Below are 54,614 nucleotides of genomic sequence, written 5' to 3'. Positions count from 1 at the left end.
GGGTGCCGAACGGGTGGTCTCCTCCACCAGCCGCTGCCACACCAGGGAGCCGCCCAGCCGGAACGCGTGCAGCAGGGCGTCCAGCGGCAGTCCCTGCTCGGCCCGGGTGACGCCGATGCGCCAGGTGCAGCGGTGGGCGGCCTCCCGCGAGCCGCGCGGGTCGAGCAGCGAGGTCACGCTGTGCCGCAGCGAGCGGTACACCTCCTGCCAGGTGGCGGTGTGGTCGTTCTCCAGACACGTCCGGTACGCCGGTTCCTGTTCGCGCAGGACCGCGAGCAGCCGGTCGGTCAGGTCCGGCAGGTCGTCGAGCAGGACGCGGGCCGCCCGGTGCAGGACGCGCAGCGCGTCGGCGTCGATCAGTGACCGGATCCGTCGTGCGCGCGGCTGCGGGACCGGCGTCGGCCCGGTGCGGAACGTCGTATGTGTGCGTGCGGCAGGGTGCATGGCGGTCCTCCCCCGACTGCGGCCTTCCGGCCGCGCCCGGCGCCGTCCGGGCGCAGCGGCGTCCGGCGGGTGCGCTGCCCGTCCGGCCGTCGCCACCCGCGTGGTGCTGCTCAGAATGACATACCGTCCGGTCGGTCCCCAGAGTCGTGCGGCGTCTTCTTCTCCGAGCGGCCCCGCCGGTGCCGGGTTCAGCGGAGCTCTCTGTCGACCATGCGGGCGAGCTCGATGCGGGAGCGCACGCCGAGCACGGCGAACACATTGCGCAGGTGACAGTCGGCCGTGCGGGTACTGACGGTCAGCCGCTGGGCCACCTCCCTGTGGGGGCGCCCTCGGCCACGTGCCGTGCGACGCGCAGTTGCTGCGGGGCCGGCCGGGCCAGCGCAGGGCGCGGCAGCGCGCGAGCCGGGCGGACGCGTGCGGACCGGCACCGAAGGTCCCCCACCGGGCGACGTCGGCGATCAAGGCCCGTGCGCCCTCCGCCTCCCCGGCGAGGACCGTTGCCTCAGCGGCGAAACCTTCTGCACGGACGGTCGGACCGCGTGGGTGCGGCGTACCGGGGCGGACGCACCCCGGTACGCCGCACCCACGCCCGCCGCCGGCTGTGTCGTCACGGGGATCGACGGTGCCCCGGTCGGTGCGGCCGGTCGTGGGCTCGTGGCCGCCGCCGACGAGGAGACACACGGACTGCTGATGTCGATGACGGTCAGCATGAGCCGGTGAGGTGACCGGCGGCGGTGGGCCCGCACTCCGGAACCCGCCCGGCTCCCCCGCCGTACCACGGCGTGGCGGAGGAGCCGTCGCGGCTGTCGCCACCACCGGTCGACGGCGAGGGGGCGGGCGAGGCGCAGGGCTTCCTCACGCGCGGTGTCGCACGCGTCAGTCCACGATCACCCCGGCACGCGCCGCCGGTACCGGTCCGGCGAGTGCGCCGCCGAAGTTCCCCTCGACCTCTGACTTCTCCGCGGCGTTCGGGTACGGGTTCGTGCACGAGGTGCCCGCGGTGGAGCCTGACATGAGGCTCGAGCAGGGCCCGGGCTTGCGGTCCGGCAGGCCCAGGATGTGCCCGAGTTCGTGCGCGGAGATACGGATCGTGTCGTACCCCTGGTCGACGGCCTGGCGCCCGATGTACACGGTGCCGTTGCCCAGGGTGCCGGGCAGCGCGCGGGGCCAGCCGTTGTCCGCGAGGACCCGGATGTTGGCTCGTTGTCCTGCCGTGACGGGCCGTAGTTCGACGGCGTCGACGCTCTCGTTCCAGATCGCCGCGCCACGGTTGACGGCGCTCTGGAACTCCGCCGAGCCACTGGCGTCATAGGTCAGGACACGCGCGGCGACAGGGGCTTCGGCCGCGGCCGAAGCCTGGCCACCCGTCAGGGACAGGGACACCAGGCAGGCGGCGGCGAGGCCGCCGGTCAGCATACGGACGTGCATGATCGACCTCCTTGTGGGGGAAGGGCAGTCGTGCTCATGACATTCCTGGACCTTGCCCAGCCGTGTTCCCGCTGAATCCTCAGGCGACGGCCGCGACCGAGACGCCAATGGCGATGAACAGCCAGCCGGTGGTCAGCTCCCAGCGGTGGCGGACCTTCGGTCTGGCCAGCAGGGCTCGCAGACGCGCGGCGACCACGACGAGGGCGAACCAATAGGCGACGCCGATGACGACGTCCAGCATGCCGAGGAAGAAGATCTGCTGGGCCATCGATCCGTCGCCGTCGACGAACTGCGGCAGGACGCTGAGGAAGAACAGGGCGGCCTTGGGGTTGAGCACGTTGGTGAGCAGCCCCTCAGTGAAACCACTCCGCAACCGCCCCCGGGCGGGCCCCTCCGCCTCCGGCGCCCCGGACGGGGCCCCGTTCGTGTCACGCCGCTCGCGGGCGGCCCGCCGGGCGGCGAGCACGGCCCGGACACCGAGATACACCAGGTAGGCCGCCCCCATGAGTTTGATCCCGTCGTACACCAGGGGTGAGCGGGTGGCGATCACCGAGAGGCCGGCCGCGGCGGCCAGCATGTGGGCGCACAGCCCGGTCTGGGCACCCAGTGCGGCCGCTCTCCCCTTCGCGGGATCCTCGGCCGCCGATCTGAGCACCACGAGAAAGTCCGGGCCCGGCACGACGTACGCCACCAGTACGACGCCGAGGAAACCGAGCAAGTCGACCGTCATCCGCCCTCCACTCCATCGACCCCCAAGGCTCCTTCGGCCGGGCCCCGTTGGCGCCTGCGCGCACCGGCGCCGGGTACCCCCGTGCGGGACATCCGGACACCGTGACCGCCGGATTCCCATGCTGACGGGAAGACAGGTGACCGCGTGATCAAGGGCGTTGACCCGGTACGCACGTCCCGAGCACAATCTGCGGGCCCGCGTCGACCGCGGGCGAACAGGGGGAGACATGTGCGACGAGTGTCCTGACCGCGAGACGATCGGTGCCATCGCCCGGAACCCGGCGGCGCCGGTCGACGTACTGACCAGACTGCTGGCGCGGGAGGCCGTCGCGGCCTGGGACGTGCTGGCCTGGCGGGCTGTGCCGGACGAGGTGGTCGACGCGGTCGTCGTGCACCCCGATCGCAGGTTGAGATCGGCGTTCGCCGAGAACCCCTCGGCGACACCGGAACAACGGGCCCGGCTCGTCGACGACCCCGACCCTCGGGTGCGGGCGGTCCTCGCCCACGGCCCCGACGGGTTCCGCATCCCCGTGGAGCCGCTTCCTGTCGCCACGCAGAAGCGGCTGCTCGCCGACGAGGACGCGCGGGTCCGCCGCTGCGCGGCCGACTCCCGGCACACGGCGCCGGAACTGGTGGCCCTTCTCACCGACCACGACGACGCGGACCTCCGGCGGGCGGCGTCCCGGGTGTGGGACCTGCTCCCCCGGGACGCCCGGGACCGCCTGCTCCACGACCCCGTGGACGACGTGCGCCGGGCAGCCATGCGGCAGGCCTGCCGGGACGACGCGCGCTGCACCGACCTCCTGCTCGACGCGGACCTCGGCCCCTTCCAACGGCACGAGGTGATCCGCCACGGGGTCATGAGCAGGGCGACCGCCGAACGGCTCGCGGCGAGCAGCTCGGAATCGGACCGGCGCGAACTCGCGGCCAACCCTCACCTGCCCGCCGACCTCGTCCGCAGGCTGGCCGACGACGACGCGCACAGCGTCCGGCTGGCCGTGTCGGTCAGGCCCGAGCTGACCGAGGCCGAGCGGGGCGCCGTCGACATCACCATCGACCCGTCCGACCGGTTGTACCCCGTCGAGTGGGTGCGCCTGTGCACGGATCCCGACGTGCTGCGCGAGTGCGCCCGGTCGGCCAACATCCTGCTGCGCCGCAGTGCCGCCTGCGGTGCGCACCTGCCCGCCGACGCCGTCGAACTGCTCTCCCGGGACGACGACTACGCCGTGCGGCTCCTCCTGTGCGAGAACCAGACCGGTGTGGACGGTGAGGTCGTGCTGCAGACCTACCTGGACTGCCAGGTCATCACCAGGGGCGCGCTGCTCGGCCACGCCGACTTCCCGCGCGCGGGTGCCGGCCGGCGGTTCGCCGACGACCCGGACCCGGAGAAGAGGCGGCTGGTGGGACTCGACCCGCACACTCCCGCCGACGTGGTGGTCCGGCTGCTCGCGGATCCGGACGAACGGGTGCGGGGCATGGCCGCCGCCCACCCCGCCCTGCCGGTCGACCTCATCGTGGAGAGCTGCGGGAACCCGGCGCTCTCCTCCCGGGCACTGGGCAACCCCGGCCTGCCGGCGGAGGTCATGCACCGGTGCCTGGACACCCTCGGCGTCCCCCGCTGACGCCGACGACGGGGCCTACCGCGGGTGGGTGACGGCCGAGGGGTGGGAGTGGGCGGCTTGCAGGAACCTGGCGGCGCCCCGGACGGCCGCGGTGTGCGGGGCCGGGACGATGTGCAGCGGTGCCTTCAGACGGTCGGTGAGGGGGTAGGTGATCTCCGGCCGCAGGGCACCGCCGCCGGCCAGGAGGATGCCGCGCCGCAGCGCTCCCGTGGTGAGCGAGGTGCGGTCGTGGCGGCGGATCGCCGTCAGCATGGCCACCACCGCTTCGACGATCTGCTCCGGCGTGGCCGTCTCACCGAGGTCGCCGGTCCCCAGTGCCGTCCGGTGCGCGTCGGTGACGGCACCGTCGCACAGCAGCACCACCTCGGTGAGGTGGGCACCGACGTCCACCACCAGCAGCGGCCGGGACATGTCCGCGTCGGCTGCCAGGGCGATGCTCCGGGCACCGGGGACGGGCAGGACGCTGCGGGGCCTCAGCACCTCGACCGCGGCGCGGGCCCGGGTGCGGTAGGCGACACCGCCCAGCACGGGCGTGGTGACGATGACCACGGGACGGGTGAACCGGGGCAGCCGGTTGCCGAGGAGGCGTTGCAGCATCCGGGCACACCCCGGGGTGTCGACGATGGTGCCGCGCTGGACGGGGTGGAGCCCACCGGTGCCGGGGAAGGTGACGGTGGGTACGTCGACGACCGTGCCCTTGCCGGCGAGCCAGACGCGGGTGCGGGCGCTTCCGATGTCGAGGGCGATGCCGCAGCAGCGCCGGCACCCGGGCCACAGCCGGTGACGGCCGTCGCCGGGCAGGTCGTGGACGCCGGTCATGGCCGTGCCTGCTTGACCTGCTGGCAGCGCGCGCAGTAGCGGGCCTGCGGCACGATCCTGAGCCGTTCGTGTTCGACCGGGCGCCGGCACAGGTGGCAGCTGCCGTAGGACCCCTCGTCCATGCGGGTGAGGGCCGATTCGACGTCGTTGAGGACCATGCGGGCGGAGGCGGCGAGCTTGACGCGGACCTCGATCTGCGCGGCGGCCCGCTGCCGGAGCAGGTCCTCGGCCCGGGAGGTGACCGGTCCGGCGAGCAGGCGCAGTTGCTCGCGGCGGAACAGCCGCTGCTCGTGGAGGTTCTCGCGCAGCGCGGCGAGGTCCTCGGCGGACAGGTGCGTCGTACTCGGGTCGATGGTCTGGTGATTCACCACGTCACCCCTTTGCGGCAGGGCGGAGGAGGTCGGTACGGGCGGGTCAGGCCGTGCGGCGCTGGCAGGCGACGCAGTGGCGGGTGTAGGGGAGGATCTCGAGCCGTTCCGCGGGAACGGGCTTGGCGCAGGCCACGCAGATCCCGTAGCTGCCGTCGTCGACCCGGGCGAAGGCTTCCTCGATCTCCTTGAGGGCCCGTTCCATGGCGGCTCTCTGCGCGGCCAGCAGGTGATCGTCAGGGCTGTGCCCGGTCTCGTCGAGGGCGCGCAGCTGTGCCAGCCGGGAGGCGCGGGCGTGTTCCAGGCGCCGACGGGCCTCGTGGAGGTGGGGCTCGGCCCGGGTGACGTCGAGCGACATGGTCGGTTCCTCTCTCGGCGACGGATGCTGGGTGTCCGCAGGTCCGGTCATGCGCGGCGGGCGGCCCGGCGGCGTCGCCGGGCCGTCGGCTGTCGGGTGGTCGTGTGCTCTCCACCCTGGCCCGGGCCGCGGCGGATTCCCATCGGGCGCGCGACCCATTTGCCCCGGGGTGAAGGACCCATGGGGCCGCGCTCTGGGTGGTGCGTGCCCGGGGAAATGGGGGTCAGGTCCCATGGACGGCGGCCGCGTTCGGGCGGCAGCCTGGTCACAGGCTTGCTCGAGCGCCCGGGCCGCGAACGCGGAGGGCTCCGCGATGCCCGACAGTGGAGGTGAGACCGAAGTCGTAGAAGGGGAGGCGCAGGGACGGTGTCCTTGTTCTGGCGGATTTTCGCCCTCAACGCCGTGGTGCTGGGCACGGCCACGGCTCTTCTGCTGTGGGCTCCGGTGACCGTCTCCGTGCCGGTGCTGCTGACCGAGGCGGTCATCCTGGTCGGCGGTCTGGCCGTCATGCTCGTCGCGAACGCCGCCCTGCTGCGGCTCGGCCTGGCCCCGCTGGACCGGCTCACGAAGCTGATGACCACCGTGGACCTGCTGCGGCCCGGCCAGCGTCTGCCCGCTTCCGGCGGCGGCGGTGTCGCGGAGCTGATCCGGACGTTCAACGCCATGCTGGAGCGGCTGGAGCAGGAGAGGGTCGCCAGCAGCGCCCGCGCCCTGCTGGCACAGGAGGGGGAACGCCGCCGCATCGCGCAGGAGTTGCACGACGAGGTCGGCCAGAGCATGACCGCGATCCTGCTGGGGCTCAAGCGCTCGGCGGACGACGCCCCGGAGCCGCTGCGCAAGGAGTTGCAGGAGCTGCAGGAGATCACCCGGGAGAGCCTGGACGAGGTGCGGCGGCTGGTGCGCCGGCTGCGGCCGGGCGTGCTGGACGACCTGGGTCTGGTGAGCGCGCTGACCTCGCTCAGCGAGGACTTCGCCACCCATACCCGGCTGCTGGTGACCCGTCGCTTCGACACCGACCTGCCCCCGCTGGAGCCGGAGACGGAACTGGTCCTCTACCGCGTCGCCCAGGAGTCGCTGACCAACGTCGCCCGCCACGCGGACGCGGGCCGGGTCACCGTCGCCCTCCGCGGGACGGGAGACCGTGTGGTGCTGACCGTGACCGACGACGGCAGCGGCATCGAGGCCCCGAGCGAAGGCGCCGGCATCCGCGGGATGCGCGAGCGTGCCCTGCTCGTCGGGGGCAGCCTCGAGATCACCCCCGCGCCCCGGGCCGGCACCCGGGTGGAGCTCACCGCGCCCGTTGTGAGGAAGCAGCCCTGACCATGCCCGACACGACCACGCCCGCGTCGGCCCGACCGGGCACGATCCGCATCCTGCTCGCCGACGACCACGCACTCGTCCGGCGCGGTGTGCGGCTCATCCTCGACCAGCAGCCCGACCTGGAGGTGGTCGCCGAGGCCGGTGACGGGGCGGAGGCCATCGAGCTGGCCCGCACCCGCGAGGTCGACCTGGCGGTCCTCGACATCGCCATGCCGCGCCTGACCGGTCTGCAGGCGGCGCGCGAACTGGCCGGCCTCAAGCCCGGCCTGCGGATCCTGATGCTCACCATGCACGACAACGAGCAGTACTTCTTCCAGGCGCTGAAGGCCGGCGCGAGCGGCTATGTGCTGAAGTCCGTCGCCGACCGGGACCTGGTCGCCGCCTGCCGGGCCGCGATGCGCGACGAGCCGTTCCTGTACCCCGGCGCGGTCACCGCCCTGATCCGCAACTACCTCGACCGGGCCCGCCACGGCGACGAGACACCGGATCAGATCCTCACCCCCCGCGAGGAGGAGGTCCTCAAGCTGGTCGCCGAGGGCCACTCGTCGAAGGAGATCGCCGACCTGCTGTTCATCAGCATCAAGACCGTCCAGCGCCACCGCGCCAACCTGCTGCAGAAACTCGGCCTGCGCGACCGTCTCGACCTCACCCGCTACGCCATCCGCGCCGGGCTGATCGAGCCCTGACCCGCCGGCCGCCCGGCTCGCACATCACGAGGAGAGGGGGACGGTGCACCCGATCACGCGCACGGCGCCCGTCCCCGGCGCCGCCCGGCACCGCTCCCCCGTCACCGCGCTGCCGGCGGTCGTCGTCGTGGCGGTGCTGGCCGCCCTCGGCTTCGTCATCACGCCGGCCGGCCCTTCGGGCGCGGGCGTCTCCGGTCCACCTGTGGCGGCGGACCGGCTCCACCCAGACGCCACGCGCGCCGACGACGGATGCATCGTCGCCTGTGCCGTCCGGGCGGCCACCCGCGCCGAGCAGCCGCACGGCGGGCCCCCGGCCCCCTGCGGCCACTCCGGCATGTGCGGGCGGACCAGGGACACCGCCCTTCTCCGGCTCACCGGCCCGTCCGCGCGACCGGCCGGGCCCGCGCCCGCGGCACAGCCCCCCGTGGACCAGGACCGCGGCCGGGCGCCCCCGGTGTCCTCCGGCACCTGACGCACGTTCCCCTTTCACCCCGCCCCGCCTCGCGGCCCGCCCACGCCGGCCGCCGTCGAGGTGTGCCTGCCGGAGGCCCCCGTTGAACCGTTCCCTGCGGATGAGAGCGCTGCTCGCCCTCGCCGTGCTCGCCCTGTCCCTGTACGTCGCCGTCACCGTGCCCGTCCGGCTCGGTCTGGACCTGCGCGGCGGCACGCAGATCGTCCTCGAGACCCGTTCCACCCCCACGGCCGACGCGGACCGCGCCGCCACCGACCGCACCCTGGAGGTGCTGCGCGGCCGCATCGACGCGCTCGGCGTCGCCGAACCCACGCTGGTGCGTTCCGGCGACGACCGGATCATCGTCGAACTGCCCGGTGTGCAGGACCCGAAGAAAGCCGCCGACGTCCTGGGCCGTACCGCCCAGCTCACCTTCCACCCCGTGCTCGGCACCGCGGACCGAGCCGACCGCACCTCCCGGCCCGGGCCCGAGCCGGCCCGGGAGCGCATCCTGCCCGACGAGTCCGGCACCCCGCTGCGCCTCGGCCCCGCCTCCCTGACCGGCGAGGACGTCAAGGAGGCCGACGCCCTGTTCGATCAGCAGGGCGGCGCCGGATGGCACGTCACCGTCGGCTTCGAAGGCTCCGGCCGGACCGGCTGGGCCGGTCTGACCGGCGAGGCCGCCTGCCGGGCGCCGGGCGATCCGGCACGGCGGGTCGCCATCGTCCTCGACGACAAGGTCATCTCCTCCCCGCAGGTCGACCCGTCCCTCGCCTGCGGCACCGGCATCCGCGACGGCGCGACGAGGATCACGGGCTCCTTCGGCCCCGAGGAGGCACGCGAACTCTCCCTGCTCATCAACGGCGGGGCCCTGCCGGTGCCCGTCGAGACCGTCGAGCAGCGCACGGTCGGCCCGACACTCGGCGCGCAGGCCATCACAGCAAGTGCCTGGGCGGCGGCCATCGGCACCGTGCTGACCTCGCTGTTCATCATCGCCGTCTACCGGCTGATGGGGGGTCTGGCCGCCCTCGCACTGGCCTGCTACGGCCTGATCTCCTACGCCGCCCTGGCCGCCCTCGGCGCCACGCTGACGCTGCCGGGCCTCGCCGGATTCGTCCTGGCCATCGGCATGGCCGTGGACGCCAACGTGCTGGTCTTCGAGCGGGCGCGGGAGGAGTACGGCGCCCGCCGCCGGCCCAGCATCCGCTCGGCGCTCGCGGCCGGATTCCGCAACGCCTTCAGCGCGATCGCCGACTCCAACGTCACCACGCTGATCGCGGCCGCACTGCTGTTCTTCCTCGCCTCCGGGCCGGTGCGCGGCTTCGGCGTCACCCTCGGTATCGGTGTGCTCGCCTCCATGTTCAGCGCCCTGGTGGTCAGCCGGGTGCTGGCCGAGTTCGCCGCGGGCCGACCGGGCGTACGCCGCCGCCCCGGGCTCACCGGCATCGCCGGCATCGGCGCGGTCCGTGAACGTCTCACCCGCCGCAACCCCTTCCTGATGCGCCGCCCGCGCCGCTGGCTCGTCGTGTCCGCGGCCGTGCTCGTGCTGGCCGGTTCGGGCATCGCGGTGCGCGGCGTCGCACTCGGTGTGGAGTTCACCGGGGGCCGCCTCATCGAATACCGCACCAGCGGCCCCGTCGACCCCGGCCGGGTCCGTTCCGCCCTCGCCGACGCCGGATTCCCGCAGGCGGTCGTGCAGTCCTCGGGGGACACGGGTCTGACGGTGCGGACCGAGCCGCTGACCGACGCGGAAGAGGCGGAAGTCACCGGCGCCCTGCGCGACCTCGACGGCCGGGCGGACAAGGTCCGTGACGAACTGATCGGCCCCAGCCTCGGCGAGGAGCTGCGCCGGGGCGCGCTGATCGCGCTCGCCGTGGCCGTGGGGGCACAGTTCCTCTACCTCGCCGCTCGCTTCCGCTGGATGCTTGGCTCCGCCGCGGTCGTCGCGCTCGTCCACGACGTGGTGATCCTGCTCGGGGTGTTCGCCTGGCTCGGCAAGCCCGTCGACGGAGTGTTCCTGGCGGCCCTGCTCACCGTCATCGGCTACTCCGTCAACGACTCCGTGGTCCTCTTCGACCGGGTCAGGGAGCTGGCCGGGCGCAGCCCCGGGGCGCCGTTCCCCGGCGTCGTGAACCAGGCGATCCTGCAGACCCTGCCCCGCACGGTGAACACCGGCATGGGCGCGGCGTTCATGCTCACCGCCCTCGCGGTGCTGGGCGGTTCCTCGCTCACGGACTTCGCACTGGCGCTGCTCGTCGGGCTCGCCGTCGGGACGTACTCCTCGGTGTTCACCGCCGCTCCCCTGGCGATCGGCCTGCACCGCCGTTCCCCGCGGGCCAGGCCGTCGCGCCGGCGGCCGGTCACGCCGTGAGGCGGTCCAGTGCGGCCGGCACCGGGGCCACGCCCTCCTCGTCGGCCAGGGCGCGGGCCAACTGCCGGGCGCGGCCGCGGTGATGGGGGTCGCCGGTGGCGCGGCGCAGGGCGGTGGCCAGTGAGCCGCCGGTGAGCTGCCGCAGCGGGACAGCGCACGGTGCCGTCCCCTCGGTGACCACGTAGGCGGGAGTGGGGCCGATGCGTATCCGGACCACGGGGCCGTCGTCGCGCAGGGAGCTGATGAAGGGCAGGGAGGTGCGGGCGAGTTGGAAGACGTGGCCGATGAGGGGGAGCCCGGTGGGCGACATCGCGGGAGCGTTTGATGGCCGGTTTCACTCCTCGTGGGGCGTCGACGAACGCTCGGTGCATGCCCCGCACCTCCCCGCAGGATTCCGGCCACTCGTGCTCCGTGTGTCGCATCCGCCCGGCTCCGGCCCGGCGGCGCGCGGCCGGCCGACGCTTCACGCAACGACCGAAGCCGTCTCCCGCGCCGTGCGGTGGCGCGGGAGACGGCTCCCGGTGGGACGGCGGATCAGGACGACTGGGCGCTCTGGTACAGGTTCTGGGCGTCCGCGCCGAAGTACGGGCCGTACATCGAGTTCGGGAAGAAGTTGTACTTGAAACTGTTCACCGAGGACTGCAGGCCGGTGCCGGTGGCCTCGCTGAACTGGGTGAACCACGGGCCCCCGCTGGAGCCGCCGGTCATGTTGCAGGTCAGGCCGTGGTCGTTGGAGAACAGGAAGTCGCGGGTGGTGGTGCCGCTGCAGTAGATGAACTTCTCGCCGTCGTACGGTGCCGCGGCCGGGAAGCCGAAGGAGTACATCGCCTTGTTGTAGCCGGTGTTGAAGGCCAGGCCCTGGCCGCCGACGACGTCCGTGAGCTTCTTGCCGTCCAGCGGGGCGACGACCGCCGCACCGATGTCGTAGTTGATGTCCTCACTGGCCGTCCACTGCGGGGTGGACAGGGTTTTGGACGCGGTCCACGTGCCGTACGGGCGCTGCCCGTCGTGGTAGCCCGGTACGAACACCCAGTTGGTGTGCCAGGCGCCCTCCAGCTTCACGCAGTGCCCGGCGGTGATCACGGTGCTCTTGTTGGCGCTGGTGACGGCGTTGCCGGAGCAGGACGCGGTGCGGCCCTGGTAGCTGAAGAACACCCGTCCCGCGGTCTTGGTCACCGCTCCCCCGGCGGACCAGGGCCCGCCGCCGTGCGGGAAGGCCGTGGGTCCCATGGCGGAGGCGGGTGCGCTGGGGGCGACGACCGTCGCCTTGCCCTTGCGGACCCCGGGTGCCCGTACGTCGGAGCGGTCGACGGTCAGCAGGTCGAGCGGGGTGGCCTCGCGCATGCGCTGCGGGGTCCAGAAGGCCAGGGCGCGTTGCTGCGCCGAGGAGGTCGCCACGCCGGGGTCCGGGGCGGCGTCCGCCGGTGCCGCGGTGACGCCGGTCGCCAGGAGCGCGGCGACGCCGGCGAGCGCGCCGAGGACGGAACGGCGGACGCGGGGGCTGCCGCCGGAGGGGTACGGGCTGCGGGGTCGGCCTATCACGCGGTCTCCTTCTGCTGTGGGGGCCGGGCGGCGGGAAGCCTGTCGCCCGGTCAGGCAGGGGTGTCACTGCGGACGGTCAGGGGGCAGCGTGCCACCGGGAGGCCGATATGGACAGGTGCATGTCATTACGTTGGCCGAAACTCCCCGCTTTCCCGCTCCGAGGCGGACATGCGGGCACAGAAGAACCCGGCCTCAGCGGGGAGGCCGGGTTCAGGCAGTGCGCGGGTGGTGTCAGAGGATGGGGCCGGCGCCGCCGGGTCCGCCCGGCTCGACGCGGCCGCGCCAGGCGCCCGATTCGACTCCGCGCTCCTCGATGTACTGCTTGAAGCGCTTCATGTCGCCCTTCACGCGGCGGTCGATGGTGCCCATCATGTCGGCGGCCTTCTCCACGGCCCCGCTGGGCTCGACTTCCATCACGAGCTCCACCCTGGTGTGGGTGTCGTCCAGGCGCTCGAAGCGGACTGAGCCCCTCTGATGGGTGTCCCCGCTGGTCGTGCGCCAGGTGACCCGCTCATCGGCCAGCTGGTCGACGATCTCGGTGTCGAACTCGCGCCGTACCCCGCCGATCTTGGTGGTCCAGTGGTTGTGGCGGTCGTCCAGCTGCCTGACCTCCTCGACGCCCTCCATGAAGTTCGGGAACTCCTCGAACTGCGTCCACTGGTTGTAGGCGGTGTGGACGGGGACGTCGACTTCCACGGTTTCCTTGATGGTGCTCATCTGACCTGCCTCCGTATTCACTGATCGACTGCAGGAGGCCCATCTGCCCACACAGGTCCGGGCCCGTGCGGGGCGAGTACCCGGGATCCTCCGGTTGCCACATCCCAAGCGATCAGCGACCGGCGCAGCGGTTCACCGCGCGGGTGCGGTGGCCCGCGCCGTTTCCGATCGGAAGCCGTGGCCGAGACCGGGGGCCAGGCCGTGGTAGTGCCGGAAGTTGTAGACCAGCGGGCTCCACAGGTCCGGGTCGATGTGCCGGGTGCCGGGCACGACGACCCGTTCGGCGGCGTGGACGCGCAGCACCTCGCACTCCACGCTGACGAAGAGGCCCGCTCCGCCCGGTGTCAACGCGCGGGCTCGGGCCTCCAACTGCAGGGCGCACTCGGCGACACGCGGGGGCCGCACCAGGCCGGCGGCGGCCGGGGTGAGCCCGGCCGCGGCGAACTTGTCCGGCTCGTGCCGGTAGACGGACCGTTTGGTCTCCGGCACGGGGCGGGCTCCGGTGAGCGGTGCGAGGCGTTCCACGTGCTCCCAGAGCTCGGGCGAGGCGACGTTGACCACGAGTTCGGGGCGTTCCGCGAGATTGCGCGCGGTCTGACTCTCAGTGCCCAGGCCGAGGACGAGGTGCTGCCCCAGGGCCCATACGGAGGAGACGGGGGCGAGGTTGAAGGTGCCGTCGGGGTTCTCGGTGGTCAGCAGGACCACGGGCGTGCCGAAGTAGAGGATGCTCGGCTGGATCACCAGGTGGGTGTCGGTCGTCATGGCTCAGGACGCTACGGGCGGGACGCTTCGACGCCCGCCGAAGTGTCGGCGGCGGCGAGGAGCCGCCGGCCGGCGTCGAGGCGTGTGCCGGAGCGGTCCGGCCACCGGGATCAGAACCGGTCGTGCTGCTGCGGCTGCCCGTACGCCTGACCGCTGGGGCCGCCCGCGCTCTGGGCCTGCAGCTGCTCCGCCTGCTCCTTGGTCACCCTCTGCTCCGCGCCGCAGAAGGTGCACTGCGTCAGGTACTTCGTGGAGATCGGGAACAGCGGGACGAAGAACAGGGTGAACTTCGTGAGGCGCTTCCTGAGCGTGTGCGCGGCGGGGTTTCCGCACTGGCCGCACACGAGCGTCAGTATCGCGAGCTGGTACAGGTAACCCTTGGTGCCGAAGATGATCACGTGTCGGTCCTTCCCGGTGGGATCTTCACCCAGTGTCCTGTATCGCGGGCAGACCGGGGGCGTGGGCCCCTCGTTCGTGTGGAGAGCCCGGCGCGGGCTGGTCCGGTCGGGTGACGGCGGGACGGATGCGAGCGGTCCCGAGGGCACGTCGAAGGCCATCGAGCAGTCGCTCCTCATGTCCGACGAGGACGCGAGGCCTCGGCGGTGCACGTCGTGCTGCCCGCCCGCGGCCTGCGCGGCTGAGACGCCGACGGCCCGGGCCCCATGCGGTGGTCCCAGGCCGCGGTGTGCTCGCGGTCAGCCGGACAGGGCCGTCAGCACCACGGACTTGGCCTCCTCCTGGACCCGCCCGAGGTGGTCCGGACCGAGGAACGACTCGGCGTAGATCTTGTAGACGTCCTCGGTGCCCGAGGGGCGGGCCGCGAACCAGGCGTTGTCCGTGGTCACCTTGATGCCGCCGATGGCGGCGCCGTTGCCGGGGGCCTCGGTGAGCACCGCCGTGACCGCGTCCCCGGCCAGGGTGTCGGCGCTGACCTGGGCCGGGGAGAGCTTGGCCAGCAGGGCCTTCTCCTCGCGGGAGGCGGGCGCGTCGATGCGCGCGTACGCCGGTTCCCCGAAGCGCGCGGTCAGCGCGGCGTAGTGCTCGGAGGGGGTCTTCCCGGTGACGGCGGTGATTTCGGAGGCCAGCAGGGCCAGCAGGATGCCGTCCTTGTCGGTGGTCCACACGGAGCCGTCCCGGCGCAGGAAGGAGGCGCCCGCGGACTCCTCCCCGCCGAAGCCGATCGTGCCACCGGCCAGCCCGTCCACGAACCACTTGAAGCCGACGGGCACCTCGACCAGCTCGCGGCCCAGATCGGCCGCGACCCGGTCGATCATGGCGGAGGAGACCAGGGTCTTGCCGATGCCGGTGGTGGCCGGCCAGCGGTCGCGGTGGGCGTACAGGTAGGAGATCGCCACGGCCAGGTAGTGGTTAGGGTTCATCAGACCCGCGTCCGGGGTGACGATGCCGTGCCGGTCGGCGTCGGCGTCGTTGCCGGTGGAGATCTGGAAGCGGTCGCGCTGCCCGATGAGCGAGGCCATCGCGTACGGCGACGAGCAGTCCATGCGGATCTTGCCGTCCCAGTCCAGCGTCATGAACCGCCAGGTGGGATCGGTGTGCGGGTTGACCACGGTCAGGTCGAGGCCGTGCTGCTCGGCGATACGGCCCCAGTAGGCGACCGACGCGCCGCCGAGCGGATCGGCGCCGATCCGGATCCCGGCCGAGCGGATCGCGTCCAGGTCGAGGACGTCCGGCAGATCGGCGACGTACGTGCCGAGGAAGTCGTAGCGGCCGGTGGTGGGGGCGGCGAGGGCACGGGCGTAGGAGACGCGCCGTACGTCCTTCAGGCCGCCGCGGATGATCTCGTTCGCCCGGTCCTGGATCCAGGAGGTCGCGTCGGAGGCGGCGGGGCCGCCGCTGGGCGGGTTGTACTTGAACCCTCCGTCGGCGGGCGGGTTGTGCGAGGGCGTGACGACGACGCCGTCCGCGAGACCGGTGGTGCGCCCGCGGTTGTGGGTGAGGATGGCGTGCGAGACGGCCGGGGTCGGCGTGTAGCCGTCGGCGTCGTCGATCAGGACGGTCACCTCGTTGGCGGCGAACACCTCCAGGGCGGTCACGCGCGCCGGCTCCGACAGGGCGTGGGTGTCGGCGCCCAGGAAGAGGGGGCCGTCGATGCCCTGGCCTGCGCGGTACTCGCAGATGGCCTGGCTGGTCGCGGCGATGTGGTCGTCGTTGAACGCGCTCGCCAGGGACGAGCCCCGGTGTCCGGAGGTCCCGAACGTGACACGCTGCCCCGGGTCGTCCGGGTCGGGGCGGCGCGCGTAGTACGCGGTGACCAGCCGAGCGACATCGACGAGATCCTCGGGTCCGGCCGGACTTCCCGCTCGCTCGTGCTGCATGGGCCCGCTCCTCCGCATGGTTGATCCTTCGTGTGCGGTCCCATCCTTTCTCGTGACGGCGGGGCCGCGCGAGGGGCACGCCCCGGTCAGGGGCGGATGTGCGCCAGACCACGTGCGCCGCTCCGGGCTGGGGGTGCGCTCCCCCTTCGGCACGTCCGCGGAGATCTCACCACCGCGGTGTGCCGGCACGCGCACGAGGGGGCGGCGCCACGGACCACCGGGGTACCCGGTGGCGCGTCGCGCCGCCTGCTCCCTCGGACCGGCACGTCCTCGCGCCGCCCGTGCTAGATCCGGCCGCCGGTGAGCCGGGTCAGGGGGCCGTGCGCGCCGCGTTCCGCGCGGCGTCCGACGGCGTAGGACGCGGCGCTCAGCGCGGTGAGGCCCGCTCCGACGCCCGCGGCCACGAGCTTGCGATGGGCGATGACCGTCCAGGCCGTCTTCGCCGTGGTGGCGACGTGGCCGGAGGCGGTGACGACCGCCTGGCGGCCCGCCTCGACGCCCTTGGCCGCCGTCTGCGCCGCCGACTTGGCCGTCTCGGCGGAGCGTCCGGCGGCGGACTTGGCCGTCTCGGCAGAGCGCTCGGCGCCCGACTTGGCGGCTGACGCCGCCTCACCGGCCTTGCCCGCGGCGCCCTTGGCCGCCTGGGACGCCGGCGCGGTGGCCTTGTCCGCCGTGCCGCGGGCCTTGGACTCGGCGGTCCGCACGGTCGACGCCTTCTGATTCGTCCGCTTGTTCTCTTCAGTCATGGACACCGACTTGCCTCTGACTCCGGCGGCAAACACATTCGCCTCACGCACCCGCCGGGGCGAGGCGTGCCTGAGCCCGTCATCGCAGGGTACGCGCATGGCAGGCACGTGCACATCACGACAGGAAGGAAGGTGCGTCATGGCCGGAATGCTGAACCGCATCAAGGAGTTCGCCCGCAGTCCGCAGGGGCGGCGGGCCGCCGAACAGGCACGCCGGGCCGCGGCCGACCCCCGCAAGCGGGCCCAGGCCCAGCGCCTGCTCGGCAAGCTCAGGGGCCGCCACTGACCGGGTCCGCTCGTGCCGCCCGGCACCAACTCCTGGGACACACAGGTGTGTTCACGTGCGGTTCGGGCACTTGGGCCGCACCACACACACCGGAGAGGAGCTGGTTCGATGGGCAGGGCGGGGAACGGCAGGGCGCCGGGGACCGGTCCATGAGCGATCCGGCGCAGTCCGCGGCCTATGCCAGGGCGATCACCGACAAGGACGTGACCGAGAAGGGGAAGGCCACGGTCAACGGGGTGCGGACCACCCACTACCGCGTCTCCGTGGACGTGGACGACCTGCCGAACGGCGACACCCTGCGCAAGCAGGTCGGTCCGGCCCTGCCGATGGACGTCTGGCTGGACGACGAAGGCCGGATGCGCCGTCAGCAGATCGACATGACCGTCAAGGCCCCGGAGACGACGCAGCGCTCCTCCCCCGATGCCTCGCCCACGCCCGAGAAGGTCACGGTGCACACGGTCATGGACTTCACCGACTTCGGCACCGAGGTGGAGGCGGACGAACCGCCGGCCGGGCAGGTCACCGACATGACCGGCAAGGCCCTAGAGCAGGGCGACCGGCAGAACTGACCCGCGGTCACCGCGCCGGGCGTTGGCGCAGGCGCCGCACGAGGTCGTCCGCGGCCTGCGGCCGGTCGGGGCGCTCGAAGACGAAGCCCTCGCCGAGCAGGCGGCCGGGGACGACCCGTCGGCTCTTCAGCAGCTCGGTGTCCGAACGCAGGACGAAGGCGCCGATCTCCGCCCTCCAGCGCGTCGCGGGCAGACCGACCGGGACGCCCCACGCCGTGCGCAGGTCGCGCATGAAGGCGCGCCGCGGCCGGGCCCGGGGGCGGCGAGATTGACCGGGTCGGTGATGTCGTCCCGGGCGACGAGGAACTCGATCGCCCGGGCGACGTCGCGGTCGTGGATCCAGGACACGTACTGGGCGCCGCCGCCGACCGGGCCGCCGAGACCGAGCCGGGCCGGCCGCAGCAGGACGTCGAAGACCCCTTCCCGGTCCGGGCTCGTCACCATGGCGGCGCGCAGGGCGATCTGTTGTGAACGCGCTCAGAACCATGCTGACGTCGGCGCAACCGGGCCATCGGGCAAGATGGGCCCATGAGCGTAGTCAAGATCAATGTGCTGACCGTGCCCGCCGAGCAGCGGGAGACGCTGGAGAAGCGCTTCGCCTCCCGGGCGCACGCCGTGGAGAACTCCGACGGGTTCGAGTGGTTCGAGCTGCTCCGCCCGGTGGAAGGAACCGACACCTACCTCGTCTACACCCGGTGGCGCGACGAGGAGTCCTTCCAGGCGTGGATGGAGGGGCCGATGAAGAGCGCACACCAGGGCGGCGGCGAGGGCGGCGAACGGCCGAAGCCGGCGGCGAGCGGCTCGACTCTGTGGTCCTTCGAGGTCGTGCAGCAGGCCGGACCGAAGGACGCCTGACCGGCAGCCCGCACGCAGGAGGTCCCCCACGCGACACAGCGTGGGGGACCTCCTGCGTGCGGGCCCGGCCGGCGCTCAGGTGCGCCGGGAACGCGCGGGTACGGCGGTGCGGCCGACCGCCGCCGCCAGTTTCCGCAGCCGCCGCCAGTCGAGGCGAGGTGGTGCCTCAGGGACCCCCGGACGGTCGCGCGGCACCCGGACCCGCAGGGCGCGGCGTGCGATGCGGCAGCGGACCGGGGCGGGCATGACGAGCGCCTCGCCGTCGAGGCCGACCTCCAGCTCCGGCGCGTCGGCATCGACGACGACGCGCTGGGCGGTGAGCACCGTGAGGCCCTCCGGGCGCGGGGACAGCAGGAGTTCGGCCGCCTCCACGGCACTGTCCACCCGGACGGCGAGCACCCCGAGCCGCCCCGAGTTGAGCCGCTCGCGACGGCCGAAGCCGAAGGGGTCGTCCATGCGGTAGGCGTTGTTGCTGACCAGGATCGCCTGCGGGTCGACGACGGTGGTGCCGTCGGCGGTGGCCGTCAGACGCGGGCCGCTCTGCCGGGTGAGCAGGTCGGGCAGCAGGTCCAGGGCGGCGCCGACCTTGCCCTCGCGGTACCCGGGGCTCTGCACGACGGCCCCGTACACACCGAACGAGGCGTTGTTGACGAAGGGCCGGTCGTCGGCGAACCCGAGGTCGACGCGGAGTTCGACGCCGTCGGTGAGGGCGTCGAGGCAGGCGGCGGGGTCGTCGCGGTCCAGGCCCAGGTCCATGGCGAAGTGGTTGCGCGTACCGGCGGCGATGACGAGGAACGGCAGTCCGTGTTCCGCGGCGACGGCGGCGACCAAGGCCTGGGTGCCGTCGCCGCCCGCGACGCCCAGGAGGTCGGCTCCGTCGGCCACGGCGGCTTTGGCCAGGGCGGTGACGTCCTGGTGCTGGTCGGGGTCGAGCAGCACGACCTGGGCGCCCAGGGACTCGGCCTTCTCCCGGAGGTTGAACTTCTCCACCTTGCCGCCGCCGGAGCGCGGGTTGAGCAGCAGGAAGGGGCGCAGGGGCGGCGGTGTGCGGTACTCCTTCACGCGTACGGTCCGCAGGCCCGTGCTGCGCAGGGCGTAGCGGCCGCTCCAGACCGCCCCGCACCACAGGAGCAGCGACAGGAAGACCACCCAGAGCAGATTGGCGGTGGCGAAGAGGGTGATGAGGCCGACGGGCGCGAGGACGGCCAGCGCGGCCGACGCGATCCGGATGACTCCGCGGCGCGACAGCACCCACCAGAGTGCCGCGGCGGTCACGGCCAGGCCCGCGAGGCCCGCCACGAGCAGGAGCAGACCCCGCAGGCCGCCGGAGACGAGCGGCAGCAGGGCCGCCAGCGCTGCCGCCGCCAGGGCGCCCCGGGCGGCCCACCTCTGCCGGCGGTGAAACCGCTCGTCCATCGCCGATCCCATCTCGTCCCTCCGCTCGAAGGCCGGCGCGGACCGACTCCGAGACCGCGTCCCGCCGCGACCATGGTGCCCGTCGGCACGTCGGCTCCGCCACCGCCGTCCCGGACGACTCCGCCGCCGTGGGGCACGCAGGACGTGAAGATCCCCGGGGCTGAGCCATCGGTAGCGTACGCGGCCCCGAAGGCGCGGTCCCGCACACCGGCCCGGATCGGCCGGCCCCCTCATCCCCCTTCCGCATTTTCGACCTTGACCTGTTCAGTCTTATTACGCAACTCTGTTTCGGCAATCACTGTCGACGAGGAGGCCGGCACACGATGGAGTGGACGGGCGCGCGGTACGCGGACCAACCGACGGTCGAGGTGACGACGTGGGTCGCCGCTCCGCCGGGGAGGGTGTGGGCACTGGTGTCGGATGTGACGCGGATGCCCGAGATGAGTGAGGAGCTGCAGTCCGCGCGGTGGGCCGGGGACGCGTCCGGGCCGGCCGTCGGGGCCCGGTTCGTCGGCCGGAGCAGGCACGAGCGGTTCGGCGAGTGGGAGACGGTCTCGACGGTGGTGGCCTGCGAGGCGGAGCGGGTGTTCGCCTGGGCGGTCGGGGATCCGGCGGAGCCCAGCGCCGTGTGGCGGTTCGAGCTGGAACCCAGGGACGGCGGCACCGAGCTGTCGCAGTGGATGCGGATGGGGCCGGGGCGATCGGGCCTGTCGTTCGCGATCGACGCCATGCCGGAGAAGGAGCAGAAGATCGTGTTCGTCCGGCTGCGGGAGTTCGAGCGCGGCATGACCGTGACGCTGGAGCAGATCAAGCAGCGGGTGGAGGCGTGATGCGGGCGGCGACGACCGTCGAGGCGGCGGCCCTGGGTTCCTGGTCCCGGCAGGCCGACTTCGTGGTGGAGGCGGAGAAGCTGGGGCTCGACGTCTGCTGGGTGGCCGAGGCCTGGGGTTCCGACGCCCCCTCCGCGCTGGGCTTCTACGCGGCCCGCACGGAGCGCATGCTGCTCGGCTCCGGGGTCATGCAGGTCGGCACGCGCACGCCGGTCGCCCTGGCACAGACGGCGATCACCCTGTCGAACCTGTCCGGCGGGCGGTTCCTGCTCGGGCTGGGTCCGTCCGGCCCGCAGGTGATGGAGGGCCTGCACGGGGTGCCGTTCGCCCGTCCCCTGGCGCGGGTGCGCGAGACGGTGGAGATTCTGCGTCAGGTGGTCGCGGGCGGCAAAGTCGCCTACTCCGGTTCGGAGTTCGGCATTCCGCTGCCCGGCGGGGAGGCGGTCCCGATGCGCCTGTCCATGCGTGCCGAGCACTCCGTCCCCGTCTATCTGGCGGCGCTGTCGCCCGCCATGCTGCGGCTGACCGGCCAGGTCGCGGACGGCTGGCTCGGCACCAGCTTCGTCCCCGAGGGCGCCGGCGAGGCGTACTTCGCTCCCCTGGACGAGGGGCTGGCCGCCGCAGGCCGTGACCGCGCCGGCATCGACGTCTGCCAGGGCGCCGAGGTCGCGTTCGCCCGGGACGAGGAGGCGCTGGCCGCCATGGTCGCGGACCGGAAGAAGGAACTCGCCTTCAGTCTGGGCGGCATGGGGTCCGCGTCGACCAACTTCTACAACCGGGCCTACAGCCGGCAGGGGTGGGCCGAGGTGGCGGCGGAGGTCCGCCGGCGCTGGCAGGCGGGTGACCGCGAGGGCGCGACCGGGCTCGTCACCGACGAGATGGTGCTGGCCACGACGCTCATCGGCACGGAGGAGATGGTGCGGCGGCGCCTGCGCGTCTGGTGCGACGCCGGAGTGGACACGGTCCGTCTGTACCCGGCCGGGGACACCCTCGACGACCGGCTCGACACGCTGGGCCGGGCGATCGAGCTGGTCCACGAGACCCGGGCCGACGCGACGGGCGGGTGAGCTCCCCGGGCTGATCGTCGGCCGGCACGTTCTACGTGGCCGACGAGGGTGAACCGTAGCTGCCGAAGACCGTGCACGACGTTCCGCGGTTTCGACGAGTTGCTGAACCTGTGGGCCCCGAAGCCGGGCGAGGTGCTGAGCGTCGGCGACTGAACGCCCCTCGGCCGGCTGCCCCTTCCGTTGGATTTCCGGCGGCAACCGGCCGAGAGGGACGAATCGTCACACCAGGGCTTGACGGGGCGGAGCCGGGCTCGGCCTACTGGAAGCGCAGCCGGCCGTGTCGGGGGTCTGGTCCGGTGCCGGCCCCTGAGGGCGAGTCAACTCCGTACTCCCCCGCCGGAACGCAGGTCAGGGGTCTGATGGTGCGGCGACGTTGGGCAGCGGTGGTGGGTCTGACGGCCTGCCTGCTGTTGCTGCACCTCGTCGTCCCCGGACTCGCGGGTCAGGGACGCCCGGCAGCCGCGGTCACGGCAGAGGTGCACACGACGCTTCCCGACGCCGCCCCGAGCGACGGGGCCGAGGGCGCGGAAGAGCCGTGTCCGTGTGAGGACGAGCCGTCGGTCCGGTACCCGGCGGCACGCACGCCGCGGGGAGCGGGGGCGGCGAGCGTCGGCCCGGCGATGACCGGGGCGGCCGTGGCGGGCCGCAGCGGCACGGAGCCCCGTGCGGCGGGAACGGCCGTCTGTCCGGAGGCGGCGGCATCCGCCCCGAGCGCCGCACGGTTGCAGCTTCGCTGCTGAGAGACGGCAGTACGCCCAGGGCCTGCCCCGCGCGGCCTGAGTACTGCCCGGGCGCCGCGTCGCGGTGATGTGCAGGCCTTCGTGTGTCCCCATGCCGATGACACAGGAGGCACAGTTGCCTGGAAAGCGCGTTCTCGTTCTGCGGCCGGACGAACTCGGCCCGAGCGAGCAGAAGATGTGGCGGGAGATCCGCACGGAGTCCGGCGCACCGGCGAATCCCTTTCTCGACCCGGCCTTCACCGTGGCGGTGGGGCGGGTCAGACCGGGAGCCCGCGTGGCGGTGCTGCAGGACGACGGAGCCCCGGTGGGGTTCTTCCCGTACGAGGTGGGGGCGTTGGGCCGGGGCCGGGCCGTCGGGCTGGGGGTGTCCGACAGTCAGGGAGCCGTGTTACGCCCGGGGATCAGACCGGACGCCCGGCGGTTGCTGCGGGTGTGCGGGCTGTCGTCCTTCGAGTTCGACAACCTGGAGGCCGGTCAGGGGGTGTTCGAGCCGCACGCGGTGGAGGAGCTCGCCTCCCCCGTCGTCGACCTCGGCGAGGGGTTCGCGGCGTACACGGACCACCTGCGGGCGCGGTCGCCGGGCTTCCTCAGGCAGACCCTGGCCAAGGAGCGCAGGCTGGCCCGGCAGGTCGGCGAGGTGCGGTTCGTGTACGACGCCCGGGACCCGGGGGCGTTGCGGGCGCTGATGGGGTGGAAGTCGGCGCAGTACCGGCGGACCGGCCGCCGGGACCGTTTCGCTCAGGAGTGGATCACGCGGCTGGTGGGGCTGCTCGGTGAGAGCGAGGAGCCGGAGTGCCGCGGCGTGCTGTCCGTGCTGTACGCCGCCGGACGGCCGGTCGCCGCGCACCTGGGGCTGCGCTCGCGCAGGGTGCTGTCCTGGTGGTTCCCGGCGTACGACCGGGCGTACGCCAAGTACTCCCCCGGGCTCATGCTGCAGCTGCGGATGCTGCAGGCCGCGGCGGCCGACGGCATCGGGACCGTCGACCTGGGCAGCGGCCCGGCCCGCTACAAGGAGTCGCTCAAGACTCGCGACCTGCGGGTGTACGAGGGAGCGGTGGTGCGGCCGGTGCCCGGTGGAGCCGTCCACTGGCTGGGTCGCGAGCCCGCCCGGGCCGCCCGTCGCTTCGTCCGCGGCCGGCCCCGCCTGGCGGGTGCGGCGGCCCGGACGCTGGAGGAACTGGGCCGCTTGCGCGGTGGGTGAGGCCGGGCCGGACGGCCCGGCCCCGGCTCGGCAACAGGGGCGCCCGGCCCCGTGGAGCCGGGCGCCGGGTCGGCCGGTCAGCTCGTGGCGTTCCAGCTGTGGGCGACGTCCACGACGACGCGGTCGTCCAGCTGCTGGACCCGGAAGGGCAGCCGCGCGCGGACTCCCAGACCGATCTGGGTGTCCCCCTCGAAGCTGCCGGCGAACCTGGTGTCCCGGAAGGTGCGGTACCCGGTGAGGTTCACGCCCGGCAGGGGCTGCGCCACCCGGCCGGGATAGGTGGCCGCGCCGGTCTCCGGGTCGTAGGCGGGCGCGGACACCCGCACCTCGAGTACGGCACCGCCCGCGACGGGGATGTAGCGGCCGGAGCCGTCCTGGTAGAGCCGGTCGACGTACCGGACGCTGTAGCCGACGCCGCTGCCCGCGCCGGGCACGTCGATCACCATCCGGTCGAAGCAGGTGTGACGACCGGTCCTGACATCGGTCATGGGTGCGACGGTGGCGCCGGCGCCGGTCTTGGCGAGGCTTCCCCAGCCGGTCGGACACGCCGCCGTCCGTGCGGTGGACAGCTGTCCGACGGCCGGTGCGGCACCGGCCGGGACCGCCGCCACACCCATCGTGGCTCCCACGAGCGCGAGAGTTGCGCATGCTCTGCTGATTCGTACCATTGCCGCCCCCGAGGCTTGCATGTGGCTGATGCAGGATGAGACGGCCGGGACGGCCGAAAGGTTGCACTTACCGTGCCGTAGCGCCGACCATGGCACATCCTGGTGGGAAGCGATGGGGTCCGGTGCGTCCGTACCGGGAGGACGCGACATGGATGAGACAGCCGCCGTACCCGGCAGGCCGCGGTCCGCCGCCGGCCGGAGCCGGGACGGGGCTGAGGGCCGGGTACCGGGCGAGGACACCGGCCGGATCGAGGACGCCCTGACGGTCCCGCTCGTGGAAGCCGTGCGGGACCTGGACGGTTACGGCGGCCTGGTCTACCTGCGCTCCGGCGACCGGCGCTCGCTGGTGCTCGCGATGGTCAGCGGGGTGCCCCGCTCGCTGCTCAGGAGCTGGTGGCGGGTGCCCGTGGGCGGTGCCCTGCCCATGGCGGAGGCCTACCGCCGCGACGAGACGCTGTGGCTTGCCGACGAGCGCGCCATGATGGTGCGCTTCCCGCACTTCACCGCCGGGCTCCCCTACTCCTTCGGCTCCGCCTACCAGCCCGTCCGGACCGGCGGCGAGGCGGTCGGGGTCCTGGTCGTGCTGCGCTCGGCGGCCCGGACACCGATGGACGAGGAAGCGGTCGCCCTCGCGCTGCGCCCCGCCGAGCGGGCCATGGAGGAACGCCTCGACCGCCTCGTCGCGGGCCGGCCGGACCCGGACTCCGCCGCGCACCCCGTCGAGTACGACGACGAGCCGGTCAGTGTGCGGCTGCCCACCTCGGCCGCCCACCCGGTCCGGGTCGGGCTCATCGACTGGGACCTGGACAGCGACCGCTGCACCGCGGACGACGACGCCCTCGCACTCCTCGGTCTCGACCGGGCGGCCTACGGCGGCACCATCGCGGACGTCGAGGCCCGTGTCAGCCCCGACGACCTGCACGAACTGCGCGAGAGCCGGCACGACGCGCTGAGGTCCGGCCGCGTCAGGTCCCGGCACTTCCGGGTGCGCGACGAGTCCCGGGGCGAGGAGCAGACCGGCTACCGGCCGGTAGAACTGTGGGGCCACCTCGTGCAGGGCGGGGCCGGCTCCTCGCGGATCCTGGTGGGCGCCCTCGTCGACGCGGGCGGCGGCCTCACCGCGGCGGAGGCGGCCGAGCGGCTGCCCGACGGGATCTTCTCGCTGGACCAGGACGGGCGGCTCACCTACGCCAACCGCCGCTGCGAGGAACTGCTCGGCTGCGGCCGGGAGGATCTCTTCGGTCACTACCCGTGGGAGGTCGTCACCTGGCTGCGCGATCCTGCCTACGAGGACCGCTACCGGGCGGCGATGCTGTCGCAGGAGCAGGTGTCGTTCCTGGTCCGGCGGCCCGACGGGAACTGGCTGGGTTTCGTGCTCTACCCGGACGTGCACGGGCTGACCGGCCGGGTCTCCCCGACCGGGCCGCCCACCGGCGCCGGGCAGGGAACGGAAGCCGGCTCCGACACCGCCGGGGATCTCGGCGTCCCCGTGCCACCGCCCGCACCGGTGGCGGCCGCGCGGGCCGGGGCGCTCTACCACGTCGTGCAGATGGCGAGCGTGCTCACCGAGGCGGTCACCGTGCTGGACGTCTGCCGGGCCGTGTCGGAGCAGTTGCTGCCCCCGTTCGGCGCCCGGGAACTGGCCCTCTACACCGTCCGGGACGGCCGGATGTACCTGCTGTGGGAGTCGGGCTACCCGGAGGGCTTCCTCACCCCGTTCGAGGGCGTCACCCTCGATACGCACCTGCCCGGCGTCCACGCGCTGACCACGCGGCTCCCCCTGTTCTTCGAGTCGCCGGAGGAGCTGTCGCTCGCCTATCCGGGCATCACCCTGGACCGCATGCAGGCCTGGTCGTTCCTGCCGCTGATCGCCTCCGGCCGTTCCGTCGGTTCCTGCATCCTCGGCTGGGACGCCCCGCACCGGTTCACCCCCGACGAGCGGTCCGCCCTCACCGCGCTGAGCGGCCTGGCCGCCCAGGCGATGGAACGGGCGCGGCTGTACGACGCGGAGTCCGCCGTCGCCCGCGGTCTCCAGGAGGGGCTCCTGCCGCACCGGCTGCCCCGCGTCGAGGGCCTGCGCACCACCGGCCGCTATCTGCCCGGCACGCAGGGCATGGCGATCGGCGGCGACTGGTACGACGTGATCACCACCGGACGGGGCGTGGCTCTGGTCATCGGGGACGTCGAAGGCCACAGTGTCGGCGCCGCCGCGGTGATGGGGCAGCTGCGCAGCGCGGTGCACGCCTTCGCGGCGAGCGAGCGTCCGCCGCAGGAGGTCATCACGCACACCAACCGGCTGCTGAGCGAGCTGGAGTCGGACGTCTTCGCCACCTGCTGCTACATCGAGCTCGACCCGGCCACCGGACGGGCCCTCGCCGTGCGGGCCGGCCATCCCCCGCCGCTGCTGCGCCACCCCGACGGGCGAGCCGAGACGCTGGATCTCGCGGGCGGCGTGATGCTGGGCGTGCAGCCCGACTCGGAATACCCCGTCACGGCGCTCACCCTGGCCCCCGGCAGCGTGCTCGCCCTGTACACCGACGGGCTGGTCGAGCGGCCCGGCAGCGACATCGAGTCGGGCATCGACGCGGTCCGGCGCCGTCTGTCGCAGACCCCGGCGGACTCGGTGGAGCACCTCGCCGACCGGCTGGTGGGCACGGCCCGGCAGGCCCGGGAGCGGCCGGACGACGTGGCTCTGCTGCTCACGGCGTACCGGTGATCGCGTTTTCGACGCCCGGGCGGGGGCGCCGGGACGGGTGGACGGCCGTGCGAAGCGGCCCGGAGTACGGTGGTCTCGACCGGCGAGCAGGGCGGTGGTTGCGGTGGAGTGGCAGCGGTACGCCGAGCAGATGGCGTGGCTCGCCCGAGACCTGGCCGGGCAGGATTCGGTCCAGGCGACGCTGGACGCGATCTCGTCCTCGGCGGTGCAGCTGATCGACGGCTGTGACGCCGCCGGCATCCTGGCCGTCTCGAAGGGCCGGTCGGTGACTCTGGCGCTGTGCGGTGACATGGTCGCGGAGTCGGACCGGTTGCAGGGCGAGTTCGGCGAGGGGCCGTGCTTCGACGCCGCACGTCGCGTGGACGGGCAGCGGCTGTTCCGGATCGCCGACATGAGCCGGCCGCAGCCGGCCTGGCCCCGGTACAGCCGGGCGGCCCGTGACCTCGGGATCGGCAGCATGACCGGTGTCCTGCTGTACACCCACGAGGAGGACTTCGGTGCCCTGAACCTCTATTCGCGCCGTCCCGGGGCGTTCGGCGAGGACATCGAGGCCGCGGGCTGGCTGCTCGCCTCGCACGCCGCGGTGGCGCTGGCCACGGCCCGCACCGTGGACCAGCTGGAGCACGCGCTGGAGACCCGGCACGCCATCGGCGAGGCCATGGGGATCCTGATGGAACGCCATGAGCTGAGCGAGGACGAGGCCTTCGGTGTGCTGCGGCGCCTCTCCCAGGACCACAACCTCAAGCTGCGCGACGTGGCCCGGCGGGTCAGGGCCGGCACCCCGGACGGGGGGTGACCTCTCACGCCGGGCGGCCGCCCGGAGAGGAGGCGCGCAGGAGGAGCACCGCGATGTCGTCGGCGTGCTGGCCGGTGGGGGTGGTGTGGCGGACGAGCCGGTCGATGAGCCGTTCCAGGTCGTGGCCGTCGGTGGTGTCCAGGTGCGCGGCGAGGTCGGAGGTGGTCCGGGTGGCGTCGGTGCCGGGGAGTTCGACCAGGCCGTCGGTGTAGAGGGCGAGGGTCGTGCCGGGGAGCAGGGGCACGGTGGTGACCGGGTAGTCGGTGCCGGTGTCGATGCCCAGCAGCGGGCCTGGCTCGACGTCGAGGACGCGGGCGGGGTGCCGGGCGTGGCGCAGCAGCGGCGGCACGTGTCCGGCGCTGACGAAGGACGCCTGCTGACGGCCCAGGTCGAGCTGGACGTAGAGGCAGGAGACGAGCAGTTCGGAGTCGAGGTCGGCCAGCAGCCGGTTGGTGCGGGCGAGGACCTCGCCGGGTGCGGCCCCGGCGGTGGCGTGGGCGTGGATGGCGGTGCGGACCTGGCCCATGAGGGCGGCGGCGGCGATGCTGTGGCCTTCGACGTCACCGATCACGGCGGCCGCGCTCGTCTCGCCCAGGCGCAGGACGTCGAAGAAGTCTCCGCCCACCTCGGTGCCGTGGCCGGCGGGCAGGTAACGGGCGGCGATGTCGAGGCCGGGCACGCGCGGCAGGGCCCGGGGCAGCAGGGTCCGCTGCAGTTCGTGCACGAGCCGGTGCTTGGTGTCGTAGAGCCGGGCGCGGTCGAGGGCCTGGGCGATCAGGCCGGACAGCGAGGTGAGGACGGCGCGTTCGTCGGCGGTGAAGGTGTGCGGCCGGGTGTACGACAGGATGCAGCAGCCGACCGGCCGGCCGGAGATGATCAGGGGCAGGAACGCCCAGGCCTGCTTGCCGCTGATCTGGGGTGCGCTCGGGTAGCTGGCGGCCAGTTCGGCGGGATCGGCGAAGAAGGCGGGGGTGCCGCTGGCGAGGACCTGGCCGGCGGGGGTGAGGTCGGTGTCCAGCCACAGGGCGTCGAGCCGCTCCATGACGTCGGCCGGATAGCCGTGGTGGCCGGTGATCTTCAGCCGTCCCGCGTCGACGCCGGACAGCACGAGGCCCTGGGCCCCGAACGCGGGCAGGATCTGGTGGGCGATCAGCGCGACGAGGTCCCGCACGGTCACCGACTCGGTGAGCGCGGCGGCCAGGTGCACGAGCTGGTAGAGGCGTCCGGTCGGCGCCGCGACGGGGGGCCGCGCGGCGGGGGGCCGCGCGGCGGGGGGCGGCGAGGGCTCGGCCCCCTCCGTGCTCGGCAGGACGCGGACGCTGATGCCGCTGGTGTCGGGGTAGAGCTGGAAGGTCAGCGGCTGGTCCGGCGGCCGGAGCGCGGTGAAGGAGACCGGGGTACGGCTGATGATCGCCGTGCGGTAGTGGTCCTCGTAGACGGGGTCGTCGAGCCAGGGCAGGGAGTGCCAGGGACGGGTGCCGAGGAGACGGTCGGCACCGCGTCCGAGGAGGCGGGCCGCGGTGTCGGTCGCGAAGGTGATGCGGCCCTCCATGTCGAGGGCGAGGGCGCCCTCGGGAAGGCGTTCGAGGTAGTCGGCGGCGGCCAGTCCGGTCTGCGCGGGATGGCGTGCGGCGTCGACGGGGACGACGCGCGGCTGGTCGGGGAGGGACGGCGGCCGGGGGGCGTCGTCCAGGAGGCGGGCCATACGGCGGGCGCTGGCGTCGATGTGACCGCGTTCGCGGGGGGTGACCCGGCGCGGCCGGCCGGCGGGCCACATCAGCACCAGGCCGCCCCAGGAGCGCCGTACGCCGGTCAGCGGGGCGGCGACCAGGGCGAACGGGTAGGGCAGGACGGCGGCGGCCCGGGGGTAGCGGCGGGCCATGTCGTCCTGTCCGGCGACGCTGACCAGGGTGTCGTCGTGGATGGCGTCGGCGACGGGGACCGGTGCGTTCAGGGGGAGTCGCTGCCAGGGGGCGGTGAAGGCCAGCGGCAGACCGCACAGGGCCACCAGGCGCAGCACCGGCTCCGCCTCCTCGATGAGGTAGATGCCGCCCATCGAGGCGCCGGTACCGCGCACCGTGTCGGCCAGGGCCGCGCCCAGGTCGTCGTCCAGCGATCCGGCGCCGTCGGGGTGCTCCTCGGTCCGGGGCATGGTGTCCTCCCGCTCCTACCCGGACGCTACGCCTGCTGGAGCGTGCAGGCACGTCGTCCGGACGGGTGCCCGTTCTGCCGCCGGGTGTGCACACCCGATGCGGTGTCACGAGGCCGTCGGCCGGGGAGGAAGGGCCCGCTTCGCACAGCGGCCGTCCGGGCGGACGCCCGCCGGCAGAACCGGAGGCCCTGGACGGCATCGGGAGGCCGGCTTGCAGACGCTGACATCGCGGGACCCCTGGCCGTAGCCGTCACGGAGGCGATCCGGGGCGGGGACCTGCGCGGGCTGCCGTAGCTGCTCGCCGAGCATCCCGGTCTCGCCGGGGCACGCATCACCGAGCAGGAGGAGGACGGCAGGGGCACCCGCAGCCTGCTGCACATCGCGACCGACTGGCCGGGGCACTTCCCGCGCGGTCCCGAGGTGGTCGCGGTCGCCGCCGGGGCCGATCCGCGTGCCCGTTTCGACGGGGCGCACACGAAGACGCCGCTGCACTGGGCGGCCAGCAGCAACGACGTGCCGGTGCTCGACGTGCTCGTCGCGGCGGGCGCCGACATCGAGGCGCCCGGCGCGGTGATCGGCGGTGGCACCCCGCTCGCCGACGCCCGGGGGTTCGGCCAGTGGCGTGCCGCGCACCGGCTGGTCGAACTCGGCGCCCGTGTCACCCTCCAGGACGCGGCGACGCTCGGCCTGCTCGACCGGGTCCGGGCGTACGCCGAGGCGGACGAGCCGCCGTCACCGGACGAGATCACCGGCACGTTCCGGGGTGCCTGCCACGGCGGGCACCTCCGGACCGCGCAGTACCTCCACCGGCGGGGCGCCGATGTGAGCCGGTGCGGCCACGACGGCATGACCCCGCTCGACATCGCCCGCGCCCAGGACGCCGACGACGTCGTGCGGTGGCTGCGCGGCCTGGACGCGCGGAGCGCCTCGTAGCGGCGCGCCCGCGCGGGGTGGCTCACAGGCAGTAGCGCACGAGCCATTCGTCCTGGTTGTAGGCGGTGCGCGCCGGGTCGGGCACACTGGCCGCCCGCTCCTCGACCATGTCCTCCACGCGCACCGGCTCCGGCAGTGTCCCGAAACGGGCGCGGCGGGCGGCGCCCTCCGCCTCGCTCCCCTGCTGTGACGTCGCCTCGTCCATGGCGATTCCCCTCTCCGGCTGGTCGGTCCGACCGTTCGGCCCTTGGTGGGCAAAGGGTTGACGTGCGAGCGGGGCGCTTGGTTCCCGCGGTGGCGACCGGTGTCGGCGGCGCATCGGCTTGTTCGACTCTACGAACTTCCAATCCGCTTGTTTCCCTTGCCGCTTCACAGTGATAGGAAACCTTCCTATCAGTTCTGCACGGCCCGCTCTTCCAACCCCCCACACTCTGCTTGGAGGCACCGTGAGACACCCCTCGGCCCAGGCTTCGCGCCGCACCGTCCTGGCGCTGTTCGGCGCTGCCCTCGCCGCCACCCCGTTCCTGAAGCCGCCGCACGCCACGGCGTCCGGGCGTGCGCTCGGACTCGACGACCCGGCGAAGAAGGAGATCGCCATGCAGCTCGTGTCGAGCGCGGAGAACTCCTCACTCGACTGGAAGGCGCAGTACCAGTACATCGAGGACATCGGTGACGGCCGCGGCTACACCGCCGGCATCATCGGCTTCTGCTCCGGCACCGGCGACATGCTGGATCTCGTCGAGCTCTACACCGCCCGCAAACCCGGCAACGTCCTCGCGAAGTACCTCCCGGCCCTGCGCGACGTCGACGGCTCCGACTCGCACGACGGGCTCGACCCCGGCTTCCCCGGGGACTGGCGCCGAGCGGCGCGTGACTCCGCCTTCAAGCGCGCCCAGGACGACGAGCGCGACCGGGTGTACTTCGACCCGGCGGTCGCGCAGGGGAAGGGGGACGGGCTGCGGGTGCTGGGCCAGTTCGCCTACTACGACGCCATCGTCATGCACGGCGACGGCACCGACCCCACGAGCTTCCGCAACATCCGCAAGCGGGCCCTGCGGACGGCGAAGCCGCCGGCGCAGGGCGGTGACGAGGTGACGTACCTCCACGCGTTCCTGGACGCGCGGGTGTGGGCCATGAAGCAGGAGGAGGCGCACAGCGACACGAGCCGCGTCGACACGGCCCAGCGTGTCTTCCTGAACCGGCGCAACCTCGATCTGAACCCGCCGCTGGACTGGAAGGTCTACGGAGACAGCTACCACATCGGCTGACGCCGCGGCCCGGGCGGGAATTGGTCCACCAAGCAGGCACGGAAGTGGACTCCTTCCCGGGCCGCCCGGCTCCCTAGCGTCGTCCCCATGAACGCCACGACCACGCGCGGAGCCCTGCTCGCCGCGCTCGCCTGCGTCCTCGTCGGAGGGTCCTTCACGGCCAACAGCGTGCTGGGCGACTACCCGTACGCGGGCGGCCAGTTCCTGCGCTACGGGCTGGCCTGTCTGCTGCTGTTCCCCGTGGCGGGGAAGGACGCCGCCGACCGCCTTCGGGCCCTGACGCTGCGTCAATGGGTCCGTCTGGCCCTGCTCGCGGCGGTCGGCATGGTCGGCTTCAACCTGGCCGTCATCGCCGCCGAACGCACCGCGGAACCGGCGGTGCCCGGCGTGTTCGTGGGCTGTGCGCCGGTGGCCGTCGCCGTGCTCGTGCCGCTTCTGGACGGGCGGCGGCCCCAGCGGGCGGTGCTGTACGGGGCGTCGCTCGTGGCCGTCGGCGCCTTCACGGTCCAAGGCTGGGGGCGCACGGACGGCGCGGGGATCGCCTTCTCCGTGTGCGCCCTCGCCGGGGAGGTCGGGTTCGCCGTACTCGCCGTCCCCGTACTGCGGCCGCTCGGGCCCCGGTTGCTGTCCGCCACGGTGTGCGTGGTCGCCGCCGCAGAGTCCGCGGCGGTCGGGCTCCTGGCCGACGGCGCCGGCTGGCTGCGGCGGCCGGACGGCGCCGAAACGGCCGCGCTGCTGTGGCAGGCGGTGGTGGTCACCGTCGTCGGCTTCGTGTGCTGGTACATCGGCATGCAGCGGATCGGCGCGGAACGCGCCACCCTGTTCTCCGGTCTGATCCCGGTGGCGGCGGCCTGCACCGCACCGCTCGTCGGCACCGGCTCCTACGGGCCCGCGCAGGCGGCGGGCAGCGCGCTGGTGGGGCTCGGGGTGGCGTTCGGGTCGGGAGCGCTGAGGCGTGCGGGGCGCGGGCGCCGGGTGCCGGGACGGGCCTTTCGGGGGAACGGCCGCCCGGAGTCACCGGGAGTCCGCGTGCCTGAAAGGCCGGAGTGATCCCGGGCCCATCTAATGGACGGCACTGACCTCCCGGCCGACACAGGAGACGACGTCCATGCCGTACAGCCGCACCGGTGAAGGGGACACGAAGGCCGCGCGCGGGGGTGTACCGCGGCGGCTGGGCGAGTGGTGCGCACGCCACTTCGTCATCGTCATCATCGCCTGGCTGGTGGCGCTGGTGGCCCTGCAGGTCGTCAGCCGTGAATTCGGCGGGGAGTACTCCGACAACTTCAGCCTGCCCCAGGCGCAGGCCCAGAAGGGCCTGGACGTGCTGAAGGCGCACGATCCCCAGGCCGGCGGTTACAGCAGCCAGATCGTGATGCGCGACGACCAGCAGCCCCTGACCGCGCTGAGCTCCCAGATGTCGACCACGGTCGCCGACCTGGAGAAGCTCCCGCACGTGCTGTCCGCCCAGAACCCGCTGACCGCCCCGGGCACACCGAGCGGTCAGCAGAACGTGGGGCCGCTGTCGGACGACAAGAAGACGGCCTACATCACCGTCCGTTTCAACGTGCAGCCCTCGACACTCGGCGACGACTACCTCAACGGCGTCGACACCGCCGTGCAGCCCTTGCGGTCGGCCGGGGCGGAGGTCGAGTACGGCGGACCGCTCGGTGAACTCGCCCGGCCGTCCGCCGACGACCGGGTCAGCGAGCTGATCGGTTTCGGCGTGGCGGTCATCGTGCTGTTGGTCGGGTTCGGCAGCGTGATCGCCGCCGTCATCCCGCTGGTGAGCGCGCTGATCAGCGTCGTCGGCGGGCTCGCCATCCTCGGGCTGCTGGCGGCGGCCTTCACCTTCGCCACGGTCTCACCGACCCTGGCCACGATGATCGGCCTCGGCGTCGGCATCGACTACGCACTGTTCATGCTCACCCGGCACCGGCAGAACCTCATCGACGGCATCGACCCGGTGCGGGCCGCGGGCCAGGCCGCGAGCACCAGCGGCCACGCCGTTCTCGTCTCCGGCTGCACGGTGATCATCGCGCTGGCTGGCCTGTCCGCGTCCGGGGTCTCCTTCATCTCGCTGCTCGGTCTCGCCGCCGCCGTCACCGTCGTCTCGGCCGTCGTCGGCGCGCTCACCCTGGTGCCGGCCCTGCTCGGCCTCATCGGCCGGCACATCGACCGCTTCCACGTGCGCCGCCCCATCGCCGAGACAGAAGCCGGGGCGGGTGACACGCCGCAGGGCACCTGGCACCGGTACGCGCAGCGGGTGGAGCGCAGACCGCTGACGTTCCTGTCGGCCGGCGTCGCCGTGGTCGTGGTCCTGGCGATCCCGTTGTTCTCCATCCAGCTCGGCCACATCGGTGACGGCGCCGACCCGACCTCCTTCACCGACCGACGGGCGTACGACCTGATGTCCGACGCGTTCGGGCCCGGCTCGAACGGCCCGCTCACGGTCGTCATCGACCAGACGAACGTGCCGCAGTCGCAGCGCTCCGCCCTGGCCTCGAAGGCCCAGCAGTCACTCGACAAGGTCCAGGGCGCCGCCGTCGTCACTCCGCTGTCGCCCACGCAGGACGGCGACCTCCTGATCGGTACGGTCTACTCGACCAAGTCCCCGCAGAACTCCGCGACCACCGACCTGACCAACCGGCTCGTCGACGACACGCTGCCGGACGTCGTCGAAGGCACGGACGCCAAGGGGTACGTCACCGGGACGACGGCGACCCAGGTCGACTTCCGGAACATCGTCGCCTCCCAGCTGCCGGTGATCATCGCCGTCGTGGTGGGTCTGGCGTTCCTGATCATCCTGGCCGTGTTCCGCGGGCTGCTCGTCGCCGTCAAGGCGGCGGTCCTGAACGTGCTGTCGATCGCCGCGTCGTACGGGGTGGTCGTCGCGGTCTTCCAGTGGGGCTGGGGCGGTCCCGCGCTCGGGGTCCACGGCAAGGTGCCCATCGAGAGCTATGTGCCGATGATGATGTTCGCCATCGTCTTCGGCCTCAGCATGGACTACGAGATCTTCCTGCTGTCCCGCGTCCACGAGGCGTGGCTGCGCACCGGTGACGCGAAGGGAGCGGTGGCGCACGCCCTGGAGATCACGGCCCGGGTCATCACCTGCGCCGCGCTGATCATGGTGAGCGTGTTCGCGGCGTTCCTCCTCAGCGACAACATCGTGGTCAAGATGCTCGGTCTCGGCCTGGCGGTCAGCGTGCTCATCGACGCGACCGTCGTGCGGCTGCTCATGGTGCCGGCCGTGATGACACTGCTCGGGCGGCACGCCTGGTGGATGCCGCGGTGGCTGGACCGGGTGGTACCGCACATCGACGCCGAGGGCGCACAGACCGGCTCGCGTTCGGCTTCCCACTAAGACGCGTTTCCCACCGCTGTCCCAACTCGCGCACCACAGCGGCTGCTTGTGACGGTTTCGCTCCCCATCTCGAACACCTGTGCCCGAAATTTCCCTTTTAGTCGTTTTGGCCTAGCCGGTGTGGTTAATCGAGGAGGGTGCGCGCGGAACGGCAGCCGGAGCACGGAGGGCCGGTCGTGCGCCCCCGCACCCGGTCGGACGCGTCGAAGTGCGGTGGTGGACGGATGTGCCGTCGCCGCCAAAGCGGCGCGCAGGTCCTGCGGCGTAGGCAGCACGCCGCAGGACCTAACCGCACTTTCGCCCGACACAGCCGGAACATATCGAGCGGATTTCCCCTATCAAACTGCAGGAGATACCGAAAATGATCACCCGAGAGCAGATCGCCATCGTGCTGGACCACCCGGTCCATGACACCAGGGGCGACAAGATAGGCGAGGCCAGGCACGTCTTCTTCGACGACATCACGGGCGAGCCCGAGTGGGTCAGCGTACGGACGGGCCTGTTCGGCACCAGCGAGTCCTTCGTACCCATCCACGATGCGGCGCTCGTCGAGGACCATCTCGAAGTGCCGTACGCCAAGGACCAGGTCAAGGACGCGCCCAATGTCGACGTGGACGCCGGCGGCCACTTGTCCGAACAGGAGGAGCAGCGTCTGTACCAGTACTACGGCATCGACTGGGACGTCGACCCAGGCTCCGGTGTCGGCCAGGCCCCCGGCACCGTCGGAACCACTGGCACCGCCGGAGTCACCGACGACGCGATGACGCGCTCCGAGGAGGAAATGCACGTCGGTGTCGAACGCCGTGAGGCCGGCCGGGCGCGGCTGCGCAAGTACGTCGTCACCGAAGAGCAGCAGTACACCGTGCCCGTACGCCACGAAGAGGTCCGCGTCGAGCGCGAGCCGATCACCGAGGCCAATCTGGACGCGGCCATGACGGGCCCGGACATCACCGAGGCGGAACACGACGTCACGCTGTACGAGGAGCAGCCCGTGGTGGAGACCAGGGCCGTGCCCAAGGAGCGGGTCCGCCTGACCACCGAGGAAGTCACGGAGGAGGAGACCGTCACCGGCGAGGTGCGTAAGGAGCGCATCGAAGCCGAGGAAACCGACGAGTCCGGCGACCAGCCGCGCCGCTGATCCCCACCGGGCGCCCGGGGTGGGAGGACCGAGAACCTCCCTTCCCGGGCGCCTCCGGAGTTCGAGCCGGGTGGGGTCGGACCCGCCAAGCCCTGTTGCGGTGAGGGTGGTTGGCAAGCGCCGTTGCCGCCTCCCACGGCGTCATACGCCGCTCCTCCGCGTGCCGTTACCGCTGAGGTGCATGAGGTCACGCCGGGGGTGGATCCTTCGGCGGCCGTCGACGGGTGCCGGAGCACGGGGACGGAGCAGGGCCCCGGTCCGAGACGCGCGACGGCGGCGGGATCCGGTCGGGATCCCGCCGCCGTCCACGGCTCACGTCCGGACGCGGCTCCTAGGCCCGCCGCACCCGGCGCAGGACCACGAAGCCCGCGATGACCAGGACGGCGCCCGCCGCGGCCGGCCAGAGCTGGGCTCCGGTGTCGGCCAGGCCGCCCTGGCCGACCGCCTGCGGTTCGGTCCGGGACGGGGCCGACGGGGTCGGTGCGGCGCTGGTCGCCGTGCCGACGGCCTGGGACTCGCCGATGCTGTCCGAGTCGTCGCCCTCGTCGTCCTTCGCACCGCCGCCCTGTCCGGCGGCGTTGCCGTCCGCCTGGTCGGTGGCCTTCACCTCGGGCCGGGGGGCGCCGGAAGCGGTGGACGCGTCCCCGGGCTCGGGCTTGTCCGCCGGGGGCTTCGTGGCTTCGCCCTTGCCGTCGCCGCCGTCGTCACCGCCGTCACCCTTGTCGCCGGGCTTACCGCCGCCGTCGCCGTTCTGCGGCGCGTCGGGCGTCTTCGTCGGCTGCTCCTGCGGGGCCTCCGGCGACTTGGTCGGCTCCTCCTGAGGGGCCTCCGGCGTCTTCGTCGGCTCCTCCTCGGGGGCCTCCGGCGACTTGGTGGGCTCCTCCTCGGGCTCCTCGCCCGGCGCCGGGTTCTGACCGCCGTCCGCTCCGGCGCCGCACTTACGGCCGTCGTTGATGCAGTCGACCATCTCCCCCATCAGATCCTCGTCGAAGATGTTGATGAAGTCGCCGTGGTCCGTGACCGGCTTGTGCAGCTGCTCCGGGAAGGAGTCGACCGCGAACAGCGGTGTCGTACGGCCGCCGTCCTGGAGGCTCGGCGCGTCGATGTCGTAGACGATGCGCTGTACGAGCTGCGGGATGGGGCGGAAGCCGGACGGGCAGTTCCCGGCGGCGTCCGCGAACGCCACGTGGGTGCGGTGGTTGGCGCTGTCGATGTTGCGGCCGTCCCAGCAGCTCTGGAACTTGAAGGTCCGTACGACGTCGCTGCCCTGCGGGCACAGCGGGTACTTGTCCTTCAACTGCCGGTCCTCGAAGCCGGTGCAGCTCCACGAGGCGTTGGCGTTGGCGGGGCCGTTGACGAACGACTTGGCATCACCGGTGATGATGCGCAGCAGCCGCGGCATGGCCGTGACCTTCTCGCGCGGGTTGCCGACGAACGTCAGCGTGACCTGCTTCGGCGTGACGATCTCGCCGGCGTTGCCCTCGATGCCGCCGCCCGGCTTCTGGGCGTCCTGCTCCTGGGCACCGTTCTGCAGGCGCACCACGGGCCAGTAGTAGGACGACTTGTCGCCCTGGTCGTCGCAGCTGGTCTCGGCCTTCGCGAGGTCCTGGTCGCTGGCGAAGGCGTTGTTGGACTGGTTGCCGACGTAGTCGTGGAAGTGGTGGGCGCCGTTGGTGACACCCGGGGCGGCGATGATGTTGTCGGAGTTGAACAGCCCGTTCTCGTTCACCCCGCAACTGGTGGCGAAGGAGCCGCGGGAGGCGTTGCCCTCCGGCCGGGGGGTGTTCACATTGGGCTGGACGCTCTTGATGTCGGCGAAGTCGGCGGCGACGGGGCCGTTGCCCGCCTGCCCGCCGTTGGCGCCCTGGCCGTTCTGCTGCCCCTGACCTGCCTCGCCCTGCTGCTGGCCGGGCTGCTGGGTGGCCCCGGCGTCCTGGCCTTCACCCTGCGCGGGGGCCTGGTTGCCGTCCTGGACGGTGCAGGCGGCGAGGGCCTCCAGGCCTTCGGGGCGGTCACCGACGCGGTCGATGGCGATCGCGATGCGCTCGAGGGTCGCGGCCCGCTTCTCCTTCAGCGGGTTGACGACCGCGCTGTCGGCGAAGCCGGGATCCTGCTGCATCTGCTGCGTCGATTCGCTCAGCCGCTGGTAGGCCTGGGCGATCTGCTCGTCCAGCAGGGCGAGTTCCTTGTCGACCTCCTCCCGGGCCTGCTCGGGGACGGAGGTCAGCTTGCTGCCGACGTCGGGGCAGTCGATCGTGGCGCCCGTGGTCCGGACCCCCGCGCCGGACCGTGTCTGGGCGGAGTCGGCGCCCGAACCGCCGCCCGTGGCCGAGGCGTAGACGTTCGCGGCCATCAGCCCGCCTCCGCCGAGGATCAGTGCGAATGCGGCGAAGGTCGCGCGTCGTGGGCCTGTAGGGCGTCTTCGCGTGTTGCGTCCCAAGGGTGCTCTCCTGCGCTTGTGGCGTGCGGGCATGAAAATCCCCTCGCCCCATACGTACGGGAGCATCAGCGTGTTCACTCCCTCCGAAAATTTTCGGAGAACTCTCATGAAGACACAGCCCGTCCGGGCCCCGCCGGACCCGCTGTCCGGCGGGGACACGCAGGTCAGCGGAAGTTCACGTCGCACAGGAAGTAGGTCTGGTCCATGTGCGAGGCCTCCCAGATCGTGTACACGACGTGCCGGCCGCTCATCCCCGAAGTGCTCACGGGGATCTCGTGGTTCTGGCTGGGCGCGTACCTGCCGGTGCGCTTGACGAGCTGGAGGTCGTTCCAGGTCAGCGGACGACCGGCGGGGTCGAAGCCCTGCCGCGTGACGTACACCAGCAAGTAGTCGGCGCCGTGGCCGGCCTGGTCGTACAGCTTCACCGTGAAGTTGCCGGTGACGTCCGTCGTCTTCCAGGCGCCGACCGCGTCGAGGGAGTCGTACCGGCCGCCCTCGGTCCGGCCGCCCCCGGCGGGGTTGAGGTGATCGTTGCCCCCAGCGCTGCCGGCAGCCGTAGTTGCGCCAGGCCGGGTCGACGACCGAGCCGTGTGCGACGGCAGTGCCGCTCCACGGGCCGAGGCTGGGCAGCGCGGCGACCAGGACGCTCAGGGTGAGAGCGAGAGTGGGAGCGCTCCCACTGTGCACTAGAGTGCGCCCGCCGGTCACGGCTCGCAAGGTGTGTCATGCGCCATCGTGCCCGTGGGAGCGCTTTCTCAACGCGTTGGGCGGGTCGGTCTTGCATGTGGGCGGCTTAAGGGTTCGGCCTGGGGTTACCCGTCTCACATGGTGAAGCTGCATATTCCGGGACGAAAAGAGCACGCCGAGTCGGAGACCCCGCCTCCGGAGAGCCCGCCCTCGGGGTCCGAGGCGGAACGCCGGGGGGCCGTGGAGGCGGACCGCCGGGAAACGGTGGAGGCGGAGCGTCGCCAGACCGTGGACACGGAACGCCGGGAGGCCGCCGATGCGGACACCCGGGACGGTTCCGTCGAGGAGCGCCGGGAAGACGCCGTCGCCGCTTTCGACGAGCCGGGGCCCGATCCCTCGGTGGAGCGCGCCGCGCCGGACTCGCCGACCGAGCTGCCCCGGAAGTCGTGGGGCGCGGTCCTCAAGGGCAGTGTGCGGGAGTTCAAGGACGACGAACTCACCGACCGCGCCGCCGCGCTGACGTACTACGGCGTGCTGGCGCTGTTCCCCGCGCTGCTGGTGCTGGTGTCGATGCTGGGGCTCACCGGCCGGTCGACCACCGACAAGGTGACCGAGAACGTCCGTGAGCTCGTGCCCGGCTCGGCGGGGGACATCATCACCCGGGCCGTGGACCAGTTGCAGGGCAACGCCGGTATCGGTTCGCTGATGGCGATCGTCGGTCTGGTGCTGGCGGTGTGGTCGGCGTCCGGCTACGTGGGGGCGTTCATCCGCTCCGCCAACGCCGTGTACGACATGCCCGAGGGCCGGCCGGTGTGGAAGCTGCTGCCGATGCGGGTGGGCGTGACGGTCGTCCTGCTGGTGATGGCCGTCATCAGCTCGCTGATCGTGGTGTTCTCGGGCGGGCTGGCGCAGCAGGCCGGGGACGCCCTGGGCATCGGCGACACCGCGCTGACGGTGTGGTCGATCGCCAAGTGGCCCGTCCTGGTCCTGCTGGTCGTGAGCATGATCGCGATCCTGTACTGGGCGGCGCCGAACGCCAAGGTGAAGGGGTTCCGCTGGATCACTCCGGGCAGTTTCCTGGCCCTGCTGATCTGGATGGTCGCCTCCGCCGGCTTCGCGGTCTACGTGGCCAACTTCGCCTCGTACAACAAGACCTACGGCACGATGGCCGGTGTCATCGTCTTCCTGGTGTGGCTGTGGATCACCAATCTGGCGATCCTGCTGGGCCTGGAGTTCGACGCGGAGACCGTGCGCCAGCGGGCCATCGCCGGCGGGCACCCGCCGGAGGCCGAGCCGTACACGCAGCCGCGGGACACCCGGGCGTGGGACGAGCAGGACCGGCGCCGGCTGGAGGAGACCTGAGCCGTACGGCGGTTCAGGCCGTCAGTCCGGCGGCGACCGTCGCGCCCAGTTCCCAGCACCGTTCGAGGTCGTCCTTGCCCGGCTCGCCGGTCACGGTGACGGCCTCGGCGGCGCGGCGCCAGCCGAGGCCGGTCGTGACCGACTCGATGCCGCGCACCGCTCCGGTGACGTCGTTGCCGCCGTGCACCCAGTAGCTGAAGGGGCGGCCGCGGGTCGCGTCCAGGCAGGGGTAGTAGACCTGGTCGAAGAAGTGCTTGAGGGCGCCGGACATGTAGCCGAGGTTCGCGGGGGTGCCGAGGAGGAAGCCGTCGGCCGCGAGGACGTCGGATGCGGTGGCGGAGAGCGCGGGCACGCGGACGACCCGGACGTTCTCGATCTCGGGGTCCGTCGCCCCGGAGACGACGGCTTCGAACAGCGCCTGGCAGTTCGGCGAGGGCGTGTGATGGACGATCAGCAAGGTGGCCACGGGACCCGACCTTGCCGTCCGGGCACCCGTCACGCAAGCCCGGGCCCCGTCACGCGTGTGTGCGGTGACGGGGCCCGGGTGCCGCTGTCGCTCAGTGGTTGCCGCGACGGCGGATCAGCGGACGGGCCGCTCAGCGGTTTCCGCGACGGCGCAGCAGCAGGACGGCCACCAGGACGGCGCCCGCGCCAGCGAGCAGAGCCGCGCGGTGGTCGCGCACCGACTGCGGGGCCTTGTCCTGCCAGACCTGCTCGGCCTGTGCGGCCTTCTCCTTGGCGCTCTGAGCGGCCGAAGCGCCCTTCTGCTTGACCGGCTCGGGCAGCTTCTCCTCCACGGTGTGGGCGACCTGAGCGGCCTTGGCCCTGGCCTGCCCGCTCCACTCCTGGGCCTTCGCCCCGGCCTGTTCCCTGACCGCGACGGCCTTCTCCCGGGCGCGGGTCTTGACGTCGGCCCGGTCCGCCAGGGCCTGGACGGTGTCGCCCAGTTCGTGGCGGGTGTGCTCGACCTGTTCGCGCAGCTCCTCCTGGCTGCGGGCGGTCGGCTCGTCGTGCGGGGGCTGGGTCATCGGTGTGCACTCTCCTTGATCTCGGCCACGTCGGCCTTCACGCTGTCGATGGTCTGCTGCGGGGCGGGCGGAGCGGCGCCGCGTACTTCCTTGCGGCCGGCCAGCGCCGTCAGGGCCGTGGCGACGGCCAGCACGGCCGTGACGATCAGCGCCGCCGCCCACACCGGCAGCGGGACGGCAAGGGCGGCGATCGCCGTGGCCACCAGGGCCTGCAGGGTGACGAAGCCGAGTACGCCGGCCCCGCCGAACAGGCCGCCGCCCTTGCCGAAGCGTTTGCCCTTCTCGGTCATCTCCGCTTGGGCGAGGCGCATTTCGCCGCGCACCAGGTCGGTCAGTTGCTCGGTGGCCCGTTGCACCAGCTCGCCCACCGGTTCGTCACCGGCCGCCGGCGCGCTTCCCGGGCGAGAAGCGGCGGGGGCCGTGCGGTGCGTGTCCTCCATGGCGTTCACCTCCCGGTCCGTAGTTCCGGGCCGAGTACCAGCGTGAGCGGAAAAGACACCTGGCCGGACGAGTTGGAATGCCGATGAGTGAGCGGCGCGAGATCCGGTACCCGTCCGTCGCTCACACACGAGAAAGGGAGGTTTCGTCTTGTCGCAGGTAGAGGAATCCATCGAGGTCCGGGTGCCGGTGCACACCGCGTACAACCAGTGGACGCAGTTCGAGTCCTTCCCCGAATTCATGGACGGCGTCGAGCGCATCGAGCAGCGCACCGACACCCTCACGCACTGGGTGACGAAGGTCGGCGGACAGGCGAGGGAGTTCGACGCGGAGATCACCGAGCAGGTCCCGGACGAGCGGGTCGCCTGGACCACCGTGGGCGGCGAGGCGCGGCAGGCCGGTGTGGTGACCTTCCACCGCATTCAGGACGACACGACCAAGGTCATGCTGCAGATGGACTTCGACCCCAGCGGCGTGGCCGAGACGGTCGGCGACAAGCTGGGCTTCGTGAAGCGGCAGGTCTCCGGTGACCTGAAGCGGTTCAAGCAGTTCATGGAAGCCCGCGGGACGGAGACCGGCGCCTGGCGCGGCGAGGTCTGACGGGGTGTGAGGAGGCCGCCACCACTGCTCGTGGTGGCGGCCTCTTCCGTGTTCCGCTACGACGCCACCGGCGCGGCGATACCGCTCTCGAAGAGGTGCCGGGCCTGGCGGCTCAGGTCGTTGAGGCGCAGGGCGAGTCGCGCGGCGGCGTCGTAGAGGGCGTGGACGGCCCGGAGCCGTTCGAGGCGGGGTGCCAGGGCGGACAGGGCGATGGCCAGGGCGACTCCGGCCCAGGCGACGGGCCCGAGCGGGGTGCAGCCGAAGAAGTGGCTGACGCCCGGGGTCTGGACGAGGGCCGCGAGGACGGCGGCCGAGCCGAGAGCCGTCACCCACACCAGTGTGCTGTGGCGCCGCCCCGAGAGGGTCTGCACGAGCTGGGCCCCGACCACACCGCACAGGGCCATGGTGGTGGACCGGCGTTCGGTGCCGGGGGTGAGGCGGCCGATGAGGTACGCCGCGACCGCGCCGAAGCAGGTGGTGATGCCGCGGCGGCGGATGGAGCGCAGCAGGGGCGCGCCCAGGACGTCGAGACCCATCGGGCCTGCCGCGGCGTGCTCCGCGGTGGAGGGATCGCTGCTCGGCGTGACCGCCACGGCCATCGCCGGGAACATGTCGGTGAGCAGGTTGACCAGCAGCAGTTGACGGGTCGACAGGGGTGAGGATCCGGCGAGCAGGGTGCCGAGGACGCTGAAACCCACTTCACCGGCGTTGCCGCCGATGAGGATGCTGACCGCGTCGGCGACGCTGCGCCACAGGGCGCGGCCCTCGGCGACGGCGTCCACGAGGACGGACAGGTCGCCGGTGGTGAGCACGAGGTCGGCGGCGTTGCGGGCGGCCGCGGAGCCGCGTGACTCGACGCCGACCCCGACGTCGGCCGCCCGGATGGCGGCGGCGTCGTTGGCGCCGTCACCGGCCATCGCCACGACCCGTCCGGCCTGTTGCAGGGCCTCCACGACGTGCAGCTTCTGCTCGGGCGCGACCCGTGCGACGACGCCCGCGCCGTGCAGGACGCGGACACGTTCGCGGCGGCCCATGGCGACGAGTTCGTCGCCGGTCACCGCCTCGGTCTCCTCCGGCCAGCCCAGCTGCAGGGCGATGGCGCGGGCGGTCTCCGGGTGGTCGCCGGTGAGCATGACGGGCAGGATGCCGGAGCGGCGCAGTTCCTCGAGCAGGGCGTGCGAGGTGTCGCGCGGGACGTCGGCGAGGGCGACGAAACCGCTGAACTCCAGGTCCGCGAGCGGCGCGTCGAGTTCGGCCTCGGCGTCGTCGGCCCGGCAGACGCGGCGGGCGACGGCCAGGACGCGCAGACCTTGCCCGGCCAATGCGTGGGCGGTGTCCCAAGCGTGGCCGGGCAGGTCCCGGCAGGCGGGCAGGATCGTCTCCGGGGCGCCCTTGACGACGAGGAGTTCGCCCATCTCCGGGTCGCCGTCGCGGCCGGCCGCTGCGGCATAGCCCCGGCGGGTCTCGAAGGGCAGCTCGCCGGTGGGCTCCCAGCCCGGGTCGGGCGGGGCGACGTCGAGGACGGCCTCGTCGGTGGCGTGCGCGACGCGGCGGCCCTGGCCCGTCTCCTCCTGGGGGCAGGCGCGCGCGGCCAGCCGCACGATCGGTGTGGCCCGTTCGTCGTCCGTGGCGAGGACGGTGCCGTCGGCGATGGCGACGCGGACCAGGCGCAGCTTGTTCTCGGTGAGGGTGCCGGTCTTGTCGAAGCAGACGGTGTCGACCCGGCCGAGCGCCTCCAGGGTGCGCGGGGTGCGGACCAGGACGCCGCGGCGGGACAGCCGGCGGGCCGCCGCCATCTGCGCGACGGTGGCGACGAGCGGCAGGCCCTCGGGGACCGCGGCGACCGCGACCGCGACACCGCCGCTGACGGCGCGCCGGACGGGGCTCCCGCGCAGCAGGGACAGGCCGGTCACGGCGGCGCCGCCGGCGAAGGTCACCGGCAGGGCCTTGCGGGTCAGCTCCTGGAGCCGGGCCTGGACGCCGGCGGGGGGCGGGGTGCGGGCGGCGAGGGTGACGGCCCGGCCGGCCTCGGTCTGGTCGCCGGTGTCGACGACGAGGGCGGTGGCCCGTCCGGCCACGACGGTGGTGCCCTCGAAGACCATGCAGGTGCGCTGGGCGACGGGGAGGCCAGGGGTGGCGTCGACGGACTTGGTCACCGGCAGGGACTCGCCGGTGAGCGCCGACTCGTCGACCTCCAGGCCGTCGACCTCCAGCAGCCGGGCGTCGGCGGGTACGACGTCGCCGGCGCCGAGGCTGATCTCGTCGCCGGTCCGCAGCCGGGCGGCGTCGACGGTGACCGTGTGGCTGCGGCTGTCCTGCATGCGGGCCTTGGGCTGCTGCCGGGCGGCGAGGCGGGCGAGGGCCTGTTCGGCGCGCAGCCGCTGGAGTCCGCCGGTCACGGCGTTGAGGTCCATGGCGCCGACGACGAGCAGCGCGTCGACCACCGAGCCGAGCAGCGCCGAGGCGACGGCGCCGGTGGCGAGGACGGGGGTCAGCGGGTCGTCGAGTTCGCGGCGTACGGCACCGGCCGCCTGCCACGTCCAGCGGGCAGGGGCGACGGCCGGGTGCCCGGTCAGGCGCCGGGCCTGCTGCCAGGAACGGTCGGCGAGGAGGGACAGGCCCCGGGGCTCGCCGTCCCGGTCGGCGCGCGTCAGCCGGTCGCGGACCTCGTGGGGTTCCAGGGCGTGCCAGGGGATGTGCAGCCGGGGCGGGGGCGGGGTGGCCCGGGCGACGCGGACGGCTTCGTACCAGCCGGTGAGCAGGGCGTTGGCGGCGGCGATGTTGACGGGCGCGTGCCGGGTGAGCGGCCACAGCAGGTGACGGCCCGGGGGCTGCCCGCCGCGGGCGACGAGGAGCCCGGAGAGGGCGGCGCCGGCCCGGGCCAGGGTCTGCGACCGGCGTCCGACGCGCCGGGCCGCGGGGATCGCCGTGAGCAGCCGCCACACGTCGGCGAGGCCGCGCGGGGCCAGGACGTCGACGCCCCAGGAGACGGCCGCCCGTCCGTCGGTGAGGGCGATGGCCACGTCACCGGCGGGCAGCCCGGCCGCGAGGTGCCCCGCGCCGGACTCGTCCAGGCGGGCGACGGTCACGACGACGCGCCCCTCGTCCTGGAGGGCCCGTACGACGTCTCCGAACGGCGTGGCACTCGGGGCGACCTCGTCGGCGAGGCGGGTGATGTCCTTCAGGTCGGAGCCGCCGGCGATGACGACGTGCAGACCGGCGCGGCGGGCGGCGTCCAGGACGGCCTCGGCGTAGGGGTGGACCGGGTCGTCGGGCGGGCCGTCGTCGGTGTCGTCCTGCGGCAGGCTGCGCAGGGCGTCGGCGTGCAGGACGAGGGCGTCGGCGATCTCCAGCTGCCGCAGGCGCTCTCCGTTGCGCAGCAGGATCCCCGCGTGGGCGAGGAAGGTGCCGAGTGTCGCGCCGAAGGCGGCCGGTCCGTAGCGGGCCGCCTTGGGGGAGCCCGCGAGGATGGCCTCGGCGGCGTCCTGGGCGCTGTGGGTGACGAGGAGGGTGGCGGCGGCGCCGGCGAGGCTGCCCGTGCTGGCGTGGGAGGCGTACGCGGCGGCGGGGGTCACCTTGAGGGGAGGCCGGGCGTCCGCGGGGCATGACACGCTGGTGCGCCGGTGGTGGCAGACGTCGTCGTGCAGCGCCTCGAAGGCCGCGGCCCTGGCCATCGCCTCCGTGAGCTGGTTGCCGCGCAGGATGCCGTCGAGCACGAGGGCCAGCGGGGTCTGGCCGATGCCGTGGGCGGCGGCGTTGGCGGCGGCGAGGACGAGTTCCATCCCGGACGTGCCGAACCGCTGCCGGAGCAGCGCCCGGAAGCGGGGGTTCTCCCGCAGCAGCGTGACGGAGGCGGTGACGACGCGCGAGGTGGGGGGCAGCCGCAGGGACCGGCCGGCCAGGGCGCCGGCCGCGCCGGCGGCGTCCAGCAGGATCGCGGCCGCGGTGACGCGCACCTCGGCGGGGTCGCCGGGGTGGCTGGTGTCCCGCAGGTTCGGGTCGACACCCTCGGCGAGGCCCAGACGGGTGGCGAGGGCGGTGGCCCGCTCGGTGACGAGGTCGGTGGCGGCGTCCTCGGCCACGGTGACCACCAGGCGGCCGAGGCCTCCGTCCCAGTACGCCGTGAGGACGTCCGGGTGCTCCACCAGTTCCTCCGCGACCCGGTGGGCGAGCGTCTCGGTGTCGCCGTCGGGATGCCGCAGTGCGAGGTGGAGGCGCTGCCCGGCCTTCCAGTGCTGTCCGCCGGTCAGGGCGTTGCGCGCGACGTTGCGAACGCGGCGGGTGGTGTCGTAGGCGGACGTCACCGACCGGGCGGTGCTGCGGGCGGCGCCTGCGGCGGCCCCGGCCACGGCCCCGACCAGCGGCGTGACGTCGAAGGCGATGAACATCTGCGGCCGCCCCGATTCAGCCGGTGGAGCGGCTGTCGTGCCCATGCGGCTGCTCCTCGCCGTGGTGGGCGGTGGCCTCGGCGACCTGCTTCAGGGCGGAGGCGGTGGCGGTGTCACCGACCTTGGCGGGCTGCTCGTGCACGTGCTGTTCAGGCTGCTGCTGACGGTAGTGGGAGGCCGCCAGTCTGCCGCCGGGGCCGTACGCGGAGGTGTCCTCCTCCTGCGGGGCGGCGGCGTCGGAGCGGCGGTCGTCCGAGGTGCCGGCGCGTGTTCCGCCGTTCGGTGCCGCGCCGTCGGACTGCTGTCCGGGCCGCGGCCGGGTCAGCCAGGCGACGGCCGCCCCGGTCACCGCCACCGGCCACTCCACCACTCCGGCCACGCCGAGCACCCCGGCGCCGGCGTACACGGCCATCCGGCGGCCGCGCGGCGAGACCGCGCCGATCCTGTCGAGCGCGCCCGTGGCCACCCGGCCGACCCGATCCGCGCCCGGCACGTGCCGCAGGCCCGAGGCCACGGCCCGCAAGGGCTGCGGAAGATCGGACGAAGACGAACGTGATGTCTCCTGGTTCATGGCGACCTCCACAAGCGCGATACCCAGCGGTGCGATCCGATTTTCCCGTCCTTCGCCCTATATTCCGACTTTGTCAAGGTATGCGCTTGTCTTGTTCGGCCGCGCTGCCGCCCGTGGGACACACAGGCGGCCTGCCCCCCCTCAACGGGAACGCGGCCGGCGTCCGGCGGGGGCGCGGAAGCCGTCCGTGTCGGGGCGGGAGCGCCGGGTACTCAGTGCAGGCACACGAGGCCGTCTCGGGTCCGGACGCCGCACGGGAGCGGAGGGTCCGGCGCGGCGAAGGAGTGGTCATGACGCAGAACGGTGATGACGCGACGCTCGTCCGGCGACCGGGGATCCCCGACCTCCGGACCGCACCGGACGGTGCCGAGCCCGCGCCACCACAGGATCCGCAGGCGGACCAGCCCCTGCAGGAACTCCCCCAGGACCGCAACCAGGCGCTGCTGGAGGCGGCCAAGCAGGTCGGCGCCCTGCTGAAGCGCAAGGGGCACCTGTTCGCGCTGGCCGGCAGCGTGGCGGCGTACGCCCACGGCGGCGAGAAGAACCTGCAGCACGACGTCGACTTCGCGATCCGCCCCGAGGACGCAGAAGCGGTGGCGGCCACGCTCCACGAGGCCGGGCTGACGGTGTACACCCCGCCGGAGGACTGGCTCATCAAAGCCACGTGCTTCGGCCAGCCGGTCGACATCATCTTCGAACTGGCGCACCGGCCCGTCGGTGCGGACATGCTGGAGCGGGCGGAGGAACTGTCGGTCGACTCGGTGCGCATGCCCGTGCTGGCCCCGACCGACCTGCTGTGGAGCCTGACCGCCGCGTTCTCGGAGCACCACTGCGACTTCGGCGCGGCCCTGCCCATCGCCCGCGCCCTGCGGGAGAAGGTCGACTGGGAGAGGGTCCGTCGCGAGTGCGGGGACGAGCCCATGCCCGCGGCCTTCTTCTTCCTCCTGGAGCGCCTGAACGTCATCTGAAGGAGCACCCATGAGCACCCACGGTCCCCAGGACGCGGGCGGCGGGCCGCCGGCCGAGAACCTGGACTACCGCATCGCCCACCTCCAGGACCGCCTCGCCTCCGGCGAGCTCGGCGAACTGGGCGTACGGGTCGATGCCCGCGGCGGGTCGGTCCTGCTCACCGGCACCGTGCCCTCGACGCCCTGCCGCGACGAGATCCTGCGCACCGTCCACGAGGAGCTGGCCGGATTCCCCGTGCACAGCGACCTCGTGGTCACCGAGGCGTCCTCCCCCGACCACGCGGAGGACCTCTCATGATCCGCATCGCAGCCGTCGGAGACATCCACATGGGGCCCGACAGCCAGGGCGTGCTGCGCCCCGCCTTCGAGACCCTGCCCGAGTGCGCCGACCTCCTGCTGCTGGCCGGGGACCTCACCCGGCACGGCACGCCCGAGGAGATGCGGGTGGTGGCCCGGGAAGTTCAGGACCTGGCCGTTCCGGTGGTCGCCGTCCTCGGCAACCACGACCACCACGACGACCGGCCGGACGAGGTCACGGCCATCCTCCGGGACGCCGGCGTCCATGTCCTGGAGGGACAGGCGACGGTCGTGGAGAGCGGCGGGGCGCGGATCGGAGTCGCCGGGACCAAGGGGTTCGGCGGCGGCTTCGTCGGCCGCTGCGCCGGGGAGTTCGGCGAGCCGGTCATGAAGGAGTTCGTCCGGTACTCCCGGCGGAGCGCCGACGGGCTGCGCAGCGCGCTGGAGCGGCTGGCCGAGGAGGGCTGTGACGCGCGGATCGCCCTGACCCACTACTCCCCCGTCGCGGACACCCTCGCGGGCGAGCCGCTGGAGATCTACCCGTTCCTGGGGAGCTATCTCCTGGCCGAGGCGATCGACACCGCGGGCGCCGACCTCGCGGTGCACGGGCACGCGCACGCCGGCACCGAACACGGCATGACGAGCGGCGGTGTGCGGGTGCGCAACGTCGCCCAGCCGGTCATCGGGCGGGCCTTCCACGTCTATCACCTGCCGGTCAGGGAGCCCGCCGCGAGCGGCACCGCCGCCCGGCAGGCCCGCTGAGCGGGTCCCTCCCCCGGTCTTCCCCTTCCCCCCTTCCGCCGTCGGCGCTCGCCGGAGGTGTTCCATCGCGAGGCGACCACGCTCGCGGGCTACTGCCTGCGCTACGCGCTGGTGTGCTTGTCTCACCCGTGAGGGGTCGCCTCGCGTGCCACGACCCGCAGCGTGCGCACCGATCCGTCGGCCGCGTCCGGGATCAGCACGCCGTGCTCGGCGCCGCTGCGCAGATAGTCCAGCACCGCGTCGGTGACGATCTCGCCCGGGGCCACCACGGGGACGCCCGGCGGGTACGGACTGATCGTCTCCGCGGCGATGCGGCCCGCGGCCCGCTCGGCGGGCACGTGCTCGACCGGTGCGAAGAACGCCTCGCGCGGCAGCATGGCCTGCTCCAGCTCCAGGGCGGAGGGCTCGGGCAGCCGGACCGGCGGGCGCCGTTCGACGGAGTCCGCGTGCTCCACGAGGGCGCGCAGCGCGTCCAGCAGGACCTCCTCGGTCTCGTCGTCGTCCGCGTGGGTGATCGAGGCGCTGACGCGGCAGCTGTCCGAGCCGCCGAGGTCCACGTGGCGGTGCTCGCGCAGCCACTCCACGGCCTGCATGCCGCTCAGGCCGAGCTTGCGGACGTCGATCACGATCTTGAGCGGGTTGAGGTCGGCGGCGAGCCCCTCCTCCACGATCTCCCGGCCCATCGGCCGCAGGCCGGGCAGCTCGGCGACCGCCGCCCGGATGCGTTCCGCGCGGCGCAGGGCCCCGTCCAGGAGCTCGTGGCCCTGTTCGACCATCTGCCGGCGCCAGCCGTCGAGCGTGGCGTAGACGAGGGTCGAGGCGCTGGTGGTGCCGAGCAGGTCCTCACGCTGTGCCAGGACCTCGGGCGACACCCGGTCGTACTGGAGGTGGAACACGGAGCTCTGCTCCACCGCCCCGCCCATCTTGTGCACGCTGGTCACCGTCAGGTCGGCCTCGGCGTCCATGCCCCAGGCGGGCAGGTCCGGGTGGAACGGCAGGTGGGCGCCCCAGGCCTCGTCGACGATGAGGGGCACGCCGAACTCGTGGCACACCCGCGCCACTCCCCGGATGTCCGCGCAGGAACCCCAGTCGGTGGGCGTGATCAGCAGCATGCCCTCGGCGTCCGGGTGCTCCCGCAGACGGCGGCGGACGTCGTCCGGCTCGGGCGGGTGGGCCAGGTGGCGTTCGCCGTCGAACTTCGGGTGCACCCAGATCGGCTCGACGCCGTTGACGATGACGGCCGCGATGACGGACTTGTGGGCGTTGCGCGACAGCAACAGCTTCTCGCCGGGTCCGGCGGCGGCGAGCATGGCGGTCTTCACGGACAGGGAGCTGCCGCAGGTGGAGAAGAACGCGTGCTCGGCGCGGACCGCGTCGGCCATGAGCTCCTGGGCCCGGCTCAGCACGCCCTGGGACTGGCGGCGGTCGTCGAGCCCGTTGAGTGAGAGCACGTCGGAGCGGAACACGTCGAGGCCGACGACGTCCGCGACCCTCGGGTCCACTCCCCTGCCCTGCTTGTGGCCGGGCGGGCCGTAGGCGATGTCGCCACGGCGCCGGAAGTCCTCCAGCGCCTCCAGGACGGGCACACGCGAGTGGTCCATGGTTCCTCCCTGGTCCGTCCCGCCCGAGCCGCCGCCACGGCGTCCACGCTGTCGTGGCCCGGCGGGTACACCGACCGTGTTCACCCCGGACACCGGTCGAAACGCCGCGGGCGTCACGGTGCGCTGCCGTCGCGTCGCCAGGGGGTGCCCGGCGTGGAGGTGTCGCGGCGGTCGGCGGTGAAACCCGGCCCGGGACGGCGCACACCGCGCGTGACGACGAGGAGCCCCCGTGACCGCAACGCCCGACACCGTGCACCAGGCCGTACGTCAGGAGGTGACGGCCCGGGGCGACGCGCTGTGGGACGTGGCCCGGCGCCTGCACGCCGACCCCGAGTACGCGTTCGCCGAACACCGGGCGGCCGCGCTGCTCTCCGGTGAGCTCGAACGCGCCGGTTTCGCCGTGGAGCGCGGCGTGGCGGGGATGCCGACGGCGTTCACCGCGCGCTCGGGGCGGGGCCGGCCCGCCGTCGCGCTGCTGATGGAGTACGACGCCCTGCCCGGCCTCGGCCACGCGTGCGGCCACAACCTGATCGCGGCGGCCGGGCTGGGCGCCGCCCTGGCCGTGGCGGCCGCCCTGCCGGCGGATGAGACCACGGGGTCGGTGCTGGCGGTCGGCACACCCGCCGAGGAGGGCGGCGGAGGCAAGGCGGTCGAGGTGGAGGCCGGGGTGTTCGACGACGTCGACGCGGCTCTGATGTTCCACCCCGGGGTGTACAGCTGGGCCCGGGCGCCGTTGACCGCGCAGGTGCAGTACCGGGTGGCCTTCCACGGCAGGGCCGCACACCCCACGGGCAACCCGACCGAGGGCATCGACGCTCTGGCGGGGCTCGTAGAGCTGTTCAACGTGCTGGCGGTGCTGGGCCGCCGGCTGCCGGAGGGCTCGCACGTGCAGGGCATCGTCACGCACGGCGGCACGGCCACGAACATCGTCCCGGAGTACGCCGAGGGCCTGTTCGGTCTGCGCGCGGCCACCACGGCCGCGCTGGAGGACCTGACGGAGCGGCTGCGGGTGTGCGCCGACGGGGTGGCCGCGGCCACCGGCACCACCGCCGAGGTGGAGCGGGCCACCGTGCGCTACGAGCACTTCCGGGACAGCGAGGTGCTGTCCGAGCGGTTCGCCGCGCATCTGGCCCGGGCCGGTGTCCCGCTCGCCCCGCCCACGCCCGGCGTGTACCTGGGGTCGTCCGACATAGGCAACGTCAGCACACGGGTCCCCGCCATACACCCCTTCGTCGCGATCATGGGCGAGGACGGCTCCGACCACACCCCGGAGTTCGCCGAGGCGGCCGCCTCGCCCCGGGCCCGCGAGGTGCTGATCGCCGCGACCGAGGCCCTCGCGTGCACCGCCGCCGACGTCCTGCTGTCCGGGGCGCTGCGCGAGGAGGCGTGGGCGCGGCACCGGGCGATGTGAGTGGTTCGGCTCCGGCTGGGGAACCCGGCGAGCGCTGTACCCATCCGACCCCCTGGAGAGGGCCATGAGTCTGTTGCGTGTGCTCGGTCGCCCCTTGCTGGCCTCGATGTTCCTCACGGGCGGTGTGAACTCCGTCCGCAACCCGGAACAGGTCGCCGACGCCGCCGAGCCTGTCGTCCAACCGCTCACCGAGCGCGTCCCGGCCCTGCCGGACCGCACCGAGCAGGTCGTACGGCTCAGCGGTGCCGTACAGGTCGCGGCGGGGCTGATGCTGGCCACCGGGCGGGTTCCGCGTCCGGCCGCGCTGGCCATCGCCGCCACGCTGGTGCCGACCACACTCGCGGGACACCGCTTCTGGGAGGAGCAGGACCCCGAGGAGCGGGCGCAGCAGCGCATCCACTTCTTCAAGAACATGTCCATGCTCGGCGGGCTGCTGATCGCCGCCGACGACACCGGTTCGCGCCCCTCCGTGGTGTGGCGCGGCACCCACGCCGCCCGGGGGCTGCGGCGCGAGGCGGGTCTGGTGCGCCGCTCCATGCGCGCCACCGCGCGGCCGGCCGCCGCGGCCGGGCGCGTCCGGGCCAAGCTCCCCGCCTGAGCCGGCGGCGCTCGCCGCGGCACGGCACGTTAACCCCCCGGGGCCGGGGGGACCCGAGCGCTGGAGGTGAAGGAGATGGGACACGGAGGAAACGTCATCGACGAGCTGGTGACCGATCACCGCGAGGTCGAGGAGCTGTTCGGCAAGATCGAGGCACTGCCGTCCGGCCACCGGGACCGCAAGCTGTACGCCGACCAGGTCACGATGGAACTCGTACGGCATTCGGTGGCCGAGGAGGCCTACCTCTACCCGGCCGTACGCGAGCACGTGGCGGGTGGGGACGCCCTCGCCGACCAGGAACTGAAGGACCACGCCACGGCCGAGCAGATCATGAAGGATCTGGAAGGTTGTGACCCCGGGGACGCCGACTTCGACCGGCTGGCGGGCATGCTGATGAGCGAGATCCGCGCGCACATCGCCGACGAGGAGGGCAACCTCTTCCCGCGGCTGCGGCAGGCCTGTCCGATGGACGCGCTCAACGAGCTGGGCGACAAGGTGCGCAAGGCCAAGAAGACCGCCCCGACCCGGCCCCATCCGGCGGCCCCCGACAAACCCCCGGCCAACAAGCTGCTGGCACCGGGCACCGGCATGGTGGACCGGCTGCGTGACGCGCTGAGCGGACGGGGCAAGTCCGAGTAACGCAGGTCACCCTCGTGGGAGCGGGGGGGGGGGGGGGGGGGGGGCCGGCCCCCCCCCCCCCCGGGGGGGGTGTAAAACACACATGTGGGCAACCCCCCCCGAACAAGGGGGGGTGTGGGGGGCCGGGCG

51 protein-coding genes and 3 pseudogenes (1 of these 54 running past the window's edge) are annotated in these 54,614 nt (G+C 73.1%); 27 read left to right on the top strand and 27 right to left on the bottom strand.

The window, feature by feature from the left end:
- Nucleotides 1-444, bottom strand: partial view of a CdaR family transcriptional regulator gene (locus tag ACFZDI_RS09610; RefSeq protein ID WP_234847822.1) — the start only. 837 nt of this gene lie to the left of the window's left edge; only the first 444 of its 1,281 coding nucleotides appear in the window; the start codon lies at nt 442-444; its stop codon lies off the left edge, out of view.
- A 188-nt stretch (nt 445-632) separates the two neighbouring features.
- A complete protein-coding gene (locus ACFZDI_RS09605) occupies nt 633-755 on the bottom strand; it encodes a LuxR C-terminal-related transcriptional regulator (RefSeq protein ID WP_372486642.1) in 123 nt (40 codons plus the stop codon).
- 280 nt (nt 756-1,035) lie between these two features.
- Between ACFZDI_RS09605 and ACFZDI_RS09600 the strand changes: the two are divergent.
- Nucleotides 1,036-1,164, top strand: a pseudogene (locus ACFZDI_RS09600) (phosphatase); the annotation flags it as partial.
- 156 nt (nt 1,165-1,320) lie between these two features.
- Here the strand turns inward: ACFZDI_RS09600 and ACFZDI_RS09595 are convergent.
- Nucleotides 1,321-1,872 carry a snapalysin family zinc-dependent metalloprotease gene (locus ACFZDI_RS09595; RefSeq protein ID WP_234847821.1) on the bottom strand — a complete coding sequence of 184 codons (552 nt, stop codon included), beginning with the start codon at nt 1,870-1,872 and terminating at the stop codon, nt 1,321-1,323.
- A gap of 79 nt (nt 1,873-1,951) precedes the next feature.
- Complete coding sequence (locus tag ACFZDI_RS09590) at nt 1,952-2,602, bottom strand: LysE family transporter (RefSeq protein WP_391249003.1); 651 nt, start codon at nt 2,600-2,602, stop codon at nt 1,952-1,954.
- 226 nt (nt 2,603-2,828) lie between these two features.
- Here ACFZDI_RS09590 and ACFZDI_RS09585 point away from each other — a divergent pair, with 226 nt between their 5' ends.
- A complete protein-coding gene (locus tag ACFZDI_RS09585; protein ID WP_234847819.1) occupies nt 2,829-4,223 on the top strand; it encodes a hypothetical protein in 1,395 nt (464 codons plus the stop codon).
- A gap of 15 nt (nt 4,224-4,238) precedes the next feature.
- On the opposite strand, the gene ACFZDI_RS09580 is transcribed toward ACFZDI_RS09585, so the two are convergent.
- From ACFZDI_RS09580 to ACFZDI_RS09570, 3 genes are read right to left on the bottom strand one after another with little or no spacing between them, the layout of a single operon-like run.
- Nucleotides 4,239-5,042, bottom strand: a complete 804-nt coding sequence (locus ACFZDI_RS09580; protein WP_391249001.1) for a rod shape-determining protein — start codon at nt 5,040-5,042, stop codon at nt 4,239-4,241.
- Nucleotides 5,039-5,413, bottom strand: coding sequence for a TraR/DksA C4-type zinc finger protein (locus ACFZDI_RS09575; protein WP_234847817.1), 375 nt, complete (start codon nt 5,411-5,413; stop codon nt 5,039-5,041). Before ACFZDI_RS09575 ends, ACFZDI_RS09580 begins: the two co-directional genes overlap by 4 nt.
- 43 nt (nt 5,414-5,456) lie before the next feature.
- The gene (locus tag ACFZDI_RS09570) at nt 5,457-5,768 is read right to left on the bottom strand and encodes a TraR/DksA C4-type zinc finger protein (RefSeq protein ID WP_234847816.1); all 312 of its coding nucleotides are present in this window, start codon (nt 5,766-5,768) and stop codon (nt 5,457-5,459) included.
- Nucleotides 5,769-6,134: 366 nt separating this feature from the next.
- Here ACFZDI_RS09570 and ACFZDI_RS09565 point away from each other — a divergent pair, with 366 nt between their 5' ends.
- From ACFZDI_RS09565 to secD, 4 genes are all read left to right on the top strand, one after another.
- The gene (locus tag ACFZDI_RS09565) at nt 6,135-7,088 is read left to right on the top strand and encodes a histidine kinase (protein ID WP_391248998.1); all 954 of its coding nucleotides are present in this window, start codon (nt 6,135-6,137) and stop codon (nt 7,086-7,088) included.
- Nucleotides 7,089-7,090: 2 nt separating this feature from the next.
- On the top strand, nt 7,091-7,774 hold the full coding sequence (locus tag ACFZDI_RS09560; RefSeq protein ID WP_391248996.1) for a response regulator: 684 nt from the start codon (nt 7,091-7,093) through the stop codon (nt 7,772-7,774).
- A gap of 43 nt (nt 7,775-7,817) precedes the next feature.
- The gene (locus ACFZDI_RS09555; RefSeq protein ID WP_391248994.1) at nt 7,818-8,246 is read left to right on the top strand and encodes a hypothetical protein; all 429 of its coding nucleotides are present in this window, start codon (nt 7,818-7,820) and stop codon (nt 8,244-8,246) included.
- A gap of 100 nt (nt 8,247-8,346) precedes the next feature.
- Nucleotides 8,347-10,596: a protein translocase subunit SecD gene (gene secD / locus ACFZDI_RS09550; protein ID WP_391249523.1), complete on the top strand. Its 2,250-nt coding sequence runs from the start codon at nt 8,347-8,349 to the stop codon at nt 10,594-10,596.
- On the opposite strand, the gene ACFZDI_RS09545 is transcribed toward secD, so the two are convergent.
- From ACFZDI_RS09545 to ACFZDI_RS09515, 7 genes are all read right to left on the bottom strand, one after another.
- Entirely contained in the window at nt 10,586-10,906 is a 321-nt protein-coding gene (locus tag ACFZDI_RS09545) for a hypothetical protein (RefSeq protein WP_391248991.1), read from the bottom strand. The genes secD and ACFZDI_RS09545 overlap by 11 nt on opposite strands.
- Before the next feature lie 224 nt (nt 10,907-11,130).
- Nucleotides 11,131-12,138, bottom strand: coding sequence for a trypsin-like serine peptidase (locus ACFZDI_RS09540; RefSeq protein ID WP_391248989.1), 1,008 nt, complete (start codon nt 12,136-12,138; stop codon nt 11,131-11,133).
- Between the two features lie 231 nt (nt 12,139-12,369).
- Complete coding sequence (locus ACFZDI_RS09535) at nt 12,370-12,855, bottom strand: SRPBCC family protein (RefSeq protein WP_234847810.1); 486 nt, start codon at nt 12,853-12,855, stop codon at nt 12,370-12,372.
- A gap of 132 nt (nt 12,856-12,987) precedes the next feature.
- Nucleotides 12,988-13,617: a flavin reductase gene (locus ACFZDI_RS09530; RefSeq protein WP_391248987.1), complete on the bottom strand. Its 630-nt coding sequence runs from the start codon at nt 13,615-13,617 to the stop codon at nt 12,988-12,990.
- Nucleotides 13,618-13,727: 110 nt separating this feature from the next.
- A complete protein-coding gene (locus ACFZDI_RS09525) occupies nt 13,728-14,015 on the bottom strand; it encodes a zinc-ribbon domain-containing protein (protein ID WP_391248985.1) in 288 nt (95 codons plus the stop codon).
- Between the two features lie 297 nt (nt 14,016-14,312).
- Entirely contained in the window at nt 14,313-15,953 is a 1,641-nt protein-coding gene (gene pgm / locus ACFZDI_RS09520) for a phosphoglucomutase (alpha-D-glucose-1,6-bisphosphate-dependent) (protein ID WP_234847807.1), read from the bottom strand.
- A 284-nt stretch (nt 15,954-16,237) separates the two neighbouring features.
- On the bottom strand, nt 16,238-16,699 hold the full coding sequence (locus ACFZDI_RS09515; RefSeq protein WP_391248982.1) for a hypothetical protein: 462 nt from the start codon (nt 16,697-16,699) through the stop codon (nt 16,238-16,240).
- A 139-nt stretch (nt 16,700-16,838) separates the two neighbouring features.
- Between ACFZDI_RS09515 and ACFZDI_RS09510 the strand changes: the two genes are divergently transcribed.
- Together ACFZDI_RS09510 and ACFZDI_RS09505 are read left to right on the top strand one after the other, a co-directional pair.
- Nucleotides 16,839-16,985, top strand: a complete 147-nt coding sequence (locus ACFZDI_RS09510; protein ID WP_234847805.1) for a hypothetical protein — start codon at nt 16,839-16,841, stop codon at nt 16,983-16,985.
- Between the two features lie 149 nt (nt 16,986-17,134).
- Nucleotides 17,135-17,554 (top strand): hypothetical protein, encoded by a 420-nt coding sequence (locus tag ACFZDI_RS09505; protein ID WP_391248980.1) that lies wholly within the window; start codon nt 17,135-17,137, stop codon nt 17,552-17,554.
- A gap of 7 nt (nt 17,555-17,561) precedes the next feature.
- Here the strand turns inward: ACFZDI_RS09505 and ACFZDI_RS09500 are convergent.
- Nucleotides 17,562-18,025 (bottom strand): annotated as a pseudogene (locus tag ACFZDI_RS09500) (DUF1731 domain-containing protein); the annotation flags it as partial.
- 57 nt (nt 18,026-18,082) lie between these two features.
- Here ACFZDI_RS09500 and ACFZDI_RS09495 point away from each other — a divergent pair.
- Entirely contained in the window at nt 18,083-18,409 is a 327-nt protein-coding gene (locus ACFZDI_RS09495; RefSeq protein ID WP_361111586.1) for an antibiotic biosynthesis monooxygenase, read from the top strand.
- A 75-nt stretch (nt 18,410-18,484) separates the two neighbouring features.
- Here the strand turns inward: ACFZDI_RS09495 and ACFZDI_RS09490 are convergent, their stop codons facing one another.
- Complete coding sequence (locus ACFZDI_RS09490) at nt 18,485-19,837, bottom strand: diacylglycerol kinase family protein (RefSeq protein ID WP_391248978.1); 1,353 nt, start codon at nt 19,835-19,837, stop codon at nt 18,485-18,487.
- Nucleotides 19,838-20,148: 311 nt separating this feature from the next.
- Here ACFZDI_RS09490 and ACFZDI_RS09485 point away from each other — a divergent pair, with 311 nt between their 5' ends.
- The 3 genes from ACFZDI_RS09485 (at nt 20,149) to ACFZDI_RS09475 (ending at nt 23,663) form a co-directional block, all read left to right on the top strand.
- Entirely contained in the window at nt 20,149-20,655 is a 507-nt protein-coding gene (locus ACFZDI_RS09485; protein WP_391248975.1) for an SRPBCC family protein, read from the top strand.
- Nucleotides 20,655-21,722, top strand: a complete 1,068-nt coding sequence (locus ACFZDI_RS09480; RefSeq protein ID WP_391248973.1) for an LLM class flavin-dependent oxidoreductase — start codon at nt 20,655-20,657, stop codon at nt 21,720-21,722. Before ACFZDI_RS09485 ends, ACFZDI_RS09480 begins: the two co-directional genes overlap by 1 nt.
- A gap of 837 nt (nt 21,723-22,559) precedes the next feature.
- Nucleotides 22,560-23,663 carry a GNAT family N-acetyltransferase gene (locus ACFZDI_RS09475; protein ID WP_391249521.1) on the top strand — a complete coding sequence of 368 codons (1,104 nt, stop codon included), beginning with the start codon at nt 22,560-22,562 and terminating at the stop codon, nt 23,661-23,663.
- 77 nt (nt 23,664-23,740) lie between these two features.
- On the opposite strand, the gene ACFZDI_RS09470 is transcribed toward ACFZDI_RS09475, so the two are convergent.
- Nucleotides 23,741-24,331, bottom strand: a complete 591-nt coding sequence (locus tag ACFZDI_RS09470) for a hypothetical protein (RefSeq protein ID WP_391248971.1) — start codon at nt 24,329-24,331, stop codon at nt 23,741-23,743.
- Between the two features lie 148 nt (nt 24,332-24,479).
- Here ACFZDI_RS09470 and ACFZDI_RS09465 point away from each other — a divergent pair, with 148 nt between their 5' ends.
- On the top strand, nt 24,480-27,047 hold the full coding sequence (locus tag ACFZDI_RS09465) for a SpoIIE family protein phosphatase (RefSeq protein ID WP_391248969.1): 2,568 nt from the start codon (nt 24,480-24,482) through the stop codon (nt 27,045-27,047).
- A gap of 103 nt (nt 27,048-27,150) precedes the next feature.
- Entirely contained in the window at nt 27,151-27,843 is a 693-nt protein-coding gene (locus tag ACFZDI_RS09460; protein ID WP_391248967.1) for an ANTAR domain-containing protein, read from the top strand.
- Nucleotides 27,844-27,847: 4 nt separating this feature from the next.
- On the opposite strand, the gene ACFZDI_RS09455 is transcribed toward ACFZDI_RS09460, so the two are convergent.
- Nucleotides 27,848-29,995: a SpoIIE family protein phosphatase gene (locus tag ACFZDI_RS09455; RefSeq protein WP_391248965.1), complete on the bottom strand. Its 2,148-nt coding sequence runs from the start codon at nt 29,993-29,995 to the stop codon at nt 27,848-27,850.
- Between the two features lie 420 nt (nt 29,996-30,415).
- On the opposite strand from ACFZDI_RS09455, the gene ACFZDI_RS09450 reads away from it, so the two are divergent.
- Entirely contained in the window at nt 30,416-30,928 is a 513-nt protein-coding gene (locus ACFZDI_RS09450; protein WP_391248963.1) for an ankyrin repeat domain-containing protein, read from the top strand.
- Between the two features lie 22 nt (nt 30,929-30,950).
- On the opposite strand, the gene ACFZDI_RS09445 is transcribed toward ACFZDI_RS09450, so the two are convergent.
- Nucleotides 30,951-31,133, bottom strand: a complete 183-nt coding sequence (locus ACFZDI_RS09445) for a hypothetical protein (RefSeq protein ID WP_030853560.1) — start codon at nt 31,131-31,133, stop codon at nt 30,951-30,953.
- Between the two features lie 241 nt (nt 31,134-31,374).
- Between ACFZDI_RS09445 and ACFZDI_RS09440 the strand changes: the two genes are divergently transcribed.
- The 4 genes from ACFZDI_RS09440 to ACFZDI_RS09425 all read left to right on the top strand — a co-directional run bounded on the left by ACFZDI_RS09440 (nt 31,375) and on the right by ACFZDI_RS09425 (nt 36,695).
- Nucleotides 31,375-32,196: a chitosanase gene (locus tag ACFZDI_RS09440; protein WP_391248961.1), complete on the top strand. Its 822-nt coding sequence runs from the start codon at nt 31,375-31,377 to the stop codon at nt 32,194-32,196.
- Nucleotides 32,197-32,283: 87 nt separating this feature from the next.
- Nucleotides 32,284-33,246: an EamA family transporter gene (locus ACFZDI_RS09435; RefSeq protein ID WP_391248959.1), complete on the top strand. Its 963-nt coding sequence runs from the start codon at nt 32,284-32,286 to the stop codon at nt 33,244-33,246.
- 58 nt (nt 33,247-33,304) lie between these two features.
- Nucleotides 33,305-35,557: an MMPL family transporter gene (locus ACFZDI_RS09430; RefSeq protein WP_391248957.1), complete on the top strand. Its 2,253-nt coding sequence runs from the start codon at nt 33,305-33,307 to the stop codon at nt 35,555-35,557.
- A 361-nt stretch (nt 35,558-35,918) separates the two neighbouring features.
- Nucleotides 35,919-36,695: a DUF2382 domain-containing protein gene (locus ACFZDI_RS09425; protein WP_391248955.1), complete on the top strand. Its 777-nt coding sequence runs from the start codon at nt 35,919-35,921 to the stop codon at nt 36,693-36,695.
- A gap of 331 nt (nt 36,696-37,026) precedes the next feature.
- Here the strand turns inward: ACFZDI_RS09425 and ACFZDI_RS09420 are convergent, their stop codons facing one another.
- A complete protein-coding gene (locus tag ACFZDI_RS09420) occupies nt 37,027-39,048 on the bottom strand; it encodes a DUF1996 domain-containing protein (RefSeq protein WP_391248953.1) in 2,022 nt (673 codons plus the stop codon).
- Nucleotides 39,049-39,299: 251 nt separating this feature from the next.
- Nucleotides 39,300-39,822, bottom strand: a pseudogene (locus ACFZDI_RS09415) (lytic polysaccharide monooxygenase).
- A gap of 138 nt (nt 39,823-39,960) precedes the next feature.
- Between ACFZDI_RS09415 and ACFZDI_RS09410 the strand changes: the two are divergent.
- Nucleotides 39,961-41,184: a YhjD/YihY/BrkB family envelope integrity protein gene (locus ACFZDI_RS09410; protein WP_391248950.1), complete on the top strand. Its 1,224-nt coding sequence runs from the start codon at nt 39,961-39,963 to the stop codon at nt 41,182-41,184.
- A 13-nt stretch (nt 41,185-41,197) separates the two neighbouring features.
- On the opposite strand, the gene ACFZDI_RS09405 is transcribed toward ACFZDI_RS09410, so the two are convergent.
- From ACFZDI_RS09405 to ACFZDI_RS09395, 3 genes are all read right to left on the bottom strand, one after another.
- Entirely contained in the window at nt 41,198-41,650 is a 453-nt protein-coding gene (locus ACFZDI_RS09405) for an NAD(P)H-dependent oxidoreductase (protein WP_391248948.1), read from the bottom strand.
- 130 nt (nt 41,651-41,780) lie between these two features.
- On the bottom strand, nt 41,781-42,212 hold the full coding sequence (locus ACFZDI_RS09400) for a DUF3618 domain-containing protein (RefSeq protein WP_234847787.1): 432 nt from the start codon (nt 42,210-42,212) through the stop codon (nt 41,781-41,783).
- Nucleotides 42,209-42,652: a phage holin family protein gene (locus ACFZDI_RS09395; RefSeq protein WP_234847786.1), complete on the bottom strand. Its 444-nt coding sequence runs from the start codon at nt 42,650-42,652 to the stop codon at nt 42,209-42,211. Before ACFZDI_RS09395 ends, ACFZDI_RS09400 begins: the two co-directional genes overlap by 4 nt.
- A 148-nt stretch (nt 42,653-42,800) precedes the next feature.
- Here ACFZDI_RS09395 and ACFZDI_RS09390 point away from each other — a divergent pair, with 148 nt between their 5' ends.
- Nucleotides 42,801-43,250, top strand: coding sequence for an SRPBCC family protein (locus tag ACFZDI_RS09390; protein WP_234847785.1), 450 nt, complete (start codon nt 42,801-42,803; stop codon nt 43,248-43,250).
- A gap of 56 nt (nt 43,251-43,306) precedes the next feature.
- Here ACFZDI_RS09390 and ACFZDI_RS09385 read toward each other — a convergent pair whose 3' ends face one another.
- Both ACFZDI_RS09385 and ACFZDI_RS09380 read right to left on the bottom strand, forming a co-directional pair.
- Nucleotides 43,307-47,683, bottom strand: coding sequence for an HAD-IC family P-type ATPase (locus tag ACFZDI_RS09385; protein WP_391248945.1), 4,377 nt, complete (start codon nt 47,681-47,683; stop codon nt 43,307-43,309).
- Nucleotides 47,655-48,209: a hypothetical protein gene (locus tag ACFZDI_RS09380; RefSeq protein WP_391248943.1), complete on the bottom strand. Its 555-nt coding sequence runs from the start codon at nt 48,207-48,209 to the stop codon at nt 47,655-47,657. The genes ACFZDI_RS09385 and ACFZDI_RS09380 overlap by 29 nt, the downstream gene beginning before the upstream one ends.
- Before the next feature lie 290 nt (nt 48,210-48,499).
- Between ACFZDI_RS09380 and ACFZDI_RS09375 the strand changes: the two genes are divergently transcribed.
- From ACFZDI_RS09375 to ACFZDI_RS09365, 3 genes are read left to right on the top strand one after another with little or no spacing between them, the layout of a single operon-like run.
- Nucleotides 48,500-49,177 (top strand): nucleotidyltransferase family protein, encoded by a 678-nt coding sequence (locus ACFZDI_RS09375; RefSeq protein ID WP_234850509.1) that lies wholly within the window; start codon nt 48,500-48,502, stop codon nt 49,175-49,177.
- A 10-nt stretch (nt 49,178-49,187) separates the two neighbouring features.
- On the top strand, nt 49,188-49,475 hold the full coding sequence (locus ACFZDI_RS09370) for a BON domain-containing protein (RefSeq protein ID WP_234850508.1): 288 nt from the start codon (nt 49,188-49,190) through the stop codon (nt 49,473-49,475).
- Nucleotides 49,472-50,236: a metallophosphoesterase gene (locus ACFZDI_RS09365; protein ID WP_391248940.1), complete on the top strand. Its 765-nt coding sequence runs from the start codon at nt 49,472-49,474 to the stop codon at nt 50,234-50,236. Before ACFZDI_RS09370 ends, ACFZDI_RS09365 begins: the two co-directional genes overlap by 4 nt.
- Before the next feature lie 122 nt (nt 50,237-50,358).
- Here ACFZDI_RS09365 and ACFZDI_RS09360 read toward each other — a convergent pair whose 3' ends face one another.
- Nucleotides 50,359-51,837 (bottom strand): aminotransferase class I/II-fold pyridoxal phosphate-dependent enzyme, encoded by a 1,479-nt coding sequence (locus ACFZDI_RS09360; RefSeq protein ID WP_391248938.1) that lies wholly within the window; start codon nt 51,835-51,837, stop codon nt 50,359-50,361.
- Between the two features lie 229 nt (nt 51,838-52,066).
- On the opposite strand from ACFZDI_RS09360, the gene ACFZDI_RS09355 reads away from it, so the two are divergent.
- From ACFZDI_RS09355 to ACFZDI_RS09345, 3 genes are all read left to right on the top strand, one after another.
- Nucleotides 52,067-53,248 (top strand): amidohydrolase, encoded by a 1,182-nt coding sequence (locus tag ACFZDI_RS09355; protein WP_391248937.1) that lies wholly within the window; start codon nt 52,067-52,069, stop codon nt 53,246-53,248.
- 64 nt (nt 53,249-53,312) lie between these two features.
- Nucleotides 53,313-53,846, top strand: a complete 534-nt coding sequence (locus ACFZDI_RS09350; protein ID WP_391248935.1) for a DoxX family membrane protein — start codon at nt 53,313-53,315, stop codon at nt 53,844-53,846.
- Nucleotides 53,847-53,921: 75 nt separating this feature from the next.
- Nucleotides 53,922-54,485: a hemerythrin domain-containing protein gene (locus ACFZDI_RS09345; protein ID WP_234850503.1), complete on the top strand. Its 564-nt coding sequence runs from the start codon at nt 53,922-53,924 to the stop codon at nt 54,483-54,485.
- Nucleotides 54,486-54,614 lie beyond the last annotated feature (129 nt).

The organism is Streptomyces sp. NPDC007907, assembly GCF_042959365.1.
Classification (GTDB): Bacteria; Actinomycetota; Actinomycetes; order Streptomycetales; family Streptomycetaceae; genus Streptomyces; species Streptomyces indiaensis.
Note: the sequence above shows the minus strand (reverse complement) of the source record. Positions and strands in the feature narration are given on the sequence as shown.

What these genes read in the sequence shown, in the direction of transcription:
- ACFZDI_RS09595 (WP_234847821.1), bottom strand. Translation starts at nt 1,872, where the DNA reads ATGCACGTCCGTATGCTGACCGGCGGCCTCGCCGCCGCCTGCCTGGTG.
- ACFZDI_RS09590 (WP_391249003.1), bottom strand. Translation starts at nt 2,602, where the DNA reads ATGACGGTCGACTTGCTCGGTTTCCTCGGCGTCGTACTGGTGGCGTAC.
- ACFZDI_RS09585 (WP_234847819.1), top strand. Translation starts at nt 2,829, where the DNA reads ATGTGCGACGAGTGTCCTGACCGCGAGACGATCGGTGCCATCGCCCGG.
- ACFZDI_RS09580 (WP_391249001.1), bottom strand. Translation starts at nt 5,042, where the DNA reads ATGACCGGCGTCCACGACCTGCCCGGCGACGGCCGTCACCGGCTGTGG.
- ACFZDI_RS09570 (WP_234847816.1), bottom strand. Translation starts at nt 5,768, where the DNA reads ATGTCGCTCGACGTCACCCGGGCCGAGCCCCACCTCCACGAGGCCCGT.
- ACFZDI_RS09560 (WP_391248996.1), top strand. Translation starts at nt 7,091, where the DNA reads ATGCCCGACACGACCACGCCCGCGTCGGCCCGACCGGGCACGATCCGC.
- secD (WP_391249523.1), top strand. Translation starts at nt 8,347, where the DNA reads ATGAGAGCGCTGCTCGCCCTCGCCGTGCTCGCCCTGTCCCTGTACGTC.
- ACFZDI_RS09545 (WP_391248991.1), bottom strand. Translation starts at nt 10,906, where the DNA reads ATGTCGCCCACCGGGCTCCCCCTCATCGGCCACGTCTTCCAACTCGCC.
- ACFZDI_RS09535 (WP_234847810.1), bottom strand. Translation starts at nt 12,855, where the DNA reads ATGAGCACCATCAAGGAAACCGTGGAAGTCGACGTCCCCGTCCACACC.
- ACFZDI_RS09530 (WP_391248987.1), bottom strand. Translation starts at nt 13,617, where the DNA reads ATGACGACCGACACCCACCTGGTGATCCAGCCGAGCATCCTCTACTTC.
- pgm (WP_234847807.1), bottom strand. Translation starts at nt 15,953, where the DNA reads ATGCAGCACGAGCGAGCGGGAAGTCCGGCCGGACCCGAGGATCTCGTC.
- ACFZDI_RS09515 (WP_391248982.1), bottom strand. Translation starts at nt 16,699, where the DNA reads ATGACTGAAGAGAACAAGCGGACGAATCAGAAGGCGTCGACCGTGCGG.
- ACFZDI_RS09510 (WP_234847805.1), top strand. Translation starts at nt 16,839, where the DNA reads ATGGCCGGAATGCTGAACCGCATCAAGGAGTTCGCCCGCAGTCCGCAG.
- ACFZDI_RS09505 (WP_391248980.1), top strand. Translation starts at nt 17,135, where the DNA reads ATGAGCGATCCGGCGCAGTCCGCGGCCTATGCCAGGGCGATCACCGAC.
- ACFZDI_RS09495 (WP_361111586.1), top strand. Translation starts at nt 18,083, where the DNA reads ATGAGCGTAGTCAAGATCAATGTGCTGACCGTGCCCGCCGAGCAGCGG.
- ACFZDI_RS09490 (WP_391248978.1), bottom strand. Translation starts at nt 19,837, where the DNA reads ATGGGATCGGCGATGGACGAGCGGTTTCACCGCCGGCAGAGGTGGGCC.
- ACFZDI_RS09485 (WP_391248975.1), top strand. Translation starts at nt 20,149, where the DNA reads ATGGAGTGGACGGGCGCGCGGTACGCGGACCAACCGACGGTCGAGGTG.
- ACFZDI_RS09480 (WP_391248973.1), top strand. Translation starts at nt 20,655, where the DNA reads ATGCGGGCGGCGACGACCGTCGAGGCGGCGGCCCTGGGTTCCTGGTCC.
- ACFZDI_RS09475 (WP_391249521.1), top strand. Translation starts at nt 22,560, where the DNA reads ATGACACAGGAGGCACAGTTGCCTGGAAAGCGCGTTCTCGTTCTGCGG.
- ACFZDI_RS09470 (WP_391248971.1), bottom strand. Translation starts at nt 24,331, where the DNA reads ATGGTACGAATCAGCAGAGCATGCGCAACTCTCGCGCTCGTGGGAGCC.
- ACFZDI_RS09465 (WP_391248969.1), top strand. Translation starts at nt 24,480, where the DNA reads ATGGATGAGACAGCCGCCGTACCCGGCAGGCCGCGGTCCGCCGCCGGC.
- ACFZDI_RS09455 (WP_391248965.1), bottom strand. Translation starts at nt 29,995, where the DNA reads ATGCCCCGGACCGAGGAGCACCCCGACGGCGCCGGATCGCTGGACGAC.
- ACFZDI_RS09445 (WP_030853560.1), bottom strand. Translation starts at nt 31,133, where the DNA reads ATGGACGAGGCGACGTCACAGCAGGGGAGCGAGGCGGAGGGCGCCGCC.
- ACFZDI_RS09435 (WP_391248959.1), top strand. Translation starts at nt 32,284, where the DNA reads ATGAACGCCACGACCACGCGCGGAGCCCTGCTCGCCGCGCTCGCCTGC.
- ACFZDI_RS09430 (WP_391248957.1), top strand. Translation starts at nt 33,305, where the DNA reads ATGCCGTACAGCCGCACCGGTGAAGGGGACACGAAGGCCGCGCGCGGG.
- ACFZDI_RS09425 (WP_391248955.1), top strand. Translation starts at nt 35,919, where the DNA reads ATGATCACCCGAGAGCAGATCGCCATCGTGCTGGACCACCCGGTCCAT.
- ACFZDI_RS09420 (WP_391248953.1), bottom strand. Translation starts at nt 39,048, where the DNA reads ATGGCCGCGAACGTCTACGCCTCGGCCACGGGCGGCGGTTCGGGCGCC.
- ACFZDI_RS09410 (WP_391248950.1), top strand. Translation starts at nt 39,961, where the DNA reads ATGGTGAAGCTGCATATTCCGGGACGAAAAGAGCACGCCGAGTCGGAG.
- ACFZDI_RS09400 (WP_234847787.1), bottom strand. Translation starts at nt 42,212, where the DNA reads ATGACCCAGCCCCCGCACGACGAGCCGACCGCCCGCAGCCAGGAGGAG.
- ACFZDI_RS09395 (WP_234847786.1), bottom strand. Translation starts at nt 42,652, where the DNA reads ATGGAGGACACGCACCGCACGGCCCCCGCCGCTTCTCGCCCGGGAAGC.
- ACFZDI_RS09385 (WP_391248945.1), bottom strand. Translation starts at nt 47,683, where the DNA reads ATGGGCACGACAGCCGCTCCACCGGCTGAATCGGGGCGGCCGCAGATG.
- ACFZDI_RS09380 (WP_391248943.1), bottom strand. Translation starts at nt 48,209, where the DNA reads ATGAACCAGGAGACATCACGTTCGTCTTCGTCCGATCTTCCGCAGCCC.
- ACFZDI_RS09375 (WP_234850509.1), top strand. Translation starts at nt 48,500, where the DNA reads ATGACGCAGAACGGTGATGACGCGACGCTCGTCCGGCGACCGGGGATC.
- ACFZDI_RS09370 (WP_234850508.1), top strand. Translation starts at nt 49,188, where the DNA reads ATGAGCACCCACGGTCCCCAGGACGCGGGCGGCGGGCCGCCGGCCGAG.
- ACFZDI_RS09365 (WP_391248940.1), top strand. Translation starts at nt 49,472, where the DNA reads ATGATCCGCATCGCAGCCGTCGGAGACATCCACATGGGGCCCGACAGC.
- ACFZDI_RS09360 (WP_391248938.1), bottom strand. Translation starts at nt 51,837, where the DNA reads ATGGACCACTCGCGTGTGCCCGTCCTGGAGGCGCTGGAGGACTTCCGG.
- ACFZDI_RS09350 (WP_391248935.1), top strand. Translation starts at nt 53,313, where the DNA reads ATGAGTCTGTTGCGTGTGCTCGGTCGCCCCTTGCTGGCCTCGATGTTC.
- ACFZDI_RS09345 (WP_234850503.1), top strand. Translation starts at nt 53,922, where the DNA reads ATGGGACACGGAGGAAACGTCATCGACGAGCTGGTGACCGATCACCGC.